Raw genomic sequence first — 48,498 nt, 5'->3', positions numbered from 1 at the left:
CGCGGCTAGACGGAAAGACCCCGTGAACCTTTACTACAGCTTTGCACTGAACTTTGAACCTACTTGTGTAGGATAGCTGGGAGGCTTTGAAACATAGACGCCAGTTTATGTGGAGCCGTCCTTGAAATACCAGCCTGGTATGTTTGAGGTTCTAACCTAGGTCCCTTATCGGGATTGGGGACAGTGTATGGTGGGTAGTTTGACTGGGGCGGTCTCCTCCCAAAGAGTAACGGAGGAGCACGAAGGTTGGCTAATCATGGTCGGAAATCATGAGGTTAGTGTAATGGCACAAGCCAGCTTGACTGCGAGTCAGACACGACGAGCAGGTACGAAAGTAGGTCATAGTGATCCGGTGGTTCTGTATGGAAGGGCCATCGCTCAACGGATAAAAGGTACTCCGGGGATAACAGGCTGATACCGCCCAAGAGTTCACATCGACGGCGGTGTTTGGCACCTCGATGTCGGCTCATCACATCCTGGGGCTGAAGCCGGTCCCAAGGGTATGGCTGTTCGCCATTTAAAGTGGTACGCGAGCTGGGTTTAGAACGTCGTGAGACAGTTCGGTCCCTATCTGCCGTGGGCGTTGGAAAGTTGAGAAGAGTTGCTCCTAGTACGAGAGGACCGGAGTGAACGAACCTCTGGTGTTCGGGTTGTCACGCCAGTGGCACTGCCCGGTAGCTATGTTCGGACGGGATAACCGCTGAAAGCATCTAAGCGGGAAGCCTCCTTCAAGATAAGCTTTCCCTGGGGCTTGACCCCCTAAAGGGCCGTTGAAGACTACGACGTTGATAGGCTGGGTGTGGAAGCGCTGTGAGGCGTTGAGCTAACCAGTACTAATTGCCCGTGAGGCTTGACCATATAACAGAGCAAACTCTGTTGAATGAGTTGAGTCGATAATTGTTCGATACAATCATGAGTGAATCTCACTAGCTGTTGATAACAGCGCGGATAAGTGACACTCGCTGTGAATGCAATGGAAAAAACACTTTCGTTTCCCCTTATTTGATGACACCGGGCACCTTTGTGGTAAGACCGAGGACATCATGCTAGCTCACGGGTTTTTTTGTGAGCGAGGCAAACAGTTTTGGCGTAAGCCATACCGGTTTGCCTGACGACAATAGAGCATTGGAACCACCTGATCCCATCCCGAACTCAGACGTGAAACGATGCATCGCCGATGGTAGTGTGGCGTTTCGCCATGTGAGAGTAGGTCATCGTCAGGCTTCTAACAAAAACGCCCTGGTTCGAAAGAGCCGGGGCGTTTTACTGTGTGCTATAAAAAAGTGTGTTCCGGGCCTGCCAATGACCAACGGTCATGGTGATGCACGCCATCCCTGGCGTGCAGGCCTGCGGCCCGTCGGCAGAGCCGACGCCCAAAATTGCCTTGGGCAATTTAGTCAGGCTTCTAACAAAAACGCCCTGGTTCGAGAGAGCCGGGGCGTTTTACTATGTGCTATAAAAAAATGTGTTCCGGGCCTGCCAATGACCAATGGTCATGGTGATGCACGCCATCCCTGGCGTGCAGGCCTGCGGCCCGCCGGCAAAGCCGACGCCCTAAATTACATGGAGCAATTTAGTCAGGCTTCTAACAAAAACGCCCTGGTTCGAGAGAGCCGGGGCGTTTTACTGTGTGCAATAAAAAGTCTGTTCCGGGCCTGCCAATGACCAATGGTCATGGTGATGCACGGTAAGCGTCCGGGGAACCCATCTTCCCAACCGGATTAATAACCCCAAAGATAGTGTCCACCTATTTTTAAGTGGACACCTCTATGTAACAGCTAAGTAGCACAGTCTCTCCAACATCCTCTAAAAGAACCCGTCGACAATACGCGCATGAGTTTCGCGCTGCGGTTAGCGCAATGCCCGTTGTTTTAGGGCGTTCCTGTTATAGTCCCAATTTAACCGCTACGGGTGATGCTATGACGCCAGGAATTAACCTTGCCAAAAAATCAAAAATCACACATAAAGTGCATTCCTACGAGCATGACCCTGGGGCAGCATCATACGGGCTGGAAGCTGCCGAGAAGCTTTCTATTAATCCACGGCAAGTTTTTAAAACCTTAGTCGTCAAGCTGGATGGCGATACGCTTGCCGTTGGTGTGGTACCCGTCGTAGAAAAACTTAATATGAAGCTCATCGCCAAAGCCGCAGGCGCAAAAAAAGCGGCGATGGCTGAGCCGGCCGAAGTGGAGCGAAGCACGGGTTATGTTTTGGGTGGGGTGAGCCCTCTTGGGCAAAAAAAACGGTTAAAAACCTTTGTGGATTCCTCTGCGAAGCATTTTGCGACCATTTTTGTGAGCGCGGGTCGGCGGGGTCTGGAAATCGAACTTGCACCAGCTGATCTGCTTAGCCTCGTAAGCGGAGAGTTTGTTGATTTGTGCCAGCCGTAAGCCAGCGCGTCGATCGAATCCATGTTTAGTTGCATTGTATAAATGAAAAAACGGTGATATAAGGCCGCAAAACAGCATTCTGCGCCCTGGAAAGGGACCGCATAGACGGGAAAATACGTGTCTATTCAACATATCACCAAGGGCTTGCACGGGGATAACACCCTCGACGAAACGCTGTTTGGCCTGGTTGCTCGCGATCTGGAGGAAAAAGGCTATAGCGTCCGGCCTGCTGCGCTACCTGAAGACCTGGCCTACTCCCTTCACGACTTCCAGCAGACAATGTCTACGCGTGATTATGAAGCGGCAGGCACAGGCAGAGGTGGCGACTACCTCAAAAACGAGTTTGTGCGAACGGATGAAATCTGCTGGATTACGGGCGAGTCTGCGGCAGGGGCTGAATGGCTCAGCTGGACGGGTCGTTTACAGCAATATCTTAATCGACGACTATTTTTAGGGCTGTTTTCCTTCGAAAGCCACTTTGCGCATTACCGCCCGGGTGATTTCTACAAGCGCCATTACGATGCTTTTCGCGGCGAAACAAACCGTGTGCTTTCCGTTGTTGTCTATCTTAACCCCGCGTGGAACCCGATTGATGGCGGTGAACTGGTCATGTATGAAAGCGACCTCGATACTGATGGGTTAAAAGTGGTGCCGTTAATGGGGACAATCGTGGTATTTCTTAGCGAAGAATTTCCACACGAGGTGTTACCAGCGAAGCGTGACCGCTACTCCATTGCCGGTTGGTACCGGGTTAATGCTTCTGTGGATAATAAGATCGATCCGCCGCTATAAATCCGCAAACAACTGGCTTGGCTCAGCAGAGGTCATCATGTCTGGTAATGATATTGAAAACTACATCGCCGCTCGAGCAACATGGCGCGCAGAGATAGAAAAATTACGCGTGATTCTGATTAAGTGTGGGTTGGACGAAACGATTAAATGGTCCAAACCGTGTTATGTATTTCAGGGTAGAAATATTGCGATTATCCAGCCCTTTAAAAATGTCTGCGCCTTGATGTTCTTCTGCGGGAAATTTTTAGATGATGTCTATGGCAAGCTACAAAGCCAGGGAGAAAATTCGCAATTGGCGATGCGCTTGCAGTATCGATGCGTCACCGATATCGATGCTAATGTTATCGAAGAGTATGTCGAGCAAGCAAAAAATTATGTTCCTACAAAGACTGAGCACAAAAAGCGCGAGCTGGTGTTGCCTGAAGAGCTGATAGCGGCATTCGGAAAAAGCGAAACATTAGAGCAATCATTTTTTTCGCTGACCCCTGGGCGACAACGGGGCTTTGTTCTTTATATAAGTGGTGCAAAAAAATCTGCAACCCGCGCGGCTCGAGTAGAAAAATGCGAGTCGCTCATTTTGTCTGGTAAAGGCCTGCACGATAAATAACGTACTTTGGTTTTTATTTGCTGGCGGGCGGATACACAAAAATTTGTACCTGAGCTTTTTGTTTCTGAGGTTTTCGTATATGAGCTTGCCAAAGGCGGTGCATGACGGCGCTACAGCCATGCATCGCCTTTTAATTAAACGATAATTTTCTCCAAACTAATGGTTACATTTCCCGAATGCGTTTAATCTCCGTATCGGAAATCCCGAGGGATTTCAAAAAGGCGGCATGTTCTTCTGGTTCCATCTCTTCGAATTTGCGATGCCAGCGGGTCATCGCGTCGTCGTTAAAACCAGCTGCACGCATTATTTCGACCCAACGTTCTTTACTAACCATGGTTTTCTCCAATAATTGGGGTTGTTGTAAAAACGCCACGATCGCCTTCTGCTGTTGTCGCAAATTTGTGATTTCGTTCTCCAGGTGTTGAAAGTGCTGCAGTAAAATCTCGGATTGGTTGAAATTACCATCGTTGTTTAACAGTGCTTTAATGTCAGCTATCGGTAGCCCATAAGCTCTATAGCTTAATATTAACTGTAAGCGCTGTGCCTCTTTCTCACCGTACCATCGATAACCATTCTGCCCTCTTTGCGCAGGCACGAGTAATTGCTCGCGCTCGTAATATATCAAGGTCGCGCGTGATAGCTTAAACTCGCGCGCGAGTTGCGTAATGGTGTACATGGTCAATATTCCAAGTTGGTACTTTCGTTATTCGAAATAGAACGTAACTCTCGTTTGCGACCGCAGCAAGCGTAGCGACCGTGTGCGAGAAGCAACTTTCAACCCGTAACCAGTAGTCGGGTCAAGCAAAAATAAACGGATTAATCGGCCGTTTTTCTTGTTGCCACAATTACGCCATATAACTGCAATCGCTAATTAATTTTCCCGTCATTTCTGTACCGCATGCTCTGCACACTTTGCATTCCGCAAAGTTATTTTTCTCACAATAATGTTGAATAGGAGATCCGCATGCGCTGTTTTACAGGCTTTGTATGTGGCTTGGTAGCGTTGTTTGCCAGTCACCAATTAAGTGCCGCCACGATTACACCGGGGCAGTCAATTAATAATTTGAGCGCGACCCAAGGGGGGCAGCTAAGCTACACAATCGCAGTGCCAAGCGGTGCTAGTAATCTTGTGGTGCAGACTAATGGTGGTTCCGGTGATGCTGATTTATATGTCAACGGAGGCTCAACCGCGACCGAGAGTCGCTACGATTGTAGACCTTACCTGACAGGTAATAATGAGCAGTGTGTCTTCGCGTCGCCTCAAGCAACAACCTATTACGTCATGATCAGCGCTTATGAAAGTTTCAGCGGTCTGACGTTAACGGCCAACTACAGTGGAGGCTCATCTTCCGGGTCCTCGTCCAGCTCGTCGTCGGGCGGTTCGCTCAGTAATGGTGAAACCCGCAGCGGGCTCACCGGTTCAAGTAGCAGCACGACCTACTTTCAAATCGATGTGCCCAGTGGTGCAACGCAACTGAATATTGCGACTGATGGCGGCAGCGGCGATGTGGACCTCTACGTGCGCCGTGGTTCCAAACCAACGACCAGCACCTACGATTGCCGACCCTACAATAGCGGTAACGATGAAAACTGCAGTTTCAGCAATCCGCAGAGTGGCACCTGGCATATTATGTTACGCGGTTACAGCAGCTACAGTGGCGTCAGCCTGACTGCAGGATACAGCGCAGGCAGTGGTAGCTCATCGTCAGGCGGTGCGACCTGGTCTGGTTGGTCGAGCTACTACAGTAATGCCATTGGCAAGTCGGGCACTGCACTGCACAACGCGCTGAACGAAGCCGCAGCGCGCAGTCATTCTCGGATGAGTTACTCCCAGGTGTGGGATGCTCTGAAATATACGGACCAAGATCCACAAAACAGCAACAACGTTATTCTTATCTATACCGGTCGTTCGCAGGCGAAATCCTTTAACAGCAGTGGTAACAGTGATCCGGATGCATGGAACCGGGAGCATAGCTGGCCGAAAAGTCATGGTTTCCCAAGCTCCAGTGATTGGGCGTATACCGATATACATCATCTGCGCGCGTCGGATGCATCGGTTAACTCTTCACGTGGTAACAAAGATTATGACAATGGCGGCAGTTCTATCAGCGAAGCCCCAGGCAACTATACGGACAGCGACAGCTTTGAACCGCGTGATTCGGTGAAAGGCGACCTGGCGCGTATGATGTTTTATATGGATGTCCGGTACAACGGCGGCGACAACACCGGTGTGGGCGATCTAAAACTGGTGAACTACACCGGAACCAGTGGTAATAACCTTGGTCGGCTTTGCACGCTGCTTGCCTGGCACAACGCCGATCCAGTGGATCAAACTGAAATCAACCGCCACGCACGTATAGTCTCTCGCCAGGGCAATCGCAATCCGTTTGTGGATTACCCAGCCTGGGTAAACCAGATTTGGGGCAGTAGTTGTGACTAATAACTCTGCTCTTCGGCCACTTTAGGTAGGGTTGAGGCGCTGAGATTGCAGCTACAGGCCCTGCACGAACGCATTCAAAGAGTTGAAGAAGATTGGCAACGCCGTGTGACGAACGTTGCCTTTCGGAACGGGCTTGGTCAAAGACGCCCCGTACAATCAATTAGGTACTGGTGGCGATGGGGAGTGAGTCGCTCGCTCCCCATTCCGCCCAAGAACCGTCGTACAGGCATTGATTGCGCAAACCAGCAATTTCTGCGGCGAGTATGAGAATACAGGCGGTAACGCCTGAGCCACAGGAAAATACCAGTTGCTCGCTGGACTCAACCTCAAGTTCGGCGAATATGGCTTTTAACGCGTCTTCACTTTTGTAGCGGCGGTTGTGGAGCACGCGGGCGAAGGGCAGGCTCACCGCCCCCGGAATATGGCCGCTGCGCACACCGGGGCGCGGTTCCGCCACGCTGCCAGCGAATCGCTCTGCTGAGCGGGCGTCGATCACTTTAAGCGCCGGGTTATCGAGGTTGGCGAGCACGAAATCACTGTCACACACGCGGTTTTCCTGGGCCTGACCGTAAACTTCGGTTTTACCGGTAGCGGAAAGATATTCGCTTACCACCGGCCGGCCTTCTTCCAGCCATTTAGGCAGGCCGCCGTCGACTACAAAGACTTTTTCAAAGCCCATGGACTTGAATATCCACCAGCCTCGGGGTGCTGAGTAAATTCCCTGATTATCATACAAAACGATTGTGCTCTCGGACGTAATGCCAAGCTTTTGCGCGATCGCGCTTACCTGGTCCGGGCGCGGGAAGTTGTGTACGCCTGCGCGCGTGTTGTCACACAGTGTGTTTTCCAAATCCAGCTTGTGGCTGTTTGGAATATGTTTGGGAGTTTTATAGGTAAGTGGTTCCAGGCCAATAACTTTATCAAAGCTGACGTCCAGTAAAACCAGCTCTTTGTTGAGCATATTGCTGGCCAGCCAGCCTGTGCTCACCAGGGGTGAATTAGCCATTTTATGGTCCTTCCATAAAGAAGCGTTGGGTTTAACCCTCCATGTACGTATTTTTCAGGTCGGCGTACACGCGGGATTGGTAAGTGAAAAATCCATATTCTTTGTCTTTTAGGGGGCGTTGCTGTTTTACCGGGCTGCCGGTGTATACAAAGCCACTCTCCAGCACCTTGCCTGGTGGTACTAACGACCCCGCACCAATGATGACATCGTCCTGAATCACGGCGCCGTCGAGTACCGTCGAGCCTATGCCCACCAGAATGCGATTGCCCAGGGTGCAGCCGTGGAGGCAAACCCCGTGGCCAATTGTGACATCTTCGCCAATGATCAATGGCCAGCCATCTTTCACAAACTGGCCCGCATGGGTAATGTGCAAGGTGACATTGTCCTGAACGCTGGTTCGCGCGCCCACCTTAATGCTGTGCATATCGCCGCGGATTACGGCGCAGGGCCACACGGAAACGTCGTCCCCCAGTTCCACATCACCAATAACTACAGCGGCAGGGTCGATATACACTCTGGCGCCGAGTTTTGGCATTTTGCCGTTAAACGGTCTCAGGGGCTTGTTTTCACTCATTATCAGCTCCACATTTGCAGGTAATTACGATGCGCGAATACGCCTGGTGCTCTCAGGCTGGCAACAACCGGGCTGATCTACCTTACTAGACCACAATCAACGCCGCCGGTTGAGAGGGTAGTCCCCAACTCATGCCAGCAATTGCTCCGTATTATTCAGAGATTCCGCAATAAATTCCACGCCTATGAAGGACCGAATTCGATGACCGATCCCAACGATAATCCGCTGCTGCGCGATAGTACATTGCCGCCTTTTTCCGAAATCAAACCCGAGCATGTCACTCCGGCAATTCAAACCTTGCTCGCGCAGGCGAGCGCTGAGTTGGATGCGCAGTTGGCAAATCTGCCAGACGAGGTGACCTGGGATCTACTGGTGGCGCCTATTGAGGCACGCGGTGATCGCATTAACCAAGCCTGGTCACCTGTGGGGCATCTCAACTCGGTTGCCAACAGCGACGAGCTGCGCAAAGCGTACGAAGAGAGTGAGCAGTTACTTACGCAATACTACACTGAACTGGGCCAGAACCAGGCGCTGTTTAACGCGTATGAAGCCCTCGCCGCGCGCCCGGATTTCGCCGAGCTGAGTCAGGCACAGCGCAAAACCGTAGCCAATGCGCTGCGGGATTTTCGCCTTTCCGGTGTGGCTCTGCCGCCAGAACAAAAAAAGCGGTACGGCGAAATTCAATCGCGTCTGTCGACCTTAACCAGCCAGTTCTCCAACAACGTGATGGACGCAACCCACGGTTGGCACAAACACATTAGCGAAGAGTCGGAACTGTCCGGGCTGCCGGAATTCGCGGTGGCTGCCGCAAAGCAGGCCGCTGCGGACAAGTCTCTGGAGGGCTATGTTCTGACCTTGGACGTGCCGGTCTATTTTACGGTGATGTCGCAAAGTGACAATGGTGCCCTGCGCCGAGAGATGTACGAGGCCTTCAATACCCGCGCCTCGGAAACCGGCCCCTGTGGCGGCCAGTGGGATAACACGGCGATCATGGAAGAGATTCTGGCGTTGCGACAGGAGCTTGCCGAGCTGTTAGGTTTCAGCAACTACGCCGAGTTGAGTATTGCGCCAAAAATGGCGGAAAGTACCCAACAGGTGGTCAGCTTCCTGGAAGATCTGGCAGCCAAGAGCAAGCCGTATGCAGAGCAGGAATTTGCCGAGCTACAAGCGTTTGCCAAACAAGAGTACGGCGTGGAATCCCTTGATGCGTGGGATATTCCCTACTATGCCGAAAAGCTTAAGCTCAAGCGCTACAGCATTTCACAGGAAGAGCTGCGGCCGTATTTTCCCGCAAACAAAGTGATCGATGGTTTGTTTGAGGTCGCGCGTCGTTTGTTTGACCTGTCGTTTGTAGACAAAACCGAAGAGGTGGATACCTGGCACGAGTCGGTTAAATTCTACGAAATTCAGCGCAATGGCTTACCCCTGGCCGGGTTTTATTTCGATTTGTACGCCCGCGCGAAAAAACGTGGCGGCGCCTGGATGGATGTATGCCGCCAACGCCGGGTAGCGAGTGATGATGTGCAGTTACCTGTTGCCTATCTCGTGTGTAACTTTAATCCGCCACTGGACGGCAAGCCCAGCTTACTTACCCACAACGAGGTTACCACCACATTCCACGAATTCGGCCATGGCATTCACCACATGCTGACCCAAGTCGATGTCGCCGCGGTGGCCGGCATTAACGGCGTCGCCTGGGATGCCGTCGAGCTGCCCAGTCAATTTATGGAAAACTTTTGCTGGGAACGGGAGATTCTCGCATTTCTGTCGGGCCACCACGAAACCGGTGAACCTCTGCCGGAAGAAAAACTCAATAATATGCTGGCCGCAAAAAATTATCAGGCAGCCATGTTTATGCTGCGTCAGTTGGAATTCGCCCTGTTCGATTTCAAGCTGCATATGGAATTCGGCAAAGCCGGATTTGCCAGTGTGCAGGGGCTACTGGACGATATTCGCCAGCAGATTGCGGTTTTCTCGCCGCCGTCGTTTAACCGCTTTCAGCATGGTTTCAGCCATATTTTTGCGGGCGGCTATGCCGCTGGCTACTACAGCTACAAGTGGGCGGAAGTGCTTTCGGCAGACGCCTACGCGGCGTTTGAGGAAGCGGGGATTTTCGATCAGGCTACCAGCCAGCGTTACCTTAGCGAGATTCTGGAAAAGGGTGGCTCTGAGGACGCGATGGTGTTGTTCAAAAATTTCAGAGGTCGTGAACCCCAAGTGGATGCGCTGCTGCGCCACAGTGGTTTAGCGGCTTGATGGTGACTCAGGTGTTGCAGGAAAAGGTTTAACGAACTATGACAAAGCGCAGTGGCGGTGGCCGTTGGATGCAGTGGGCGATGCTCAGCATGGGATTGACGGCCATCGCGCCGACGCAGGCGGATTTACTCGACGTGATTGCCGAACGGGTAACATCCTCGCGAGATTCGGACGGTGGCGGTGCGATCAAAATATCGCCCGTGAATATTCGCCAGATCTACAAGCAGCGCCAGCAGGCTGCACAGGAGCAGGGCGACGACTACACCCTGACGGAGTTCGATGAGGAGCTGATCGCCACCGACCGTTGGCGCTATTTTACCGTCCACAACACCGTGTTTGATTCCGATGTGTTTGTTCTCGAGGCGGGTGATGTGAACAAGCCCACCATGATCCTGGTACACGGGCTCGGTCAGAATGGTCTGCGCGACTGGTTGAACGTGATTCCCCGGTTCGAAAAGGAGTATCACATAATCGCGCTAGACCTGCCCGGCTTCGGCTTGTCGCCCACCACAGAAGGTGAATACTCACCAACGAACTACGCGTCCGTCGTCCATCAGGTAGCGGGTGTATTCGGCGCCAAGCAGTATGTGCTTATCGGCCACTCCATGGGCGGTGCGGTCGCCTTGCGCTACGCCGCTGACTATGGCGACGAGCTGCGGCAACTGGTACTGGTCGATGCCGCGGGCATTTTGTATCGCACCGCTTACCTTAAACACGCGGTAGAGTTTCCTGCCGAACTCTATGGGCTGTCGGATATCTCGGTGAAGCTGATTACAGGCGTTGAGGAGCTGGGCCAGGCGTTGATCGAGACGGTGACCAGCCTGCCTGATGCGGTAAATTACATTCGCAAGTTTCGCCAGGCCTGGAACAAAACGCTGGGCTTAAACCCCAATGTCAACGCTGCCACCGCGCTGGTGTATGAGGATTTCGCCAGTGCGGCTCACGAAACCCGAGTGCCCACCTCCATCATCTGGGGGGCTGACGACGGCGTTGCGCCACTTCGCACGGGTGTGATGTTGAACGATACTTTGGAGAAGAGCCGTTTGCACAGCATCGCCAATTGCGGTCACACCCCGATGCGGGAAAAGCCTGCCCAATTTAATGCGCTCTTAGCTGAAGTGTTGGCAAGCCCGCCGCCGCAGAACCCGCCGTCGTTGCTCAAGGTCAGTGCGCAGGCGGAAAAGCTGGTAATCGAGGGTGAGACGAATCAGTTCTATTCTGGTGAGTACAGCGAGGTAGAAATCCGTGATAGCACCGCCATACACCTGCAAAATCTTAGCGCCAAGCGGATTAAGGTCACGGATTCCAGTGTAAACCTCGAAAACGTGTATCTCGCCGCCGATACCACAGCAATGATCGCAGTGCATGCCATTGTTGATGGCACCAACGTTACCATGGCAGCAAACAGTGGTATTCTCGCCGACGACAGCCGTATCGATCTCGCCAATGCCACGCTGATTGTGGATCATGAAGCGATCAATGTCGGCGACGACTCGCAAATTATTTTGTCCGCGAGTCAGGTGGTTTCCCCTGGGTTTACAGGCTATGTTCATGGTCAGTACCGCACAGAAAACGCCACTATCGATTTCAAGAAAAAAGGCCTGCAATGAAAAAACGCTTTATCGCTGGTGCAGTGTGCCCAGCCTGCGGTCTGATGGACAAGATTGTGAATTATCAGGATGCGGAAAAAAATTATCGCGAGTGTGTAAGCTGTGGATTTAAAGATGAAATTCACATTCAACCGCACTTGCGTGAACTCGAGACTCGGGTCAACCAGTCAGAAACACAGAAAGCCAGCGAGACGCAGGTGTTGCAGTTTCCGCCCAAAGACCCCTGACCCTTGTTGCTGAAAATAGCACTTGCAGGTGGCATTCGCCGCCTGCTACCGTAGACATCCTTCTCTTATTTTTCCCGGTTTTTTCGCTGTATGCCGCTTCCCCAATTCGATTTGGCGCAGGCTGTAGGTTTTATCGGCTTTGCGCTAGGTATCTTGTGTTTTTATCAACGCGACGATCGCAAGCTTAAGCGTGTGATGGTGGTCATGGGCTTAAACAATGCCATCCACTACGCGATGCTCGGTGCCACCACCGCACTGTTGAGTGCGCTCTTGTCTGTGGTGCGCACCTACCTTGCGTTGCACACCAGTTCGCGCTGGGTGGCAGCTGTTTTTATTGTGCTGGGGTTAACATCTGGCGGGCTGCTCGCAGAGCATTGGGTTGATATGATTCCAGTATTGGGTACCTGTATTGGTGCCTACGCCGTATTTTGCCTGCAGGGTATTCCCATGCGGATTGCCTTTTTTGCCGGTGCGCTGTGTTGGCTGGCCAACAATATCATCGTCGGGTCTATTGGCTTAACCCTGCTGGAAATTGTCCTCATCAGTGTAAATCTCAGCACAATCTGGCGGCTGCATCGAGCAAAACAGATAGCGCAGCCGGCGTAATGAGCGGCGCGCAATTATCTGAGTCGCGCACCATAAAAAGCAAAAAAGGGCAGCGCTAGGCTGCCCTTTGTCTTTCCGTGTATTTCACAACAACGACACCGTTATTCCTGCGGCAAGTCGTCCAGCAACGCGGCCGAGATATCCGTGTCGTGCAGATAAAACACCGATTCATCCAGCAATACACCCCGGTGATAACTCAGGCTCGTGTAGTCGTAGGAGTCTGGAGGGGTAGCATCAAGCGATGCAGACTTCAAAATGCCGCGGCGGGAAAGGCTAGCGTCTCCGTTGGCGCCGGTCAGAATGTCGTACACAAATAATCCTGTGTAGTGCCAGTTGTAAGTTTGGTTAGGCCGTGACGGATCGCCATAGGATGGCATGATGTCGTTGACGCGAATTGGCAGTGCAAAGCGCATCCCGTATTCGTCATTGCGGAACGCGAACGCGCGGGGGTCGGCGGATGGTCCTGAGGCGGAACCTCTTCTGCCGATAACCTCACTGCCAAGACTGCGCAACTCCAGAGGATTCGAAATATCGAAGAGTTCGATTTTTACGCCTTGGTACCAGGTAATGCCTGTAGACGCTTCATAGTAGGCATCTTTGCCCACGCCCAGGAGTAACCCATCGCCGATAGGGTGCAAGTAGTCTGAGAAGCCGGATACTTCGAGTTCCCCCGCAATGTAAGGGTCTGCGGGATTGCTGACGTCAACGGCGTACAGAGGGTCGACTTTTTGAAAGGTCACCAGGTACACCGTATCGCCAAAGCTGCGCATACTGTAGATCAGCTCATTGGGCTTGCCGATGGACTCTGGGCGCGCCGCATTTGGCAGTGTGGCGAGTATTTGCAGGCCCATTCCATTTGTCGATTCGGCAATGGTGCTCAGGCGATACGCAGTGGCATAGCCTCCCGTGCTCGATGTACGGTACAGCACGCGCAACACGCCATCCTGTTCGCCAAAGCAGTAGGCTTGCTCTGTGCAAGGGATAGAGCCCGGAACGCTGATCTGGCCAATGTACGGCATGCTGCCAGCCGTTGCGAATTTATAGATGGTTGTTCCGGTGGCACCATAGTTAAACGCATACACGGCGTCGCCGGAGGCATACACATCGCTGGCTGAAGCGGGTAGGCAACTGGACGATATCTGGCTTGGGTCATCCAAATCGATTTTAGTCAACACCACCAGTGACCCGCGGTAAAGATCGCTTTGCTCTGGCCACTGCGCGCCCACGCAGTCATTTCCGCTGAACAGAGGTGCACTGCCGCCATTGTTGTCGTACAGGTGGGGCAGCAAATCTGCGAGGCTGGCATTGGCAATGAGCGCGCGGTTATCGTCGATGGCGTATTGCGAATTTTCGATACCGAGTCGCTTCATGCTTGGGCTATAGCGAGATACCACAAAAAGCGTGTTATCAATACGGCGGCTGGAAACCAGATGGCCATCGAAACTGATTTTGTCCGTTGCATCCATGGCGGTTGGATCGGTCACGTCGGCGAGAAAAATCGATACCTTGCTCGCGTATTGGTAGTAGGGATAGCCGCCATAGTTGTAAGAGTAGGTGTAGGGAGTGGGCTCCACGTCTTCGCCGATGATTGCCAGCGTTTTTTCGCTCGTGGTTTGCCACAGGTAAGAGCCGGCAGGGGTGTAACCGTAGCTGTACTGACCGGAGCTGAACGGAATTGACAGGTTGCCCAATGGGGTAACAACGCCGTTGGTTTTATCGGCTGAGTATGAAGCGAGGGACACCGTGTATTCATAGTAACCGCCACCAGAACTGCTGGACGAGCCAGTGCTGGATGTGCTGCTGGTCGACGATGACGAGGTGCCGGGCAGATAAACATAGGTACGCCGATCTCGTACCACGTAAAGATTGTCGCCGTCGTACTCGATAATATCCGCCTCATCAACACCGAGCTCCTGAGTATTGGTGATGTCATCACCGCCAGAGCCGCCGCCGCTGGAAGACCCTGTGGACGATCCCGTCGACGACGAGGCCGACGAGGATGACGACCCGGAAGGGGAGCCACTGGACGACGTGGATGAGCTCGCGCCATAAGTGTAATAGTTTTCGCGAAAGTCCAGATGCTCGGTGAGTCCGCGGCGCAGGTAGCCAAGCAGGCCATCGTCTGCAGGAAGCATTTCGGCACAGGTAGGGGCTGTAAAGTTGCCATTGTGTGCACCTAAAAACCCGAAACTGGTGGACTGACCCGGCGCAAGGCTTGCGTTCCAATCAACGTTGCTGGCAAACAGGTAGTTGCCATCCGCTGAAAGAGTGGCGCTCCACCCCTGGCTGACGGCCGGTGACTGTGTAAATGTCAGGGCCACTTGCCAATCCGTGGTGGCGGTAGTGCCGATGTTGGTCACGGTGACGTTAGCCACATAGCCGTTATTCCAGGCCGAAGTGTTTACCTGACAGGATAGTTCCGCAAGGGCTGGCAAACTGCAACACAGGGCAGCGCCAAACAGTGCGTTCGACATTAAACGTTTCATTATTGTGCTCCTGAAAAGATGCTGATTTAGGGTATATCTCCTGGTCCACACGCACGCGCGACAAGCATCGCTGCGCTGGTGGCAAATACCGCAAAATAAAGCAAGCAGACGGGCGGATATAAGGATGCGCCCAGAGATGGGAGGTCTTTTTTATTGTTCTCGCAGACGAACACCCTCCCTGTTGTGCGCCTTTAACAAAATTTTCCCAGCTATGGTGTACCTGGTCAATCAGTCGAACTGCTGGGGTTTAATTCGAAATAATCCAATTCGTGACCGGTATGCAATTTTACTTGCGACCACTTCCCGGTTGGTAATTTCGATTTGGGATTGAGATAAACAGCTAGATCAGCGAAATATTTCGAATCGTTCAGCGGATTATTATTTCAATTTTACTATCGCTAATAATTCAGCGAAATTTCCATAAAAATATCTATAGCAAAAATAACTATTGCTGCGTTGTGTATCGACGAGTGACGCGATACCCCTCCAATTGCAGCTTTTTTCGCCTGAACTACTATTTAAACAATACCGCACCGGCGCGGCTGTATTGGCCAACGCGCGGTTCTCGTCCCGTCGCGGTTTCCGTTCCGTACAGAGCAACGCTTGTTGCCGTGAGTCAAGGTTAGTTATTTATGCATAAGTTGGAAGACATCGTTCGCCAGTTAGGCAGCGACTGTGAATTAAGCGATGAGTTGCGTCAGCAGATGGAAGAACTGCGCCAATATATCGCCTCGACTAAAAACCTTGTCAGCACCGCGCAATACGACGCCTCCGGGAAGCTCGTCGACGCCAATGATCGTTTTCTGGCGATGTACGAATACAGCCGCGAAGACATGGACAAATTGAGTTTCGACGAGTTGTTTCCCACTGACTCTGAAGAAGAAATACGATATGCCCAATTGCTGGAATTGATGAAAATGGGGCAGAGCATGGATTTGCGCCTGCGTCGCTCCTCTTCCCATGGGTGGGATCTGGAAGTGGGCGCTTTCTTCTGCCCTGTGTTTAAAAGCAAGGACGAAATTGAAGGTGTGCGCGAATACACCATGGATTTCAGCAGTGTTGTTAGCGAGGAAATGCGGCGCGCGGAAGCCTCGGCCAGCCAGGCGGAGCTGTATGCTTTTGAAGCCAGTCAGGATGGAATATTGCTGGCGGCGAGTTTGCCATTAGTCGCGCGCCTGGGGTTGGCGAATGATCGGGTAAAATCTGGCGATTACTCCATCAAAGAGGCGTTTGGTGGCGCAAATATGAATCTGGACGCATCCTGTAAACGCGCCCTGGATGAAGCCATTACCGGCAAAGCCGGGGTGCAGGATATGGTACTCACCAGCCAAAAAGGTGAATACCTATGGGTTCGCGGCCAGCTGCATCCGGTGAAAAACCGTTTCGGTGATATCGCAAAGTTGAGTTTCAGTGGTCTGGATATTACCGATGTACAAACGTCGTTTATGGATCAGGAAGCGAAAGTCAAAGCGATTTCCCGTACCCAAGCGGTTATTGAGTTTGATATAGATCGGCGAATACTGGATGCGAATAGTCGCTTTTTAGAAACCTTTGGCTACAAAAAAAATGAAATTATTGGGGAAAATCACTCCCTTTTTTGCGAGCCGGGCTTTGATAAAACCGATGAGTACCGTTTTTTTTGGGAGGATTTAAGAGCGGGACGCGCCCGTCACGGGGAGTTCTGCAGGATTAAAAAAAATGGGGAGTGCGTGTGGATGCATGCGAACTATACGCCCATATTAAACTATGACGGTGAAGTTACCAAAATTATAAAAACGGCCAATGATATTACACTCGAAAAACTCACTGCTATCGACAAGGATGCGCGGCTTAAAGCAACGGATCGCAGTTTTCTCTACGCAGAATACGATGTGAACGGTGCGATTCTTTCAGCAAACGAAAATTTTCTGAATCTTATGGGCTACAGCCTGGAACAACTCGAGGACAAAACCCATAAATTATTCGTCAGCCGCGAGACCAGTAACTCTGCACTTTATCAAAACAACTGGCAAACATTAAACAACGGCGGCACTGTTCATGGTGAATTCAGTGTGATCACCAAGAAAGGTAATCGCCTCTGGTTGCAGAGTAATTTCAGCCCGGTGATCGGCCCGCTGGGAACCACGATAAAAGTTATTGAGTACAGCGTCGATATCACCGATAAAAAATTACAAACAATAGAGAACGACCGGATTCTGCGCAGCGTATCCGCAACAAATATTATTCTGCGGTTTGACGCAAGAGGGAAAATAACCAGTTGCAGCGATTCGGCTAAACAGACATTTGGCGTGGAGGAGGCGAGTAATATTCCGGATCTGCACAAAATGGTTGCGGAAATGACAATGCTTGGCGAATTGAACAATATCGATGTAATGGCCAGTATTCGTGCTGGCGAAGAAGTGGTAGGCGAGTTTAAATATGTTAACGACAGGCAGGAGTCGAAATGGCTAGTGGGCACTATTTCGCCCATGTTAAATCAGGACAATAATTTATTTGCCATTTATTTTATCGCGAATGATATTACCAAGGATAAGTCTCAAAGTCTGGACTCCCAAAGCAAGCTGCTCGCCATAAGCCGATCGCAGTCCATCGCGGAATTTAACGTGGATGGTTATGTAATCTCTGCTAACGATAATTTTTTGGCGCTGGTCGGTTACAAATTCGAAGAGATTCGCGGGAAGCATCACCGTATGTTTGTACCGGATAATATTGCGGTAAGCAGCGAATACCAGGCATTTTGGGACAAACTTGGACGCGGTGACTTCGATTCAGGAGAATATCGCAGGGTCGGTAAAAAAGGGCGCGATGTCTGGATACGGGCGACCTACAACCCTGTATTCGATGTGGATGGTAAGTTGGTCAAGATTGTTAAATTTGCGTCGGATATAACCGCGGAAAAAATTCGCAGCGTCGAATTGGCTGCAAGATTGAATGCGATTGATGTGGGGCTGGCAGTCATTGAGTTCGATCTGGAAGGTAATGTGCTGGATGCCAACCGTAATTTTCTGGCCGCCATGGGCTACACCCTGCGCGAAGTCAAGGGGCAGCACCACTCCATCTTCTGTTCGCCAGAATATATTCGCAGTGATGAGTATCGAACGTTTTGGGTAAATTTAAGCGAAGGTGAAATGGCGTCCGGACGCTTTCATCGGGTGGGAAAGTACGATCGCGACGTCTGGATTCAGGCCACCTATAACCCAATCTATAACGTGAACGGAGAGCCCTCAGGAGTTATTAAATACGCGTACGACGTTACTAAAGAAGTCCTGCTGGAAAAAGAACTCACCCAAAAATCGCTGCAGTTGAGTGAAACAGTTGGTGAGCTTATTGAGCTGATCAAGCAAATTTCCTCCAACTCGCTGGATGCCCGAGAATCGGCGGGTAATTCCAGTATGGCTGCAACGGCGGGCATGGCGGCACTGGAAGAATCCATTCGCGCGATACGCGGAATCCAAAGCAGTTCTGATAAAGTGGGCGAAATTGTTTCAACAATTTCCGGTATTGCATCGCAAACAAACCTGTTAGCGTTTAACGCGGCAATTGAAGCGGCAAGGGCCGGCGAAAATGGCGTTGGCTTTTCGGTGGTTGCCGCAGAGGTACGCAAGCTTGCCGAGCGCAGTTCGTCAGCAGCACAGGAGATTCGTTCGCTGATAGACAACTCGTCGCAACAGGTGGCCCAGGGTGCTGAAGTCAGCAAAACCGCGGCTAAATCATTCGAAGGGATTATTGAAACTGTTGCGCAAACCCAGAGCTACGTGGACCAGATCGCAGAGTGCACGCAGCGCCAGGAGAAGGTGACAAAGCTGGTAAACGATCTGATATTCGAGTTGCGCGATACCATTGGTAAGTAAGCGGTCCCAAACATGAGCAAGCAAACCTTCGGCGTGGTATCTCTTGGCCGTTACCACTTGGGTATTGAGTTGCGTTTGTTGCGCGAAGTGGTGGAGCGAGAGAACGAGTTTAATTTGCCCGGGCACTCTGAGTGGGTGGTGGGTGGCATTCATTTGCGCGGTGAAAATATTCCTCTGGTTGATCTGGCCCCAATGTTAGGGGGTGTTAGTGCGGAAGAAGAGAGCGCGCTTTACTGCGCGGCCATCGTGGATGTTGGCGATAAAACCGTCGGCATCGTGTGTAAAAATCCAGAGGGCGTGATTACCGTCGATGCCAAAGATATTGCAGAGATGCACCACAGCTCTGTGCCCAAGCAAGTTATCCGGCGCGGTGTGCATTTTAATAGTGTGAGTTTAAATGCAAATTCAGCCAGTACCGATTTGTCCAGTCAATTTATTTGCCTGCTCGATGTGGAGCGGCTCCTCGCCGTAGACGGAATTACCAGTGTGCGCTCGTCTAAGCGCAAAATCGAATCCGGCCTTAATTTGCTTTCCAACCTGGATGCGCAGCACGCATTGCTTTTTCAAATAGGCAGTATTCCCTGCGCTATGGGTACGGAGCCTGTAGTGACATTACTGGATAAACCCATTATTCAGGATGTGTCCTACCGGTCTGATATTCTGATTGGCGAAGTCATTCTCGACGGCCTGGCCGTACCCTGTATTAATACCGCGAAACTGATTAATTTACGTGCGGATGTTGCACAGTGCCGGCAGCTGGTTGTGCTAAAAATTGGCAATGGTATGGTCGGGCTTCTGGTGTCAGATATTTTTGATGTGGTGTATTGCTCGCCGGGCGAGCGTTCTGTGCCGATTAATATTGCCGGGCTGCAAGTGGAGTATTTTCACTCCCTATTACCGATCAAGGCGATTCAAGGGGTTGAGAACCAGGATATTCACGGTATTCGCGAATACTTTTTCTATCTGGACGTTATGGAACTCTGTGCCAGCGAGAAAATTCACAGTATTGCCAAATCAACCCATAAAGTTACTGGTGCGGAAGCTGCGGTCGAGCAGCGGGATCTCACACTCGATTACACCTATTCAAGGGAACACCAGTCGTTGCGATTCAGGGCGCGGCGGGAGGTGTTAGCCGTGCTCAGCTCCATTGCGGAAATCTTGTATTTGAAAGATTGCGATGTGATGTTTTTGGACGCCACGCACCTGCGAGCGATTATGCTATTTCGGAATGAGTCGGTTCCAATTTTATATCTCGGCGCACTTTTACAGGAAAGTGAAGATGATGACCTATCGAAAACACATGCGAATGGATTGGCCAGCGAGGTGATACTTTTAGTGCGTTGTAACAGTGGTTATTTTGGCTTCGCGATCGATGAAATGATCAGTATCGACAATATCGAGTGGACTAAAGACAGTTCACCGATGCTGGTTAAAGAAGTGCTTGCCAGCGCATTTTACGAAACACCCATGGCCGAATGCTGGCGCATCACAAAAACTGTCCAGGGTCAAAAGAAGTACTACCATTCGCTGGATTTATGCAAGCTCGCGAACTTGCTCGTGCACGGTGATACCCCCTGGTTCGAGGCGCAGTTTAATTAGTCTTAACAGGCTGTTTAAAAATCCTTCATCATAATCACTGCCTGGGTGCGATTACTGATGCCCAGCTTGCGAAAAATGGCGGTGATATGGGCTTTTACCGTGGCCTCTGTGACACCCATTTCAAAACCAATCTGCTTGTTCAGCCAGCCTTCCCGCAATAAGCACAACACCCGATATTGTTGGGGTGTCAGGGTAGCGATTTTCGCCGCGAGATCCCGTTCTTCATTGGCTACCGGTGTCAGCGTATGGGTAAATTCGTCGGGCACCCAGTGGTTGCCTTCCAGCATGGATTGAATGGCACTTTGGATTTTTTGCGGCGAACAGGATTTGGGAATGTACCCGCAGGCACCGTGGCCCATGGCGCGGCTGATGGTGTTGGGTTCTTCCACGGCGGAAATTATAGCGACCGGAATACTGGGGAATTTTTCGCGCACCATAATTAAACCGAACAGATCTTTACAGCCTGGCATGTGCAGATCGAGCAGCAATAGATCGGTTTCGTCATTTTTCTCCAACTCCTGGATAGTGCTTTCCAAGCTGATGGATTGGCTGACAACAGAATCGGGATAATTGCTTTTTATGACGCCGAGAATCGCGTTTCGAAACAACGGGTGGTCATCGGCGATATGAAAATTGTACATGGCAGATTTGTACATGGCAGATAGAGTTATGTTCCTTACAGGCCTTCCGAGGATGCATTCGAACAAATATTACCGGCAAGGAGAAATACTGCAGCCTGGTTTGACCTACAACAATTAGACAAACGTCTAGGCGCGGTAGTGTAGCACCTGCCTGGACGCAATAGTATCTACCAATCTTGGGGGTTTTGGTGCGACGCTATTGTTTTCAGGTCAGGCGGCGCCAGCCCGGAACCCACCCAACACAGCAATTGGCACCCTCGGCGTAAACCTTCCTCACACCAGGTTTACAATTTCTACCAATGCCACTGCTTTCCGGGCTGGCCATTCTGCGCCGCTTCATTTCTCCTGACTTCTCAATTCGATAAGACTTTAGTAGATCTTCGACTAATATCTAATTGTTGTGGTGCCCCTGCGGGGCGACCCTTCTCGTGCGTTTCAACCGGTAGCGGTACAGCCGGATCTTCTATAAAAAAAGGAGTCAGCTGATGAAATTCCGAAAGCCTTTGGCGATTGCCGTGGCAGCAACAACCATTTTTTCTGGTGCGTCACATGCGGTTACGGTGGGGAAAATAAATGAGACAACCGTCACTCTTGGCGGCTTTATAAAACTGGACGCGATCTCAACGGACTATAGCGACGGTACCGCCGCTGCAGGCTCAATCGGACGGGATTTTTATGTACCCTCCACCACGCCAGTTGGCGGCGAATCGGAAAATCGTGTTTTCGATATGCATGCCCGCCAAACCCGATTTAATCTTGGTACGCTCACAGAGCTTGACGGCCACAAACTCAAAACTTTTATTGAACTCGATTTTATGGCGACGCCCAATGGCGACGAGCGAGTCAGTAATTCGTACACACCACGTTTGCGGCATGCCTTTCTACAATACGATAACTGGTTAATGGGTCAAACCTGGTCGACCTTCCAAAATGTGGGTTCGCTGCCAGAAACTGTCGATTTTATTGGTAACACGGATTTCGGTATTTTTGTGCGCCAGGCACAAATTCGTTATACCGCAGGCGGGTTTCAATTTGCCGTAGAAAATCCAGAGACGACAATCACGCCATTTGGCGGTGGTGGACGAATTGTCGCAGACGACAATATGCTTCCGGATTTTGTCGCACGCTATAACCTAAAAGCGGGCGGATTAGACATGGCCTTCGCAGGTTTGGCACGTGAATTAAGTTATAACACCGAGGGTTCTGGCGGCAACATCGACAGCTCGACAACGTCGTTTGGTCTCAGTATTACCGGTAAGTACACGTTTCCCAACAAAAGTGATCTGCGTTTCGGGGTAAACACCGGTAGTGGTATGGGTCGCTATATTGGCTTGAATGTGGCCAATGGTGCCGTGCTGGATGCAGATGGTGAACTCGAGGCCATTGATTCTACCGCCGCGTATATTGCTTACCGGCATATGTGGAATGCCAAATGGCGCTCCAACTTTACTTATTCTGCGATTGAGATCGACAACGATACCGATCTCACCGGTATGGGGGTTACCAGCTCCACCAGCAGTGTGCGCGTGAACCTGTTTTATAGCCCGGTACCGGCGCTGTCATTTGGTGGCGAAGTTGCCGTCGCTAATCGTGAACTGGAAAGTGAAGTGGACGGCAGTATGACGCGTCTGCAGTTCACTGCGAAGCTGGGTTTCTAGCGGGGCTGAGGTGTTTTTCCTCGATACACCCGGTGAATTTTAAGCTGTTGAATTAACTGGTGTGTTGCCGCAAGTTTATTGCTGTGCTCTTTGGGACTCAATACAACTTGCGGCTTTTTTGTGGCTATGAATTTTTTTGACTATGAAATTTTTTTTGACTACGACGCCTGGCGTTACATTTGTGATTGCAGATAGTTTTTCAGGCCGACTTTTTTGATCAGCCCAAGTTGCTGTTCGAGCCAGTGGGCGTGATCATTTTCAGTGTCGTCCAACAGTTCGGTTAACATGGTACGGGTAACGTAGTCCTGTTCGCGCTCGCACAGTTCGATGGTTTCTTTCAGTGCCTGTGCCACTTCAACTTCTACATTCAGGTCGCTTTGCAGCATCGCCGGAACATCCTGACCGATATTGATTGGTGCACGAGTGACCATGTCTGGTCGACCTTCCAGCATCAGCATGCGGGCAATCAGTTTCTGTGCGTGTCCTTTTTCGTCCTCAAACTCATGGCCGATGCGCTCTTGCAGTTTGCTTAAGCCCCAATCTGCGTACATTTCCGAATGGATAAAATACTGGTCCATGGCGGTGAGTTCGAAGGCCAAAAGCTGATTGAGAGCGTCGATAACGGTTTGTTTACCTTGCATGAGCTGAGTTTCCTACAATAAAGGCGTTTCTGAGTGGTTACAGGGAATTATAGAGAGCCCGACGCCAAAGTGAACCAATAGTTGGCCCTGGATGGACTCAAAACAAGTTTAAGGCGACATGCGTACAAAATTTCACCTGCATGTATCCCAGGAACTTAGCCTTGGCCAAGGTATCCAATAGATAGCCCGCTGGCTTGCTCTTACCTACTTGGCATTGCGCGCCACTCTAATGGCAACCAGCAGCGTATAACCGTCAATTTGGAGTCGTCTGGAGTTGTTATGTCCGACCATCAAGAGCCTCGCCCGGAGGGCGATAGCCAGCGAACCTCGATGCTGGTGCCAACTATCGTACTGGGTGTCATCGCTGCGTTTGCTCTTATCTATCTCTTTTTCTTCCAGTCGGACGACCGGGTCCTGGAGCCGGAGCCTGTATCACAGCCTGCATTGAGTCAGCCATCGCCCGAACCAACTCCTGTGCCGCAACCGACACTCGCGCCGACGGTACTACCGAGTGTAAGCGCCGAGCCTGCACCTACGCCTGAGCCGTTGCCTCAGCTTAATACCAGCGACCAGCCGCTGGCTAAGAACCTGGAGGACAGAGGGTTAGGTGATTTAGTGGTGTATCTCACGCCGGAGGAGGTGATTCGCAAAACCGCACGGGCAGTGTATAGCCTGAGTAAAGGTAATGTGGTGCAGCAGTATCGCCCGGTGAATGGCCCAGATTCCGCGTTTACGGCAACGGCCACCGGGGACACCGTGACTATCGAAAACCCCCGTCAGAAAGGCGAGATGACGGAGACTCCGGTGTACCGTCTGAACGAAAAAAATGCGGAACGTTATACCCCGCTGGTGAATTTGCTACGTACTACAGATAAGGACACGCTTGTCAGCGTATACCAACGTTACTATCCGCTGCTCCAGCAGGCTTACCAGGAGCTGGGTGAAGGCCCAGCAGATTTTCATAATGTGGTGTTGGCATCTCTGGACAGCATGATTAATGCGCCGGATCCACGTGAGGAGCCAAAGCTGATACGCACCAGCGTGCAATACCAATTTTTAAAGCCCGAATATGAAGCCTTGCCGCAGGCGCAAAAGCTGATGCTGCGGATGGGCAAGATGAATCGCCGCGTATTGGTAGAAGAGCTGAAAACCTTGCGCGCGGCACTGGCAGATGCACAAATCGGTAGCGCTGCTAGCCATTAGGTCAATTTTGCTGGCTCAGTGATGTAGAGCGCAGCATTCTGAGGGAGAGACAATGAAATACGGAACGCTGTTATTAGCGCTGGTGTGCGCGTGCTTGGCTACAGGGAGCGCGATGGCAGACGATAAAGCGCCGCAGATGAGCGATATTCTCAGTGCGCAAACCGGCCAGAACGGCCGCGAATGTGTGCGAGTAAATGATATACGCGGTTACGGCTACCAGGACCGGGTACTAACCATGGATGCGCGAGGCGGCTACTATGTCGCAACCACGTTGTTTCGCTGTCACGATTTGGAGTCGTCCACGGCGGCTGCATTCAATGGTACATTCGGTGAAATTTGTGGGGGTGGTGGCAGCTCGGTTGGCCGTCGCCTTGGCCGCTGCCCTATTGGTAAGGTATTTAAATTCGACAATCGCCAGCAGGCGTTTGAAGCGCTGGATGAGGCTAAGCAGACACTGTCTGACGCCGGCGTGATTCAGGCGCGAAATCTGGTGCTTACCCACTACTAGCCCGCCTCTAATTCCCTGACACCTCCTATCGGCTCAACATGTAGTACGGCTTAACGAGACTGAGTGCACCAAGTGATCGCGCGCCTGGCGAGTGGAGTGTCGAGTGGTATATCCAGTGATATAGTGTCGTTTTACTTCATTCGAGCCCAGGCCGTATGCTTAGCGAACAATTCAAGCGCGAATTCCAAGATCAGTCCCGCCAGTGCCGATACCGTTTGAACCGTCATTTGCCGCGGAGTATGGCGCAACGCCTGCAGGAGCTGATACCTCTGGCGTCGAAGTTCGACCAGCCTGATGTCTACGGCAAGGGCGCAATTATCAATGAGTTTGAAACCCAGGTCGCAGAGATTGTCGGTCAGCCGGCTGCGCTGTTTTTGCCGTCAGGTACTATGGCGCAGCCAATGGCATTGCGTATCTGGGCTGAGCACAAGGGCAACCCACGGGTCGCTTTCCACCCCACCAGCCATTTAGAGCTTCACGAGCAGCATGCGTACGCTGAACTGCACCAGCTGGAGGCTGTATTGGTTGGTGATCTCGCCTCTGTGGTTTCATTGGCGGATTTACAGCAAATTACTGATCCGGTTGCCGCGGTGTTGCTGGAATTACCCATGCGCGAAATCGGTGGTCAATTACCGACGTGGGCCGAGTTGCAGGCGCAGTCACAGTGGGCCAAAGAAAACGACATCGCACTGCATATGGATGGCGCACGTGTATGGTCCTGCCCCTCCTATTACCAGCGCTCGCTGGCGGAAATTGGCAACCTGTTCGATTCGGTATACGTCAGCTTCTATAAGGATCTGGACGGAATTAGCGGTGCCATGTTGTGCGGGCCTGAAGATTTTATTCAACAGGCGCGCATCTGGTTAAGGCGCTGTGGTGGCAATCTCTACGCGATGTATCCCGATATTCTTGCGGCCCGATTGGGGCTGGAAAAGCAGCTGCCACGGATGCCAGAGTATGTGGCAAAAACCGAAAAATTAGCGCGCTGTTTTGCGGCTCACCCGGTGTTCCAGATTATTCCGGAACAGCCGCCATGCAACTTGTTTCATCTTGTGGTTAATTTGCCTGCGGAGCTGCTAATGCCGCAGGTTATAGCCTGCATGCAGGCGTCCGGTGTTGCCATTTTACCTTTGCCCAGAAGTGGCGAAAGCCACAGCTGCTTTGAAATTACGATTGGCGACGCTGCGCTGGCAATGAGTGATGAACAATGGCAAGTAGCAATTTCGTATCTTTCGGACAGAATTGCAGCGATACAGAGCGATGAACCCGGCAATTATTCAGAGGTTCCTATAAATAGCTGACTCTATTTACTTAATCGCACGCCCCTGGGACATTGGCGAAAATAATTCGCTTTTAGGATATTCCAAGCATTGCCTGCTCACTTCGCAACTTTCTTTGCCAGGTTAATAAGACTTGAGATCGTGCTTAATCTTCAAGCCAAGAACAGTTGCCGCCAGGGTAAAGGTCACCAGGTTTGCAACTACAATCGCCGAGTCCTTTCGTAAAATGCCGTATATTAGCCACAATAGTACGCCTGCTGTGAAGATTGCGTACATTCCTAGCGATAAAGATTCGGTATTGCGGGTTTTTAATACCTTCAGTACTTGTGGTAGGAACGAGCCAGTGGTGAAACACGCGGCCACATAACCGAGCACGTCAATATAATTCATTGTTGGAATTCTCCGGAAACTTAACAAGGGAGGAGTGTGACTTACCGTTAGGCGTGAATTATACGCAGATTGCTACAGCCAGCGAAGGCGGCTGGAATTTGAGTGTTTAGAGCCGGAGCAGGAGTCCTTAAGAGGGTGCTATTAATTTATGGAATTTGCTAAACGACGATTCCGAAAGCTTGTATGGCGCAAGCCATTATTAAGTCGCTTGTGCGAAGCGGTTAAGAAAACAGCCGCTAACGCGTGTAATGGGTGATTGGAAAATTTTCAGTAATTAAAATTGCAGGCTGATGGTTTGCGATAATGCGATAAGTACGGGATACAATGTCTGCTGCTTGTGGGGCGTCTGGCTTTTCCGCCGTTAACAAAAACTCTCGGTTGTCTGCTTTAATGTCAAGAATTTCACGATAACTCTCAAGCCCGCTATCGCGAATAAGAACACCAATCCCGACTTTGCCACTGGTGAGCGCCTCGCGAATTTCCGGAGCCAACACGGATAGTCGTACTACAGAAAACGCCGTTGCATAAATCCGTTGCGACTGGGTGCCGCGCAACTGCACTTCCCGCAACAACACTTCTTCACCTGGGGTTACTTCTAGCCAGTTCACTTGACGCGCCGCGGTGACCGTTTCCAATAAAATCGTATCTACAGTCACTGGCTCCCAAAAAAACGCTTCCAGTGATTTTGTCACTGTGCCATCGGTAATCAGCAACGTGCGTAGTAGTGGCGGCAAGTTAGCCATGGCAAGTTGTTCAGCGTTAAATCCAGGAATGGTAGCCTCAGATAAATAGCCCTGACTACGGAATGCGCCAAAAAAAGGCGTTTCTTCGTGGCGATCATAGTAAAGGTGCAACATGCGACCATCTCCTGACTTAAGCAACGTAAACCGTTTGGTTCTGTTCTGAGCTTGTCTTTGTGCGCGTTCAGTTATGCTAAACCGTGTTGAGCGCTCGTTGGCGCAGGTTACTGATTTTGCCGATGCTATGCAAACACTGGTGTGTACCCTGCTGGGAAAATAATTGAGCAACATGCGGGCCAGAAGAGGAGGCCATTTTCCTCCTCGAGCGAACGACAAAAATTTTCAGGCCGGTTGTCGCCATAAGAAATAACCGGTCACCACTTTCGATCTGAGCAGCAAAATTATTTAGGCGACAGAAAAAAGTTTTGGTCACGCACCTTGTGAATTCCTGCACTGCATCTAGCGTGTTTTTGCCATGTACCCACTGAAAAATTCACGTATATTGGGTCGGCCTGATTTTATTTGGGCAAACAATTTAATTGGAACCATCCTCAAACAAGGAGTAAGTCGAAGTGAATTTTGCTAAACGCTGCCGACCTATTGGATTACTTTTTTCCTCACTGTTATTTGCCGTCCCCACCTTTGCAGCCACGAAAAGCGCTGAAACATTTTCGCCTGCCGCTACAGTATCGCCATTGGAAACGCGCTACATCGTCAAGTTTAAGGATTCAGCAAGCACTCTTTCCGTCGCTGCGCGCGCGCTGGCTCAGGAGAACCTGATGCAGGCAAACGGCGCCCAAATAAAAACCCGTTTAGATAGATTTAATGCAGTTTCGGTTGCCGTTTCTGATGCTGGCCTGGCCAAGTTACGCAGTAACCCGGATATTGAATATGTTGAGTTGGACCAACCGCGTCGCTTGCTTTCACAGTCTACCCCGTGGGGTATTGGTGCCGTTGGTGCTGATATGATCAGCGATGCCAGTGCTGGTGATATTACCGTATGTATTATCGACTCCGGTTACGACATTACTACGCCGGACCTGGCGGCGAATAATCACACGGGTACTAACGATCCGGGTACCGGTGAATGGTCTACCCCAGGTGGCTCTCACGGTTCTCACGTTGCGGGTACTATTGCCGCAGTGAATAACAGTGAAGGTGTCGTGGGTATTTTGCCGAATACGGAAGTTAATCTGCACATTGTTAAAGTTTTCAACGCATCCGGTTGGGGCTATTCCTCAACGCTGGTGAGTGCGATCCAAACGTGCGAAGCCAACAATGCGAACGTTGTGAATATGAGTTTGGGCGGCGCGCTGCCGACATCTACCGAGGAGCGTGCGATGCGTGATATTGCCGAGCGCGGTGTGTTGTTGGTAGCTGCCGCCGGGAATGATGGCAACAGTGGTTTATCCTACCCCGCGTCTTACGACAGTGTTTTGTCTGTTGCAGCGGTGGACGATAATCTCGACAAAGCCTATTTCTCCCAATACAACAGTCAAGTTGAACTGGCTGCACCTGGCGTATCGGTGTTGTCGACCGTGGGTGTGGGTGACGGAGTAGAAAGTGCGATTACCTCGACAGCACTGGTAGTACCTGCTGATCGCGTTGTGCCACATAACCGCTTTATTTACATTCCCGGTCTGGGCTATGTCAATGAAATGCTGGGTGGCACGGTATCCGGTGAATTGGCTGCATGTGATAGCTCGTCAGGTAGCTATGTTTGTGGCGATATGACCGGCAAAATCTGTGTGGTGGAACGTATTGGCAACGAATCTTCCGGTGTGTACCCGGATATCGATGCAGTGCTCGCCTGTACTGGCGCGGGCGCTGAATCGGCAATTGTCTATTCCAATAGCGAGCTTCCAGGCCTGCAAAATCCGTTTCTCGTTGATGCGGATAGTGAGGTCAGTGTGCCGACAGTAACGGTTGACCGCGCGCTGGGTCTTGAAATTGCAGCGGCTGCGGGCGCGTCAGTTACGCTGACCACCACATTGGGCACGGACTACGCCTTCTACGATGGCACTTCCATGGCCACGCCTCACGTCGTGGGCGCAGCCGCATTGGTGTGGAGCTATTTTCCCGACTGTGGCGGCGCATCTATTCGTGAAGCGTTGACCGCGACGGCGATGGATTTGGGTGCGACTGGTCGTGATCCAGAGTTCGGTTATGGTTTGGTACAAGTTGGCCCAGCGGTAGATTACCTCACGGCAAACGGTTGTGAAGCACCACCTGCTCCTGCGGTTATTACGCCGATCAGAGCGGGAACACCTATTACTGATCTGAGCGCGGCTGCTGGTGAAACTCTGTACTTTAGTATGCGAGTTCCTGCTGGTGCGGATCCGCTGAGCTTTACCCTGAGCGGTGGTACGGGTGATGCCGATATGGTTGTTGCGCGTCGTCGCTTGCCTAAAGCAGAGTTCTATGACTGCGCGTCTACCACGCCTGGGTCTAATGCTGAATATTGTGAATTCAGTGATACCCCGCGCGCGATCTGGTATGTCGCTGTAGTTGCTACCGAAGCTTTTTCCGGGGTGACGCTGGCAGCGGATTATACACTTGCTGAGGATGCTCCGAGCTTCTTTAAAAATCCTCGTGATATTAGTATTCCCGATGCAGACCCTACAGGTGTAATAAGCTCGGTTATGTCAACGTACACTGGTGATGCCTCGAGTCTTATTGTTGGTGTTCGTTTGCGACACACCTATATTGCCGACTTGGTAGTGACGTTAATCGCGCCCTCCGGCGAGGAAATCGTGTTGCACGAGAACACCGGTGGCAGCGCCGACGATATTATTGCCCGTTATGACGTACCTCTGCCTGGCGTTGCTGCCGAAGGCCGTTGGTTCCTTAAAGTACAGGATCTGGTTGGTTTCGACACAGGCTTTATTGACGACTGGTCGCTCACATTTACACCCTAACTGGCGTTCGTTGAGTGTTGCAAAAAACCCGGCGAATGCCGGGTTTTTTTATATTATGGGAAGTTTCTGATAAAAGTGGAGATGATGTTGGCGGATGTTCTCTGGTGTCGTGCGCCAGCGCTGTTGGAGAAAATCTACATAAGCGTGTAACAGGCCGTTAATTTTCGCTGAACGCAGGGCGTCCTTATCAGGCGCTGGCAAAGGCGGATGCAATTCAATTGTCACCCGCCCCTGACTGTCCAGCGCACTAGAGACCGGAACAACACGTGCGCCGGTATCAACGGCCAGTTCAGCGAAGCTGGTGGCGAATGAGCGTTCGCGGCCAAGAAACGGCAGCGGTGTACCGCTGCTGCCTTGTAAACCGTCGGGCACAATATGCAAAATTCCGCCGCCTTTAAGTAGCTTTTGAACTTTTCGCACCTGCTTTAGCACGAATCCTTCGCCTTTGCCGACCTCGACCACGTTGAGATTTTGCCGGTTAGCCGCGCCGATTTTTGCAAGCACGTCGTGCGACTCCAAAGAAGTGAGCTGAATGCCGCTACGGGCAAGCGATATAGGTACGCAGCGGCTGGCACCGTGGTGAGTGTTTGCGAGAATAACGCCAGCGCCAGACTCGCTATCGGTCTCTCCTTGCAGGTGGTGTAAACCTTCAATGGTAACAACACGTTCAAAATCGGCATTTTCCAGTTTGGCCAGCGCACTCAGTCGCCAGTCGTTGGCGTGGTTGGCGAGTAGATACTGGATCGCCTGATGGCGGTCTGGGGGAGCACCAAGAAATCGTTGTAAAGGGCGCAATGATTTTTTATATAACGTTTTTTGCAGTAACGGGTTGGCAAAAAAATGCTCCAATGCGCGTGCTGCAACCGGGTAGGGCACCGGCCCCAGTGAGCGATAAAAGGTGCGAATAAGTTGCGCCTTCATCCGTAAGGCATCCTATAGTTTGCTGCGTACGTAGTTCGCCAGCGTTGTCAGATTTTGGAAAACGGACTCTTCCACGTCGTCGTCATCCACTTCAATATCAAACTCTTCTTCCATACTATTAAGCAGGCGCAGTTGCACCATGGAATCAATGCTCAAACCGCCGTTAATTAAGGGGGTGTCGTAGGCGAGCTGGTCGCTGTTCACAGAACCTTCTAATAATTTTAACAGGAGCTCTTTAAGACGCTGTTCGACGGAAACTTCACTCATCGCTTTTATCCAATTGTTAATTGATTGCTAAATCTGTGTTTTATCGTTAAGTATTTATTCGACCAGATATTTACGCAGGACTTTGCCCAGCGGGCTTTTGGGTATTTCTTCGCGAAATTCTATAATGCGCGGCACTTTAAAGTCAGCGACTTTACCAATACAGCAGTCGCGAATGTCTTGTTCTGTGATCGGGCCTTTTGCTACCACAGCGGCTTTAATGACTTCGAGTCCATACTCGCTTTTAACGCCGACCACCACAACTTCATCCACGTTCGGGTGGGCGGCAATTAATTGCTCTATTTCACCGGGGTCTACTTTGTTGCCTGCGGCGTTGATAAAAAACTTTTTACGCCCGGTAATCGTGAGGTAGCCATCGGCGTCAAGAAAACCGAGATCTCCTGTGTAGAACAGATTGTCGCGAAAGGATTCGCGCGTTGCTTCGGCAAGATTCGCATAGCCGCGAGTCATGGCGTTCGAGTGGATAACGATCTCACCCGCGACATTGGCAGGAAGTAAAGCGCCGCTCTCGTCGCGAATAGTTATGTGCACGTTCGCAAGGGCTTTACCAACCGAGCGCCATTTATCCCCTGTGGTAGAGCCGGTGTTTAAACTCATTGCCCCAGTTTCTGTGGAACCGTACAGTTGGCGGATCGGTACATCGTATTTCGCCAGAAATTTCTGAAAAGTATTTTCATCGAGCGCCGCTCCGGCGGAAAACGCCAGGCGTAAATCCGACAGTGGTTCTTTATCGAGCGAGGGTGCGTCGGCCAGAATGCTAAACATAAACGGTACACCAGGGAAAATGGTTATCCGCTGCTCGCGCAATGTGGTCATGACTTTTTTACGGCTTTTAAAGTTTGGCAGGGTGACCAGGGTTGCGCCGCTGGCAGCGCTGGCCAAAACACAGTTGCCAAATCCATGGGCATGGAAAAATGGTGCAACCGCCAGGATGCGGTCTTCCGCGGTGGTCTGTGCGCTTATTTTGAAATTAGTGGCCTCGTTCACCAAATCGGAAAAGCTACGCATTACCCGTTTGGGTTTGCCCGTAGAGCCGGTGGAATATTGATAGAGCGCCGAGGCAGATGGTTCAACCTCAGCCGCTGGGGCAGAACAGATTTCTGAAGGTTGACTTGTGTTTAAAACGGTGCACGAAAGCGTCAATTGGTCGATAACTGCGCGCGCGCTTTCGCCAGAAGCGTCGTCACAGATCACAATGCGCGGTTGGGCGTCGGCTAAATAATTGCACAACTCTTCACTTTTGTAGGCGGTGTTTAATGGCACTACAACCCCACCACAGTATGCGATGGCGAAGGTCGCTGCAATAAAATCCGGACCGTTAGGTAGTAATAAAACCACTCGGTCACCGGTGTGCAGATCGTTTGAATAAAGTGCTGCAGCGAGGGTCAAAACACGCTGCTGAATTTGCTGGAAGCTAAGTGTTTCGGTGGGCGATATAACGGCCGTTTGTTGGCCGTAATTTTCTGCGGTCGCCGCAAACATGGAGTAGAGCATTTTACGTCCTGTAACAAAATGATAGCGCCGGAGTTAACACCGGCACATGAAGACTGCGGAGTCTAAAAAATTTTGTACTGCAGGTGCAATCGCTATACCAGAGATTATTGCGTTTTGTGAGCGGTGATTAAAATTGCGTGGCCGCGCCCATTAATAACAACCGGCTGATTCAGAACGAGTTGCGCACTGCCGTTGCTGATACTGAGCTGGTGCTGTTCACTGCGGGGCCCGGAGGGAGAAAAGTGGGTCAGCTCAATATCGACTGAACCGTTCCAGCCGGCAAAGGAAAGCGCTATCTGCGAAATACTGTGAGGAGCATTCACTTCCTCGGTCCAATACGCGCGGGCACGTTTATCGGGGTCGAGCGTTGAGGTGAGCCGCACACGTGTGAATATCAGTTGCTCATCACCTAGCGCTACCTCAGTTTCTTCTGTGCTAAATGGCGTATCGCCGAAAAAATTGTAGAGTGCGGCAACTGATGTGGCGGCGCTGGTGGCGTCGTTCGGCCCGTTAACATCCCAATCGTAAAATGCCACTCGCCCGTCTGCTGGTGTTAGATCTTTGCTGTAAAGCCAGTGCAGCTGGTCCGCGAGGGTACGTATAGCGCGCCCTGCACCTTCGCCGGTGGTGGCGGAGCGGGAGCCAATTTCCTCTGTGGTCCACAAACTGTCGATGCGACCTTGCCCCACCCAGTCATTCCAGATCGGCTCAATATTACTGGTGTTGCCGATATAGTGTACCGATACCGTGTCGACAATCTCATATACTTTCTGGCCGCTCAGAGCGCCGGCATAGGTCCCAACAATTTGGTAATTTAATAATTCATCCAGCCATAAGCGCGCCTCTGCAGTACCACCGTCACCGAGTGAACCTAATACAATGCGTGCCGCATCGGCGTTCCCATAGCTGGTTAGCGCAGCTGCCCGCGCTGCCTGTACCGCAGGTGCCAGGTAAAATTCGACATAGTAGGGAATCGTTTCTGAATCATAAGCTCGCGCACTTCCCGGTACAGCGATGTTGTTGTCGGCTGCCCAGGCGCGTACCGCCTGACTGACGGTTTCGACCGTAATTTCATTGCCCAGTTGATAAGCCACTGTGTCGGCGCTGCCAGGGTGTGAGGCGACGGTGGCCACTTGCAGCGCAATAGCGTCATACCATGCCTGCTGATTACCGCTGTAGATGAGGTTTAAAAACTCTGCCATCCGCTCAGTATTGCGCGAATAGCCGGTAATCGGGATTAACAGCTCGCCTTGTGGTAAGCGCTCACTGAGCTTTTGCTCTAGCGCGTCGGCGCGCTCGGGTTCTGCAATTAACGAATAACCGGTCATGCTGGTAAGCCAGCTTCGTTGCCAGCCCGCCCAGCCTGGAGGATCACTATCGTCCACGATGCCGACGAAGTCAGTCCAGCAGTACTGGGTAAACGCCTGTGAGTCCGGCTCGCAGGGTTCGGGGCTTGGGGCAGGAGACGGACTAGGAGACGGACTAGGGCTTGGCGAAGGCGTTGGGCTGGGTGAAGGCGTTGGGCTGGGTGAAGGCGTTGGGCTGGGTGAAGGTGTCGGACTGGGCGAAGGTGTCGGACTGGGCGAAGGTACTGGGCTCGCCACGGTTGTGGGAGTTGGGGTGGGAGTGATACTTGCGCCGGGAGTTGGCGTTGGCGACGGCGAAGTCTCTGGTGTTGGTGTGATCGAAGGCGTGGTCGTAGGTGTTGGTGAAATACTGGGCTCGGCAGTGGGCAATGCCGGACCGCCAGTGCCTGGGTCCGTTAAGCCGTTGCTACCGCCACCACACCCTGCGATTCCACAACAGGCAATAACCAACATCTGTGCAACCATCGGGCGCATCAAACCAATCACTTTCAAATCCATAACAACCAAAGCACTTTTAAAAAACAGACAGATCAAGTGTAGGCGCTGTTGCGCTAAAACTTTGTAAAACTTGGTTTTTTTTGTTTGCAACGCTTAACAGTTTTGAGTCGAATTAGCGCCTTGCACTGTTTGTTTATTCTCGCGAACGCCTGCACTGCAACGATGCGCGGCTATGTAAAATAAGCTGACAGCAAAAACGGATAACCTGTTTTGACTATGAGCGATTTTTAAGCGACAGGCGGGCGTCGCATGAAATAAGTACCTGAAATAACGGCCCTGATGTTTAGTTCATGTACAAAAAGTCCATTCAACCGATTGGGAATAATAATTGCTCAGCTTCTGATAGAACGAGTGCTAAGGGTGCGACAGATACGACACCTTGCAGCAGGTCAAGAGCGTCAGCTCGACGTGAGCTCTTATTGGAAATTACAGTGGAACAGGAATGGACCGAGGAATAGATTTGTCAGCGCTGCCGCGTCGGAGAGAAAATCCTGCGCGCCCAGAGGCCCAGGATTTTGGTGATTTACCAGTGATGGACTATTGGTTGGACCAGCGCAGTGTCAGGCGGGCATTTGATGGTGTTGATCGGCGCCAGGCGTTTATGCAACGCAAGAACATTCTCGCATTTCCCACGCGCAATCAGGCGGGAACCGCGCGTCGTTTGCAGTTGCGCTTACGCCGCGCTCATCTGATTCATCAGTTGTTTTTGTTGTTGGGCGATGCATTTGCGCTCGCACTTTCGCTGCTTTTTGTTACCGCTATTTATGTTATCTGGACCGGCCAGGGGTCGCAGTTTGTACGCAGCTTGCTGCCGTCGCTTTGGGAGTTTGGTTTCGTCAGCACAGTCTACTTAATGTACAACTGGCTGCAGGGTAACTATGCCAAAAAGCAATCGATCGCCGACACCCTGCGCGCGGTATCCAAAGCTGTGTTTGTCGCGATTTCTGTGCAGTCGGTATTGGCGGGTCTGGTGGGCAACCGTGCACTGCTGTTGGGTCTACTCATTACATGGTGCCTCGCGCTGGTTTTGGTACCTATTTTTCGTATCGGCATTAAACGGATTATGTATAACTGTGGTATCTGGGCTCAGCCTACGGTTATCTTAGGGGCGGGTGAGAATGCCCGCCGCACGGCGGATGCTATTCAAAGCGATTGGCTGCTAGGTTCGCATATCGTTGAATTTATCAATTTTTCCGAAGACCGCTCTGCGCCGGAAAAACAGCCACTCACACATATTAACGTGAACGGCCACTCTATTCCGGTGCGAAATATAAACGGGTTAACGTCTGGATTGTTCGAAGCACTGGGTAATCCACACATTGTGGTAGCGACGGATTCCGCCGACTTTTGGGACATCATTCGACTGCTATACGAAGCGAACGTGTCTTACTCCAGTATTACCATCGCGCCGCGTATGGATGGTGTGCCGATGATTGGGCTGGCGATGACTCATGTTTTTCGCCACGATGTGTTAATGCTCACGGTGCAGAACAACCTAGCACGCTTTATTCCCCGCCTGATTAAACGCAGTTTCGATTTGGTGCTGTCACTTTCGTTGATCATCGCACTCGCGCCTGTGTTGGCGGTAATAGCGCTGGCGGTGCGCGCCAGTGGCAAGCATGTTTTCTACGGCCACCAGCGTGTGGGGCGCGATGGGCGTTTGTTTGGCTGCTACAAATTTCGCAGTATGTTTAACAATAGTGACCAATTGTTGCGGGATCATTTACGGGATAATCCGGAAGCTCGCGCTGAGTGGAATCGCGATTACAAGCTTAAGCAGGACCCGCGCGTGACGCGCGTAGGGAATTTCCTGCGCAAAACCAGTCTGGATGAACTGCCACAGTTGTGGAACGTGGTTAAAGGCGATATGAGCTTGGTAGGGCCTCGGCCTGTCGTTCGTGAAGAGCTTTTACGTTATCACGATAAGCAAGGATTCTATTCCCGAGTCCGGCCAGGTATTACTGGTCTTTGGCAGGTTAGCGGACGCAACGATGTCACTTATGATGAACGGGTCAACCTGGACACCTGGTATTCCAAAAACTGGAGCTTGTGGTACGACGTGGTGATCCTAGTGAAAACGCTCGGCGTGGTTGTAAAAAGATCCGGCGCTTATTAGCAGCGTTGGTAAAGGGCGTTTTGATGGTAGATACTTCACAAATTCAAGGCCGGGCACGAGTCGATCAAATGGAGCGGCATCAGTTGGTGCGACGCATTTTGCGAGCCGTCCCCTATCGCATAGGTGCTCGCGGGCTTAGTATGTTCTGGACACTACCCGGGAGCAGCAAATTGCTCTTTCGTCTTTGTGGCCCACTCAGACGTTTGGCTCGCTACTTGGACACAGGTTCTTTGTCAGTGAGCATGCGACAAGTTTTTGTTCAGGTTAATTTTTTATCGAACTGGCGGTTACATGCGCTGAGTGTCGCTCCTCAGGCAGTTTTTGATCGCTATGTTACTTTTAAAAATCTACACCTCCTCGATGCGTACTTCGGCAGCCGAGGTATTGTCTTGTGCAACAGTCATTACGGTGGAGGCAAACTCGCCGGCGTGCTTTTGGCACGGAAGGGCTATAGTCTGTTAACACTGGACCGGGTCAACAGTTACGGTTTCCTGCCTAAAGTCGGCTGGTCCGAGCGCCTTGAGTGTTTAGTCATGGGGCAGCGTGAAGAGCAGCAATTTCTGCTAAAAGCGCTGTTTAAATGTCAAAAGGCGCTGCGCAAAAACCGCATGGTACAAATTGTCGCAGATGGGTATCGTGGCAACTCTTCAGTGATGGTGAATTTCCTCGGCAAACAGCGCGCAATACGTAGTAGCTTTGCTGAATTGGCTGTGGGTGCTGGCGCTGTAGTTATTCCGGTACAGAGCCGAATCAACCCTCATGGGCATGTCGAGGTCGAGCTATTCCCGCCCATGGACCCGCAAGCCATGAACGGGAGTGACGCAGAAAAAGTCACTCAGCTCTGTCAAACTTACGCCGCCTGGCTCGCAGATGCCTGGCAAGCGGAACCGGCGAATGTGTTTAAAAATGATATTGAACTGTTTTTACGCTTGCCCGCCGCACGTGAACAACTTCTGGAAACATCGCAGCACGTCCAATCATGAGTCAGTCCGTTACGCTTCCCAATTTTTTTATCATTGGCGCTGCTCGCAGTGGCACCTCGAGTTTGTACGAGTATCTGCGTCAGCATCCCCAGGTGTTTTTGAGCAACCCCAAAGAACCCATGTATTTTGCGTTTCCCGAGCAGGCGGTGACATTTGCAGGCCCAGGTGATGAGCGTGAAATTAACCGTAAAGCGGTTACCAGCTGGGCTGACTATTGTCAGCTGTTCGACAAAGCTGGCGATAATACGGCCGTGGGTGAGGCATCGGCTAATTATTTGTATTCGCCCTGTGCTGCGCAAAATATTGCGGCTAAAGTTCCGCACGCAAAATTAATTGCAGTGTTGCGCAACCCTGTTGAGCGTGCGTATTCGAGTTATCTGTATACCTTGCGGGAAGGGCGTGAGCCGCTCGGCGATTTTCAAGCGGCCCTGGCGCAAGAGCCGGAACGCATCGCCAATAATTGGGAGCACCTGTGGCACTACCGCAGCATGGGGTTTTACTCTGCACAGCTGGAGCGCTATTTTGCACACTTTTCGCGCGATAATATAAAAATTATTTTGCAGGAAGATCTGCAACATAATGTCGATAGCGTGGTCCGGGACGTGTTTGAGTTTCTCGGGGTGGATCCGGCATTTAAGGCGGAAACTGGGGTTGCCTACAACCAGGGAGGTAAGCCCAAAAATGCGTGGCTCAATAGTGTTCTTACCAAGCCGTCCCCCCTCAAAGCCGCGCTGCGTCCTGTGACACCGCGGTTTTTGCTGGATGCGTATGTTAAATTCAAGCATAAAAATTTAACCAAGCCTGCGCTTGAGGAAACTACCCGGCGCACGCTTGAACAGGGTTACATGCAGGAAATCGATAAGCTGGAAGCGCTACTTGCACGCGATTTAAGCCACTGGCGTGGAGTCGCGGCCTAAATGCAACATGCGTCCAACTTTGGGCCCGATTTTCTGTATATCGGGCCCGATAAATCCGGTTCCACGTGGCTCTATAATGTGTTGTCGAATCATCCCCAGTGTTTTGTGCCGGATGCTAAAGATATTTATTATTTCGATAAATATTACGCACGCGGTGAAGACTGGTATCGCGGATTTTTTCGTGCTGCCCCAGCGACGGCAAGTATTAAAGGCGAAATTTCTCACGGTTATTTGTTTGACGAACAGGCGCCGATACGTATTCATCAGGACTTTCCCGAAGCCAAGGTCATGACCACACTGCGCCACCCGGTGGAGCGTAGCATTTCTCACTACTTCTATTTGCGGGCCAGTGGTTTAATCAATTGCCCGTTGCAAGAGGCCGTTCAAATACGGCCTGGCATTATCCAAAGCAGTCTTTATTATCAACCAATTAAGCGTTTTAGCGAACAGATTCCCTCGCATCTCCTACACATCAGTTTTTTCGAAAATCTACAACAGCACCCTCGGGAACATGCGTATGCCGTGTTTGAGTTTCTTGGCTTAGATGCGCTAGATTGTGTAGATTTTGGCGCAAAGGTTCGAGAGGCGAGACAACCAAAGAATGTTGCTCTCGCCAAAATGTTGAAACTTGCAGCCATTAAAGCGCGGGATCTTGGCTTTGCCTCCATGCTGGGTAGAATCAAAAACAGCCAGATGATCAATCATCTCTATCGGCCACTGGACAAATCCGCACGTGAGGTGGTGACAGCAGATGATCGCGCCTGGCTAGCAGCTAAATTGCGCGACGATACACTGCGTCTCGAGGATTTTTTGAGCTGCGACTTGCAGCACTGGGTCGAGGCTTAATATGACAGCACAACCGCAACCTAATTTGTTTATTGTCGGCCAGCCGAAATCGGGTACCAGTGCGGTGTTTTCATTTTTACGGCAGCACCCTGAAATAAATGCCTGCTCGGCGAAAGAACCGAGTTTCTTCTGTTCGGACATTCGCTCGCAATATTTCCACTTGAGCAAACAGGCGCGCACATTAAAAAATTATCTGGCGCTGTATCGAAGTGGTGACTATCGCTATTGGCTGGAAGGGTCTACCGCGTATTTATACTCTGCGAAAGCGGCGGAAGAGATACATCAGTTTAATCCGGATGCGCGAATCATTATTCTGTTGCGTGAACCTGCCGAGTTTTTATTTACTTACCACAAGCAACTATTGCGCAACAGCTGCCCGTTTGAGGAAGTGACGTCTCTGGAGGACGCGCTTGCCCTCGAGCCGCAGCGCCGCCGCGGCGAAAAGTTGCCGCGCCATGTTTTCGATGCCTCCTTTTTGTATTACAGCGAACGCCTGCGCTATGTGGAGCATATTAAGCGCTTTACTGCGTTGTTTCCGGTGAGCCAGATAAAAATCGTGATATACGATGATTTTAAAGTGGATAACGCGCAAGTTATGGGCGGGCTGTGGGATTGGTTGGGTTTAACGCCGCCAGCCGCGATGGAACTGCAGCAAGTGAACGCCCAGGTGGAAGTACGCAACAGGCGGTTGAAGCAGTTTTTAGACAAGCGGTTATTTGGTGTTAAGCAGATTCTGCGCAAGCGGATTGGCAAACGTATTTTTAAAGTCTTGCGTGCAGGTTATCGCAAAATTATTTTTGCCGGGGCCGTAAAAGAAAAACTCGATCCAGCGCTCGCACAGAAAATTCGCGCACGTTATGTCAATGAAGTGGAAGCGCTCAGTGACTATCTTGGCCGCGATCTCGTTAGCGAGTGGGGTTACGCAAATTTTTCTGCCTCGGCAAAAAGCGCGGCGAAAGCGGAGCCGATGTCGCTGTCAAACTGATCGGTACTGTTTATTTGCAATACCTGATGCTGTATTTCCCGCATATCCTGCTGGCGATAAGCCTTGGGAAACTGGCGAATACACTCAGCGATAGACGAGGATCGGTGTGGGTTAAAGCGCATATATGCGGGCAGGTTGTAGTCGTTTACGAAAGGCAGGTTGGAACATATTACGGGCTTGCCGCGGTAGACGCTTTCCAGGAAGGCGAGTGGCAATCCTTCGTAGATAGAAGGCAGCAGCACGCAATGAATCTGCTGCTGCAGTAGTGCGGCGAGCTCACGTTTGTTGAGCCAGCCATGAAAGTTAAACGCCTTATTTAAACCGGCTTTGTCGACAGCGTGTTTTAGCTGACCCAAATCGGGGCCATCGCCAACAATGTGAAACTTTATTTGTTGGCGTTGGGTTCTCAGTTGTTGCGCTACCGCTATAAGTTGCGCTTGATTTTTTTGTTTGAAATTAACGCGGCCGATGACTGCCAGATGAAGCACATCGGCGGTGGTAAAATCGGTTTGGACCGGAGGTGGACTTGGGGCTTCCGGTTTGAGGTTGACCGGGTTGTTCACGATACGCAGAGGCTGGTGATTGATGCGCTGTTGTAAAAACGCGGCTTGTGAATGACTGATAGTCAAATAAAACGCATTGAGCCGGTACAATGCGCCGCCTATAAGGTCGCGTAGCAGTGCGAAGCGGTTACCAAGCTCTCGGTTGCTTTGGCCAAATGGAATGTACGAGCCGGTGTAAATGCCGGCACGTCGAGCGGCGAGTAGTCCGCGCAGGCCAGACTCGATATAGCCTTGTGAAATAACTGCGAGCTGCGGTTGAATCTGATCCAGTTGTTGCCGCAGCAAGGTTGTATCCCACTGATGTGCATGCCGGAATTTCGGCTCTTTACAGTGAAAAGGCAATCGCAGAGGCTGCACCGCGCTGTTAAGTAAAGGTGCGATGGCCTCAGCGTAAAACGCGAAATGTACTTCGCAACTAAAACGCGTGGCCAGGGTATTGGCGATGGCTGCAGTTAGAATTTCGTGGCCGCCAACAACATTAGCATCGGAATAGAGGTAAAGCCTTTTACCTGCAAGCATGAGTGCATCACTCTTTTAGGTTAACTCACTTAAATTAATGTGTATAAGTTAACGTGTTAATAGGATAAGCCTTGGCGCCTATACCAATAAGTATAACGAGTTGTGTAAAGCTTAACGACCAGATGAGTAAAACTTTGTTAAAGCCGCGCTCGCCCAAGGGGTGGGTGGCAATTTTCCGCGCTCTGCCTCAGTCTGCTGGGTGCGTGCTGATCGCAATTTCGATGCTGGCAAGTATGGTGGTTTACGCACAAGTGAACACTGACTTGATAGACGGGCTACTGAAAAATCAGGGGTATAGGGACACGCGGCTTACCGTCGAAAATGAGATTCTATGGTTGTCGTTACCGGGGCATTATTTAACTGGCTCTGGCGAGAATCTTGGGCGGGTTGTGCGGATCGTACACGAGTCTGCGCCGCCCGAGATCCGTGAAATACGGGTGCGATTGCGCGCTCCCGGGAAGCTGGACTGTTTAGTTTTTTCTCGCGCATTACTGGCGCGCTACTACCAGAGGATGCTGCCGCGCAGGCAATTGATTCAGACGGCGTCGACGTTCCCCGATGCCTGCGATACTTATCCGCAAACGCATTCAGGCGAACTTTCATTGCCCTGGTCGGCGACAATGGATTTGGCTTCGGGCCTGCTGACGGGGTGGCGACTTTCACCTGAACCAAATATCGCCCTGGTGCTGCAACCGATTGGAATAGATTCGCGCATCCAGCAAAACGATGGCGATTTTTATGCGGATTGGAAAAGTTATTTGCACGCAGGCTGGCAACCGGGCGACCATTGGCAGTTGGGCGTGAGCGGCTACCTGCGCTGGCAGTTGGCTGACAATGAACAAACGACGGCCGATGCTGCTGGCGTGAGTGATCTGCCGCGTATTTTCGATTTGGATGCCCGGCGTCACGACAAGCGGGCGGGCCTGGAGCGCGCTTTTTTTGGCTGGCGTCACGGCAATCACGCCGGGGGGCTGGCGTTTAGCGCAGGTTTGCTGGACGAATATCTGGCCGGTGCAGGTGTACAGGCAATAATTCCCAGCGGCCTGGACTGGCTGAACCTGGAATTCCGGCTCGATCGAATTAACGCCCGCGAGAGTGCGGCTTTTTCGCTTGGCGAGCACTACGCAACCTCGGCCTTGGGTGGAGTGAATCTCCAGGCTGGCCGAGCCTATGCCCGCTTACTGGCCGGTCGATTTGTGGCGGGCGATGAAGGCGTGTGGCTGGGCGCGGGTTACCGGTTCTCTAATGGTACAGCGGTGCAGCTGTGGAGTAGTCTGAGCGAGATTGACGATCCACTGGACGATCGTGAAACACCAACATCGGTTGACGGTGATGAACGTGAGCATCGTTTTGGGTTGACGCTGGTATTACCGTTCGGAGAAAGCGCGGGCCAGCGTTTCACAATGGATGCACGCAACGATATCGACGATGTCGCCCAACTGGTGAATCGTCCACTGGATTTACATGGCGGGGAGAGCAGGTTGCGCCCAGCCCATTATTTTGACCGTTTTGGTCAGTAACAGAGCCTTGAATATGATGATAAGGAACAGCGTTAAACGCAGTTTTTGTTTCAGTTTAACTGCGTTGACTCTCTCTTTGGTGGCGGAGCTGAGCACGGCAGCCGAACCCGCCCAGCAAATCCGGCAAGCCGCGCCCGCTGCGCAGGACAAGTTGCTGGAAGAATACATCGCCGTCGCTGATGAGCCGGAGGTTGCGATAGACGATTCCGCTAGCAGCAGTGCCGAAGTGCTGAAAATTCGCCCTGGCACCACCCTCTATTTAACCCTCACTGAAGACAGCCAGAGTCCGGCGGCGCCACTGCTCAAACGGCAATCCTTGTTTGTGGTAAACGACGCGGGCCAATTGATACTGGATAAGCTGGCGGAAATTCCGCTCGCGGGTCTCTCTGCCAGCGAGGCGGTACTGCGCCTGAAAGGCGAGCCCCTGTTTCAGGGCGAAAGTCCGAGCTTGAGCATACTCCCGGCGGACAACGCTGACACCACGACCTTACAACGTTTCGGCAGCCGATTGTTCAGCAGTAACCCGCAGGTTCAGTCGCTGGATAACCTGCCGGTTCCAGAAGACTATGTGCTCGGCGCGGGTGATCAGATTAGCGTACAGCTCACCGGAGCTGAAACCGCGAGCGATACCTATACGGTCAGCCGAGAGGGCACTCTCGAGCTGCCCCAGTTGGGCCCCATTGCCGTGGCGGGTTCGCGTTTTCAGGTGGTGAAGGAGCGGCTGGCCGGGCTCTACGCAGAAAAACTTATCGGTACCGAAGCCCATGTGAGTATGGGCGCATTGCGCTCAATACAGGTCCGGGTGCTCGGTGAAGTGGGTGAGCCCGGCAGTTATGTGGTGGGTTCACTGGCGTCGGTCGTGGACGTGCTGGCCGCAGCAGGCGGAATCAGCGACATTGGCTCTTTCCGTACCGTGCGTGTCGAACGCGGCGGCAAGGTGTTAGCAGAACTCGATTTATATCGCCTGTTAACCACGGGTGAGTTCGAAGATACGCGCTTGCTCGCGGGCGATACTGTGTTTGTGCCCGTGGCAAAAAAACTGGTGAGTATCAGTGGGCAGGTTAAGCGTCCGGCAGTCTACGAGCTGACTGGCAAGGCGTCTATCAGCGAGGCGATTGCACTGGCGGGCGGCCTGCAAAGCGGCGCCCTGCAAGACAATATTCGCGTGCGCCGCGATAATGGCGAGCAACTGCTGCAAGTGGATCTCGCCACCGGTCGAGGGCGTGATTTGGCGCTCCAGGACGGCGATGAGGTAACTGTTGTGAGTCAGCAATTCGAGCTCGCGCAGCAGGTTCGCGTCAGTGGCGAAGTCCTGCAACCGGGGGACTACGCACTCCAGCCAGGTTTGCGGCTGAGTACGCTGCTTACGAGCGCGGGTTTGCGCCACGATACCGACCGTGCTACGGCATTGCTTGTGCGTGCCAGTGCCGCTTTGCGGCCTGAGTTATTGGTCGTGTCACCCGCGCAGGCGCTGCAGGCTAGCGGTACTGAGGTCGACCCAATATTACGTGCGGGCGATTCTCTCTATCTCTTTTCGACCAGCACACCAGGGCAACGCAGCAGTTTGCTGCTGCCATTAATTAACGAACTGCAGCAACAGACGTATGGTTCGCCCCGCCTGGTGACTGTAAATGGCGCGGTGGCCGAACCCGGCACCTACCCTCTTACCCGCAATATGCGAGTGAGTGACCTGCTGGCACTCGCGGGCCAAATTCAGGCGCAAGGCCCGCAGCAAGGGCTTGCAACGCAACTGGAACTGTCCCGAGCGGGGGTGGATGCAGCAGGCAATCCGCTGGTTACCCATCGCCGCGTGTCGTTGGCGTCTGTGCGTGATGGTTCTGACAACCCGATGCTGCAACCCTGGGATACGGTCACCGTCAAGCGTGACCCGCGATACAGCGAACAGCATACGGTGCAGCTGGCGGGCGAGGTGCGCTACCCAGGAATGTATCGGGTTGCGCCCGGTGAGCAGCTATCCAGCCTGATTCAGCGTGCCGGAGGTCTGACCGTGATGGCGTTTCCAGCCGGCGCGGTGTTGGTGCGTGAATCCATTAGCGAATCGCAAAAGCGCGAGCTGCAACAACTTGCCGATCAAATCGAACTGGGGCTGAAGTCCACCATTCTGGAACGCGCAGACGAAACCATTCGCCCGGCGGAATCTCTGCAGGTGGCGAGCGATGTGGTTACTTTGCTGCGCGATGCGGAGCCTATGGGGCGGCTGGTGTTCGATTTGCCGAGATTGGTGGCAGAGTCAAACCACGGCAAGCTCTCCGACGCGGATATCACCTTGTTTGACGGTGATCAGCTTTATATTCCGCCGGTGATGGAAACGGTTTCCGTGGTGGGTGAAGTCCACCGGCCAACCAGCCATTTATTCCAAGATAAATTCAGCGCGATGGATTATGTGAGCCTCAGCGGCGGCATTACCAGTAAATCCAAGCCAAAGCTGATCTATCTGGTTCGCGCTGATGGGTCCGCCAAGAAATTGAAATCTGGCTGGCGCAAAACCCAGGTCCAACCCGGAGACACCATTGTGGTTCCACTCAATGTGGAAAAAATACGGGGTCTGCGTCGTTGGCAGGACATCACCGGCATAATCGCGAATCTGGTAACGCCAACAGCGGCTATGGTGAACGCGGCGGCAGCGTGGAAGACGGCGGAAGCGATCGAACACCGCGAAAACATCAATGTGAACTGGTAGGGAATTATGTCGAATTCAGAAAACCCCAACCGGTATTACCTGGAACTGGGCTCTGTTCCAGAGTCGCTTCACTTGGTGGATATTGGCGGCGCCCTCTGGCGTGCTAAATGGGTGTTGTTGGTGGTGATCGCTGTTTTTGTTGGAGCCTTCGCCGTGCTCGCGATGATCACGCCAGTGAAGTACACCGCCGAAGTGGTGGTTGCCGAGGCAAATGCGGTGGCGAGAACCGACCCAGGCAGCGACAGCGCAGTCCCAGATATTGGTGTGGACCTGCCTTCCAACGAAGCGCTGGCAATGATCACGTCGCGGGATTTTATCAACCGTTTTATTGAAGATAACAACCTGCTGCCTGTGCTTTATCGCGGGCAGTGGAATGCGCAAACCCAAAACTGGAAACTACCCGCCGAAGCCCCCACCCTGTGGCAGGCCTACAAGCGGTTTTCACGTCGGGTGCTGGATGTGGGCAAGGATGCGGAATCAGGCCTGATTCGCATATCGGTCAGTTTTAGCCAACCTGAACTGGCGGCCGAGTGGGCGAATAAAATCGTTGCCGAAGTAAACGAAGTACTGCGCGCGAACGCCATTCGCGAGGCAGAAGAGACGCTCGCTTATCTCAATCAGGAGCTCCAGCGCACCGCGTCCATGGATTTAAAAGCGTCGCTCAATGAACTGGTGAAAGCGCAGAAAGCGCGGGTGGTGGCTGCCAACGTTCACAAGCAATACGCATTTCGCATTGTCGACCCGGCGGTGGTGCCGGAAGAACCGGCAATCCCAAAATTGACCTTACTGCTTATTATTCTTGGAACAGTCTTGGGCACTTTTGTGGGGGTGACAGGCGTCCTACTGCACCATCTGATTCAGCGCACCCGCCGTTCGGCTGAGGCGCATGTATGAGTCGTGTCGTGAGGAATCCGCAGGGCCGCCCAGGGCGCCAACGGGGAATGTTGGGCGGTGGTTTGTGGGTGTTGGGTAGTCGACTCGTGGTGGCTCTGACCCAGGTGGTGACATTGGGTTTACTGGCGCGATTGTTGGCTCCCGATGCCATGGGTGTGTACTTTATTATCGCGAACCTGGTAATTATCACCAGCACTGTGGCCCAGTTGGGCATTCCACAGCTGGTGGTAAAGCGTAGCGCCGAAGCGCTGGAAGCCGGTGACCGGGCTCAGGTGCGGCAGGTTATGCAAGGGTGTCTTTGGCTCGCGTTGGCCGCGGCACTGACGTTTGGCGCGATATTTATGGCCGGGCTTGGCAAGTGGCTGGCGGAACACGTTTTCCACTCGCCTGAAATGTTGCCGCTGCTGTGGTTGACGGCCATCTGGCTTATAGCCATGGCATTGCAGCGCAGTGTTGGTGAGGCGTTTCGTGGACTGCATGATATGCGCGCCGCGTCGGTATTTGCTGGCGCGTTTTCCGGGATAGTTATCGCCGCCACCCTACTGTTCCTGGTGTGGTTTTGGGGTGAGTGTTCACTTTCCATGGTGCTCAAGGTGTCCGCGGGTGCGATGGTGGTCAGTCTGGTGGCGTCGCTGGCGCTTCTCCAGCGGCGGGTACAGCTGTTCCGGGCGCCGTTTGCCCTGCCCGACCTGGGCCTGTTGCGCTTGGCTCTACCCATATTTTTTGCGAGCCTTGGCAACATTGTACTGACTCGCGCAGATATCTGGCTGCTAGGCATGTTCGCCAGCGATAGTGAGGTTGCACTCTATGGCGGCGCGGCGCGTATTATTGGTTTACTGGGCACTGCACAGTTGATCGCGGTGGCGCTCACAGGGCCGGTGATCGCGCAATTGAACCAACGGGGTGACATGCGCCAGCTACAAAAGGTTATTCAATTGGTACCTACGGTGCTCGCGTTGCCAACGCTGGTGGTTATCGCGGGGCTGGTGCTGTGGGGCGATTATCTTATGGCCGTGCTCTACGGGGATGCGTTTTACGCCGGCGGCCTGCGAGTGCTGCAGATATTGGCTATCGGTCAAGGAGTTGCACTCCTCGCAGGGGTAAGCGTGCAGGTGTTGTTGATGACTAACCAGCAGCGCAACGTCATGATAATTACGCTTTCCTGCACCCTGTTGGCTCTTGTTGGCACGCTGTTTACTGTCGATGCTTATGGTATTACTGCGGTGGCTTTCTGGTTTGCTATCGCTGTCGCTATGCAGGCGTTACTCGCCCTCATTGTCTGTCGCCTACGGTTAAAGTTGGACACTTGGATCTGGCCGCCAGCACTATTACACATAGGTGCGCTGCGCCAGCTCCTACAGCGACGGCGCCCTGCATGAGGGTAAGCGCCGTCTCATTGATGTGTGCTGCATTGCTCTGGGGCACTTTTTTTCTGAAGGCGACAGCCCCGATTATGCTCGGACTGT

At 52.1% G+C, this 48,498-nt stretch carries 39 protein-coding genes and 2 rRNA genes (2 of these 41 running past the window's edge); 28 read left to right on the top strand and 13 right to left on the bottom strand.

Annotated elements, in window-relative coordinates; genetic code table 11:
• From TERTU_RS20185 to TERTU_RS20160, 5 genes are all read left to right on the top strand, one after another.
• Positions 1–858: ribosomal RNA gene (locus tag TERTU_RS20185) — 23S ribosomal RNA — on the top strand; it begins 2,008 nt to the left of the window's first position.
• 249 nt (positions 859–1,107) lie between these two features.
• A 5S ribosomal RNA gene (rrf, locus tag TERTU_RS20180) occupies positions 1,108–1,223 on the top strand.
• Between the two features lie 696 nt (positions 1,224–1,919).
• The gene (gene ybaK, locus TERTU_RS20170) at positions 1,920–2,390 is read left to right on the top strand and encodes a Cys-tRNA(Pro) deacylase (protein WP_015820308.1); all 471 of its coding nucleotides are present in this window, start codon (positions 1,920–1,922) and stop codon (positions 2,388–2,390) included.
• A gap of 117 nt (positions 2,391–2,507) precedes the next feature.
• Positions 2,508–3,182 (top strand): 2OG-Fe(II) oxygenase, encoded by a 675-nt coding sequence (locus TERTU_RS20165; RefSeq protein WP_015818052.1) that lies wholly within the window; start codon positions 2,508–2,510, stop codon positions 3,180–3,182.
• A gap of 37 nt (positions 3,183–3,219) precedes the next feature.
• Entirely contained in the window at positions 3,220–3,789 is a 570-nt protein-coding gene (locus TERTU_RS20160) for a YdeI/OmpD-associated family protein (protein ID WP_015819159.1), read from the top strand.
• A 163-nt stretch (positions 3,790–3,952) separates the two neighbouring features.
• On the opposite strand, the gene TERTU_RS20155 is transcribed toward TERTU_RS20160, so the two are convergent.
• Positions 3,953–4,465: a MerR family transcriptional regulator gene (locus TERTU_RS20155; RefSeq protein ID WP_015820360.1), complete on the bottom strand. Its 513-nt coding sequence runs from the start codon at positions 4,463–4,465 to the stop codon at positions 3,953–3,955.
• A 288-nt stretch (positions 4,466–4,753) separates the two neighbouring features.
• Between TERTU_RS20155 and TERTU_RS22400 the strand changes: the two genes are divergently transcribed.
• Positions 4,754–6,229 (top strand): endonuclease, encoded by a 1,476-nt coding sequence (locus TERTU_RS22400; protein ID WP_015820892.1) that lies wholly within the window; start codon positions 4,754–4,756, stop codon positions 6,227–6,229.
• A gap of 160 nt (positions 6,230–6,389) precedes the next feature.
• Here TERTU_RS22400 and TERTU_RS20145 read toward each other — a convergent pair whose 3' ends face one another.
• Positions 6,390–7,235 carry a sulfurtransferase gene (locus tag TERTU_RS20145; RefSeq protein ID WP_015817865.1) on the bottom strand — a complete coding sequence of 282 codons (846 nt, stop codon included), beginning with the start codon at positions 7,233–7,235 and terminating at the stop codon, positions 6,390–6,392.
• A 31-nt stretch (positions 7,236–7,266) separates the two neighbouring features.
• The gene (locus TERTU_RS20140; RefSeq protein WP_015817404.1) at positions 7,267–7,809 is read right to left on the bottom strand and encodes a gamma carbonic anhydrase family protein; all 543 of its coding nucleotides are present in this window, start codon (positions 7,807–7,809) and stop codon (positions 7,267–7,269) included.
• Positions 7,810–8,010: 201 nt separating this feature from the next.
• Here TERTU_RS20140 and prlC point away from each other — a divergent pair, with 201 nt between their 5' ends.
• From prlC to TERTU_RS20120, 4 genes are all read left to right on the top strand, one after another.
• Positions 8,011–10,065, top strand: a complete 2,055-nt coding sequence (gene prlC / locus TERTU_RS20135) for an oligopeptidase A (protein WP_015819055.1) — start codon at positions 8,011–8,013, stop codon at positions 10,063–10,065.
• 38 nt (positions 10,066–10,103) lie between these two features.
• Positions 10,104–11,675: an alpha/beta fold hydrolase gene (locus TERTU_RS20130; protein WP_015820592.1), complete on the top strand. Its 1,572-nt coding sequence runs from the start codon at positions 10,104–10,106 to the stop codon at positions 11,673–11,675.
• Positions 11,672–11,902 (top strand): YheV family putative zinc ribbon protein, encoded by a 231-nt coding sequence (locus TERTU_RS20125; RefSeq protein WP_015819741.1) that lies wholly within the window; start codon positions 11,672–11,674, stop codon positions 11,900–11,902. Before TERTU_RS20130 ends, TERTU_RS20125 begins: the two co-directional genes overlap by 4 nt.
• A gap of 90 nt (positions 11,903–11,992) precedes the next feature.
• Positions 11,993–12,508, top strand: coding sequence for a YgjV family protein (locus tag TERTU_RS20120; RefSeq protein WP_015817655.1), 516 nt, complete (start codon positions 11,993–11,995; stop codon positions 12,506–12,508).
• A 101-nt stretch (positions 12,509–12,609) separates the two neighbouring features.
• On the opposite strand, the gene TERTU_RS20115 is transcribed toward TERTU_RS20120, so the two are convergent.
• Positions 12,610–14,994 carry a beta-propeller domain-containing protein gene (locus tag TERTU_RS20115; protein ID WP_015817056.1) on the bottom strand — a complete coding sequence of 795 codons (2,385 nt, stop codon included), beginning with the start codon at positions 14,992–14,994 and terminating at the stop codon, positions 12,610–12,612.
• A 632-nt stretch (positions 14,995–15,626) separates the two neighbouring features.
• On the opposite strand from TERTU_RS20115, the gene TERTU_RS20110 reads away from it, so the two are divergent.
• On the top strand, positions 15,627–18,845 hold the full coding sequence (locus TERTU_RS20110) for a PAS domain S-box protein (RefSeq protein ID WP_015819334.1): 3,219 nt from the start codon (positions 15,627–15,629) through the stop codon (positions 18,843–18,845).
• Between the two features lie 12 nt (positions 18,846–18,857).
• The gene (locus tag TERTU_RS20105) at positions 18,858–20,444 is read left to right on the top strand and encodes a chemotaxis protein CheW (RefSeq protein WP_015817899.1); all 1,587 of its coding nucleotides are present in this window, start codon (positions 18,858–18,860) and stop codon (positions 20,442–20,444) included.
• A gap of 14 nt (positions 20,445–20,458) precedes the next feature.
• On the opposite strand, the gene TERTU_RS20100 is transcribed toward TERTU_RS20105, so the two are convergent.
• Positions 20,459–21,085, bottom strand: a complete 627-nt coding sequence (locus TERTU_RS20100) for a response regulator transcription factor (protein WP_015819621.1) — start codon at positions 21,083–21,085, stop codon at positions 20,459–20,461.
• A gap of 485 nt (positions 21,086–21,570) precedes the next feature.
• Here TERTU_RS20100 and TERTU_RS20095 point away from each other — a divergent pair, with 485 nt between their 5' ends.
• Positions 21,571–22,743 (top strand): DcaP family trimeric outer membrane transporter, encoded by a 1,173-nt coding sequence (locus TERTU_RS20095; RefSeq protein ID WP_015818179.1) that lies wholly within the window; start codon positions 21,571–21,573, stop codon positions 22,741–22,743.
• A 173-nt stretch (positions 22,744–22,916) separates the two neighbouring features.
• On the opposite strand, the gene bfr is transcribed toward TERTU_RS20095, so the two are convergent.
• A complete protein-coding gene (gene bfr / locus TERTU_RS20090; RefSeq protein WP_015820240.1) occupies positions 22,917–23,384 on the bottom strand; it encodes a bacterioferritin in 468 nt (155 codons plus the stop codon).
• 279 nt (positions 23,385–23,663) lie between these two features.
• Here bfr and TERTU_RS20085 point away from each other — a divergent pair, with 279 nt between their 5' ends.
• From TERTU_RS20085 to TERTU_RS20075, 3 genes are all read left to right on the top strand, one after another.
• Complete coding sequence (locus TERTU_RS20085; protein ID WP_015817669.1) at positions 23,664–24,587, top strand: DUF3014 domain-containing protein; 924 nt, start codon at positions 23,664–23,666, stop codon at positions 24,585–24,587.
• Between the two features lie 52 nt (positions 24,588–24,639).
• Positions 24,640–25,095 (top strand): hypothetical protein, encoded by a 456-nt coding sequence (locus tag TERTU_RS20080; protein WP_015819319.1) that lies wholly within the window; start codon positions 24,640–24,642, stop codon positions 25,093–25,095.
• A 155-nt stretch (positions 25,096–25,250) separates the two neighbouring features.
• Positions 25,251–26,396 (top strand): threonine aldolase family protein, encoded by a 1,146-nt coding sequence (locus TERTU_RS20075; RefSeq protein ID WP_041590366.1) that lies wholly within the window; start codon positions 25,251–25,253, stop codon positions 26,394–26,396.
• A 102-nt stretch (positions 26,397–26,498) separates the two neighbouring features.
• Here TERTU_RS20075 and TERTU_RS20070 read toward each other — a convergent pair whose 3' ends face one another.
• Positions 26,499–26,765 (bottom strand): SemiSWEET family sugar transporter, encoded by a 267-nt coding sequence (locus tag TERTU_RS20070; protein WP_015817057.1) that lies wholly within the window; start codon positions 26,763–26,765, stop codon positions 26,499–26,501.
• A 236-nt stretch (positions 26,766–27,001) separates the two neighbouring features.
• Complete coding sequence (locus TERTU_RS20065; protein WP_015820664.1) at positions 27,002–27,622, bottom strand: chorismate--pyruvate lyase family protein; 621 nt, start codon at positions 27,620–27,622, stop codon at positions 27,002–27,004.
• 455 nt (positions 27,623–28,077) lie between these two features.
• Between TERTU_RS20065 and TERTU_RS20060 the strand changes: the two genes are divergently transcribed.
• On the top strand, positions 28,078–30,423 hold the full coding sequence (locus TERTU_RS20060; RefSeq protein ID WP_015817006.1) for a S8 family serine peptidase: 2,346 nt from the start codon (positions 28,078–28,080) through the stop codon (positions 30,421–30,423).
• Between the two features lie 48 nt (positions 30,424–30,471).
• On the opposite strand, the gene TERTU_RS20055 is transcribed toward TERTU_RS20060, so the two are convergent.
• The 4 genes from TERTU_RS20055 to TERTU_RS20040 all read right to left on the bottom strand — a co-directional run bounded on the left by TERTU_RS20055 (position 30,472) and on the right by TERTU_RS20040 (position 34,508).
• A complete protein-coding gene (locus TERTU_RS20055) occupies positions 30,472–31,344 on the bottom strand; it encodes a lysophospholipid acyltransferase family protein (RefSeq protein WP_015819437.1) in 873 nt (290 codons plus the stop codon).
• A 12-nt stretch (positions 31,345–31,356) separates the two neighbouring features.
• Positions 31,357–31,611 carry a phosphopantetheine-binding protein gene (locus TERTU_RS20050; RefSeq protein WP_015818226.1) on the bottom strand — a complete coding sequence of 85 codons (255 nt, stop codon included), beginning with the start codon at positions 31,609–31,611 and terminating at the stop codon, positions 31,357–31,359.
• A gap of 54 nt (positions 31,612–31,665) precedes the next feature.
• Entirely contained in the window at positions 31,666–33,123 is a 1,458-nt protein-coding gene (locus TERTU_RS20045; RefSeq protein ID WP_015820651.1) for a class I adenylate-forming enzyme family protein, read from the bottom strand.
• 104 nt (positions 33,124–33,227) lie between these two features.
• Positions 33,228–34,508 carry a hypothetical protein gene (locus TERTU_RS20040; RefSeq protein ID WP_041590365.1) on the bottom strand — a complete coding sequence of 427 codons (1,281 nt, stop codon included), beginning with the start codon at positions 34,506–34,508 and terminating at the stop codon, positions 33,228–33,230.
• A 1-nt stretch (position 34,509) separates the two neighbouring features.
• Here TERTU_RS20040 and TERTU_RS20035 point away from each other — a divergent pair, with 1 nt between their 5' ends.
• From TERTU_RS20035 to TERTU_RS20010, 6 genes are all read left to right on the top strand, one after another.
• Positions 34,510–35,055, top strand: coding sequence for a hypothetical protein (locus tag TERTU_RS20035; RefSeq protein ID WP_015817044.1), 546 nt, complete (start codon positions 34,510–34,512; stop codon positions 35,053–35,055).
• Positions 35,056–35,430: 375 nt separating this feature from the next.
• The gene (wbaP, locus tag TERTU_RS20030) at positions 35,431–37,104 is read left to right on the top strand and encodes an undecaprenyl-phosphate galactose phosphotransferase WbaP (RefSeq protein ID WP_015817629.1); all 1,674 of its coding nucleotides are present in this window, start codon (positions 35,431–35,433) and stop codon (positions 37,102–37,104) included.
• A gap of 242 nt (positions 37,105–37,346) precedes the next feature.
• Positions 37,347–38,087, top strand: coding sequence for an LpxL/LpxP family acyltransferase (locus tag TERTU_RS20025; RefSeq protein ID WP_228378212.1), 741 nt, complete (start codon positions 37,347–37,349; stop codon positions 38,085–38,087).
• On the top strand, positions 38,084–39,004 hold the full coding sequence (locus tag TERTU_RS20020; RefSeq protein WP_015819502.1) for a sulfotransferase family protein: 921 nt from the start codon (positions 38,084–38,086) through the stop codon (positions 39,002–39,004). The genes TERTU_RS20025 and TERTU_RS20020 overlap by 4 nt, the downstream gene beginning before the upstream one ends.
• Entirely contained in the window at positions 39,005–39,850 is an 846-nt protein-coding gene (locus tag TERTU_RS20015; RefSeq protein WP_015817256.1) for a sulfotransferase family protein, read from the top strand.
• A gap of 1 nt (position 39,851) precedes the next feature.
• Positions 39,852–40,835 (top strand): sulfotransferase family protein, encoded by a 984-nt coding sequence (locus tag TERTU_RS20010; protein ID WP_015818834.1) that lies wholly within the window; start codon positions 39,852–39,854, stop codon positions 40,833–40,835.
• Here the strand turns inward: TERTU_RS20010 and TERTU_RS20005 are convergent.
• Entirely contained in the window at positions 40,769–41,917 is a 1,149-nt protein-coding gene (locus TERTU_RS20005) for a glycosyltransferase (protein WP_041590364.1), read from the bottom strand. The genes TERTU_RS20010 and TERTU_RS20005 overlap by 67 nt on opposite strands.
• 122 nt (positions 41,918–42,039) lie before the next feature.
• On the opposite strand from TERTU_RS20005, the gene TERTU_RS20000 reads away from it, so the two are divergent.
• From TERTU_RS20000 to TERTU_RS19980, 5 genes are all read left to right on the top strand, one after another.
• The gene (locus TERTU_RS20000) at positions 42,040–43,437 is read left to right on the top strand and encodes a YjbH domain-containing protein (protein WP_015817694.1); all 1,398 of its coding nucleotides are present in this window, start codon (positions 42,040–42,042) and stop codon (positions 43,435–43,437) included.
• Positions 43,438–43,450: 13 nt separating this feature from the next.
• Positions 43,451–46,138 carry an SLBB domain-containing protein gene (locus TERTU_RS19995; protein ID WP_015820150.1) on the top strand — a complete coding sequence of 896 codons (2,688 nt, stop codon included), beginning with the start codon at positions 43,451–43,453 and terminating at the stop codon, positions 46,136–46,138.
• Positions 46,139–46,144: 6 nt separating this feature from the next.
• Complete coding sequence (locus tag TERTU_RS19990) at positions 46,145–47,032, top strand: Wzz/FepE/Etk N-terminal domain-containing protein (RefSeq protein WP_015820788.1); 888 nt, start codon at positions 46,145–46,147, stop codon at positions 47,030–47,032.
• Positions 47,029–48,411 carry an oligosaccharide flippase family protein gene (locus TERTU_RS19985; protein WP_228378211.1) on the top strand — a complete coding sequence of 461 codons (1,383 nt, stop codon included), beginning with the start codon at positions 47,029–47,031 and terminating at the stop codon, positions 48,409–48,411. Before TERTU_RS19990 ends, TERTU_RS19985 begins: the two co-directional genes overlap by 4 nt.
• Before the next feature lie 74 nt (positions 48,412–48,485).
• A protein-coding gene (locus TERTU_RS19980) for an O-antigen ligase family protein (protein WP_015817488.1) crosses the window boundary here: on the top strand, positions 48,486–48,498 show its 5' end (the start). Its footprint extends 1,283 nt past the window's final position; 13 of the gene's 1,296 nt are visible here — the first part of the coding sequence; it begins with the start codon at positions 48,486–48,488; the stop codon falls past the right edge of the window.

It is taken from the genome of Teredinibacter turnerae T7901, assembly GCF_000023025.1.
In the GTDB taxonomy this organism is placed as follows: domain Bacteria; phylum Pseudomonadota; class Gammaproteobacteria; order Pseudomonadales; family Cellvibrionaceae; genus Teredinibacter; species Teredinibacter turnerae_B.
This window is presented reverse-complemented; position numbering and strand designations above follow the sequence as displayed.

Excerpts from the sequence above, each read along its gene's own strand:
- ybaK (WP_015820308.1), top strand. The coding sequence starts at position 1,920 with ATGACGCCAGGAATTAACCTTGCCAAAAAATCAAAAATCACACATAAA.
- TERTU_RS20160 (WP_015819159.1), top strand. The coding sequence starts at position 3,220 with ATGTCTGGTAATGATATTGAAAACTACATCGCCGCTCGAGCAACATGG.
- TERTU_RS20155 (WP_015820360.1), bottom strand. The coding sequence starts at position 4,465 with ATGTACACCATTACGCAACTCGCGCGCGAGTTTAAGCTATCACGCGCG.
- TERTU_RS22400 (WP_015820892.1), top strand. The coding sequence starts at position 4,754 with ATGCGCTGTTTTACAGGCTTTGTATGTGGCTTGGTAGCGTTGTTTGCC.
- TERTU_RS20145 (WP_015817865.1), bottom strand. The coding sequence starts at position 7,235 with ATGGCTAATTCACCCCTGGTGAGCACAGGCTGGCTGGCCAGCAATATG.
- TERTU_RS20140 (WP_015817404.1), bottom strand. The coding sequence starts at position 7,809 with ATGAGTGAAAACAAGCCCCTGAGACCGTTTAACGGCAAAATGCCAAAA.
- prlC (WP_015819055.1), top strand. The coding sequence starts at position 8,011 with ATGACCGATCCCAACGATAATCCGCTGCTGCGCGATAGTACATTGCCG.
- TERTU_RS20130 (WP_015820592.1), top strand. The coding sequence starts at position 10,104 with ATGACAAAGCGCAGTGGCGGTGGCCGTTGGATGCAGTGGGCGATGCTC.
- TERTU_RS20125 (WP_015819741.1), top strand. The coding sequence starts at position 11,672 with ATGAAAAAACGCTTTATCGCTGGTGCAGTGTGCCCAGCCTGCGGTCTG.
- TERTU_RS20120 (WP_015817655.1), top strand. The coding sequence starts at position 11,993 with ATGCCGCTTCCCCAATTCGATTTGGCGCAGGCTGTAGGTTTTATCGGC.
- TERTU_RS20115 (WP_015817056.1), bottom strand. The coding sequence starts at position 14,994 with ATGAAACGTTTAATGTCGAACGCACTGTTTGGCGCTGCCCTGTGTTGC.
- TERTU_RS20110 (WP_015819334.1), top strand. The coding sequence starts at position 15,627 with ATGCATAAGTTGGAAGACATCGTTCGCCAGTTAGGCAGCGACTGTGAA.
- TERTU_RS20105 (WP_015817899.1), top strand. The coding sequence starts at position 18,858 with ATGAGCAAGCAAACCTTCGGCGTGGTATCTCTTGGCCGTTACCACTTG.
- TERTU_RS20100 (WP_015819621.1), bottom strand. The coding sequence starts at position 21,085 with ATGTACAATTTTCATATCGCCGATGACCACCCGTTGTTTCGAAACGCG.
- TERTU_RS20095 (WP_015818179.1), top strand. The coding sequence starts at position 21,571 with ATGAAATTCCGAAAGCCTTTGGCGATTGCCGTGGCAGCAACAACCATT.
- bfr (WP_015820240.1), bottom strand. The coding sequence starts at position 23,384 with ATGCAAGGTAAACAAACCGTTATCGACGCTCTCAATCAGCTTTTGGCC.
- TERTU_RS20085 (WP_015817669.1), top strand. The coding sequence starts at position 23,664 with ATGTCCGACCATCAAGAGCCTCGCCCGGAGGGCGATAGCCAGCGAACC.
- TERTU_RS20080 (WP_015819319.1), top strand. The coding sequence starts at position 24,640 with ATGAAATACGGAACGCTGTTATTAGCGCTGGTGTGCGCGTGCTTGGCT.
- TERTU_RS20075 (WP_041590366.1), top strand. The coding sequence starts at position 25,251 with ATGCTTAGCGAACAATTCAAGCGCGAATTCCAAGATCAGTCCCGCCAG.
- TERTU_RS20070 (WP_015817057.1), bottom strand. The coding sequence starts at position 26,765 with ATGAATTATATTGACGTGCTCGGTTATGTGGCCGCGTGTTTCACCACT.
- TERTU_RS20065 (WP_015820664.1), bottom strand. The coding sequence starts at position 27,622 with ATGTTGCACCTTTACTATGATCGCCACGAAGAAACGCCTTTTTTTGGC.
- TERTU_RS20055 (WP_015819437.1), bottom strand. The coding sequence starts at position 31,344 with ATGAAGGCGCAACTTATTCGCACCTTTTATCGCTCACTGGGGCCGGTG.
- TERTU_RS20050 (WP_015818226.1), bottom strand. The coding sequence starts at position 31,611 with ATGAGTGAAGTTTCCGTCGAACAGCGTCTTAAAGAGCTCCTGTTAAAA.
- TERTU_RS20045 (WP_015820651.1), bottom strand. The coding sequence starts at position 33,123 with ATGCTCTACTCCATGTTTGCGGCGACCGCAGAAAATTACGGCCAACAA.
- TERTU_RS20035 (WP_015817044.1), top strand. The coding sequence starts at position 34,510 with ATGCCGACGAAGTCAGTCCAGCAGTACTGGGTAAACGCCTGTGAGTCC.
- wbaP (WP_015817629.1), top strand. The coding sequence starts at position 35,431 with ATGGACCGAGGAATAGATTTGTCAGCGCTGCCGCGTCGGAGAGAAAAT.
- TERTU_RS20025 (WP_228378212.1), top strand. The coding sequence starts at position 37,347 with ATGCGACAAGTTTTTGTTCAGGTTAATTTTTTATCGAACTGGCGGTTA.
- TERTU_RS20020 (WP_015819502.1), top strand. The coding sequence starts at position 38,084 with ATGAGTCAGTCCGTTACGCTTCCCAATTTTTTTATCATTGGCGCTGCT.
- TERTU_RS20015 (WP_015817256.1), top strand. The coding sequence starts at position 39,005 with ATGCAACATGCGTCCAACTTTGGGCCCGATTTTCTGTATATCGGGCCC.
- TERTU_RS20010 (WP_015818834.1), top strand. The coding sequence starts at position 39,852 with ATGACAGCACAACCGCAACCTAATTTGTTTATTGTCGGCCAGCCGAAA.
- TERTU_RS20005 (WP_041590364.1), bottom strand. The coding sequence starts at position 41,917 with ATGCTTGCAGGTAAAAGGCTTTACCTCTATTCCGATGCTAATGTTGTT.
- TERTU_RS20000 (WP_015817694.1), top strand. The coding sequence starts at position 42,040 with ATGAGTAAAACTTTGTTAAAGCCGCGCTCGCCCAAGGGGTGGGTGGCA.
- TERTU_RS19995 (WP_015820150.1), top strand. The coding sequence starts at position 43,451 with ATGATGATAAGGAACAGCGTTAAACGCAGTTTTTGTTTCAGTTTAACT.
- TERTU_RS19990 (WP_015820788.1), top strand. The coding sequence starts at position 46,145 with ATGTCGAATTCAGAAAACCCCAACCGGTATTACCTGGAACTGGGCTCT.
- TERTU_RS19985 (WP_228378211.1), top strand. The coding sequence starts at position 47,029 with ATGAGTCGTGTCGTGAGGAATCCGCAGGGCCGCCCAGGGCGCCAACGG.